General features: G+C 71.6%; 45 protein-coding genes and 1 riboswitch (1 of these 46 running past the window's edge). Of the genes, 29 read left to right on the top strand and 16 right to left on the bottom strand.

The annotated features are described in order from the left end of the window. Positions 1 to 1,327: the 3' portion of a right-handed parallel beta-helix repeat-containing protein gene (locus tag ACFV8T_RS06260; RefSeq protein ID WP_385325178.1), read on the top strand. 203 nt of this gene lie to the left of the window's left edge; the window shows 1,327 of its 1,530 coding nt (coding positions 204-1,530); the start codon falls outside the window, past its left edge; the stop codon is at positions 1,325 to 1,327. Positions 1,328 to 1,335: 8 nt separating this feature from the next. On the opposite strand, the gene ACFV8T_RS06255 is transcribed toward ACFV8T_RS06260, so the two are convergent. Both ACFV8T_RS06255 and ACFV8T_RS06250 read right to left on the bottom strand, forming a co-directional pair. Further along, positions 1,336 to 2,109, bottom strand: coding sequence for an SDR family oxidoreductase (locus ACFV8T_RS06255; RefSeq protein WP_093540714.1), 774 nt, complete (start codon positions 2,107 to 2,109; stop codon positions 1,336 to 1,338). Positions 2,110 to 2,144: 35 nt separating this feature from the next. Then, entirely contained in the window at positions 2,145 to 2,819 is a 675-nt protein-coding gene (locus tag ACFV8T_RS06250) for an MOSC domain-containing protein (RefSeq protein WP_385325551.1), read from the bottom strand. A gap of 107 nt (positions 2,820 to 2,926) precedes the next feature. On the opposite strand from ACFV8T_RS06250, the gene ACFV8T_RS06245 reads away from it, so the two are divergent. Beyond that, positions 2,927 to 3,817 (top strand): LysR family transcriptional regulator, encoded by an 891-nt coding sequence (locus tag ACFV8T_RS06245; protein WP_385325176.1) that lies wholly within the window; start codon positions 2,927 to 2,929, stop codon positions 3,815 to 3,817. An 83-nt stretch (positions 3,818 to 3,900) separates the two neighbouring features. Here ACFV8T_RS06245 and ACFV8T_RS06240 read toward each other — a convergent pair whose 3' ends face one another. Beyond that, positions 3,901 to 4,236, bottom strand: a complete 336-nt coding sequence (locus tag ACFV8T_RS06240) for a WhiB family transcriptional regulator (RefSeq protein WP_385325174.1) — start codon at positions 4,234 to 4,236, stop codon at positions 3,901 to 3,903. Between the two features lie 412 nt (positions 4,237 to 4,648). Between ACFV8T_RS06240 and ACFV8T_RS06235 the strand changes: the two genes are divergently transcribed. The 4 genes from ACFV8T_RS06235 (at position 4,649) to ACFV8T_RS06220 (ending at position 9,008) form a co-directional block, all read left to right on the top strand. Next, positions 4,649 to 5,260 (top strand): response regulator transcription factor, encoded by a 612-nt coding sequence (locus ACFV8T_RS06235; RefSeq protein WP_003948568.1) that lies wholly within the window; start codon positions 4,649 to 4,651, stop codon positions 5,258 to 5,260. Positions 5,261 to 5,557: 297 nt separating this feature from the next. Next, complete coding sequence (locus tag ACFV8T_RS06230) at positions 5,558 to 6,133, top strand: sigma-70 family RNA polymerase sigma factor (protein WP_072486721.1); 576 nt, start codon at positions 5,558 to 5,560, stop codon at positions 6,131 to 6,133. A gap of 140 nt (positions 6,134 to 6,273) precedes the next feature. Beyond that, positions 6,274 to 7,779, top strand: a complete 1,506-nt coding sequence (guaB, locus tag ACFV8T_RS06225; protein WP_266415361.1) for an IMP dehydrogenase — start codon at positions 6,274 to 6,276, stop codon at positions 7,777 to 7,779. Between the two features lie 104 nt (positions 7,780 to 7,883). Then, positions 7,884 to 9,008: a GuaB3 family IMP dehydrogenase-related protein gene (locus ACFV8T_RS06220; RefSeq protein ID WP_072486665.1), complete on the top strand. Its 1,125-nt coding sequence runs from the start codon at positions 7,884 to 7,886 to the stop codon at positions 9,006 to 9,008. A 78-nt stretch (positions 9,009 to 9,086) separates the two neighbouring features. On the opposite strand, the gene ACFV8T_RS06215 is transcribed toward ACFV8T_RS06220, so the two are convergent. Further along, positions 9,087 to 9,698, bottom strand: a complete 612-nt coding sequence (locus ACFV8T_RS06215; RefSeq protein WP_385325172.1) for a hypothetical protein — start codon at positions 9,696 to 9,698, stop codon at positions 9,087 to 9,089. A 105-nt stretch (positions 9,699 to 9,803) separates the two neighbouring features. Beyond that, complete coding sequence (locus ACFV8T_RS06210; protein ID WP_385325170.1) at positions 9,804 to 11,066, bottom strand: nucleotide sugar dehydrogenase; 1,263 nt, start codon at positions 11,064 to 11,066, stop codon at positions 9,804 to 9,806. A gap of 260 nt (positions 11,067 to 11,326) precedes the next feature. Between ACFV8T_RS06210 and ACFV8T_RS06205 the strand changes: the two genes are divergently transcribed. After that, complete coding sequence (locus ACFV8T_RS06205; RefSeq protein ID WP_385325168.1) at positions 11,327 to 13,033, top strand: glycerol-3-phosphate dehydrogenase/oxidase; 1,707 nt, start codon at positions 11,327 to 11,329, stop codon at positions 13,031 to 13,033. Positions 13,034 to 13,198: 165 nt separating this feature from the next. On the opposite strand, the gene ACFV8T_RS06200 is transcribed toward ACFV8T_RS06205, so the two are convergent. Further along, positions 13,199 to 14,293, bottom strand: a complete 1,095-nt coding sequence (locus ACFV8T_RS06200; protein WP_385325166.1) for a serine hydrolase domain-containing protein — start codon at positions 14,291 to 14,293, stop codon at positions 13,199 to 13,201. Positions 14,294 to 14,413: 120 nt separating this feature from the next. Between ACFV8T_RS06200 and ACFV8T_RS06195 the strand changes: the two genes are divergently transcribed. From ACFV8T_RS06195 to ACFV8T_RS06175, 5 genes are all read left to right on the top strand, one after another. Further along, positions 14,414 to 16,432 (top strand): serine/threonine-protein kinase, encoded by a 2,019-nt coding sequence (locus ACFV8T_RS06195; RefSeq protein WP_385325164.1) that lies wholly within the window; start codon positions 14,414 to 14,416, stop codon positions 16,430 to 16,432. 183 nt (positions 16,433 to 16,615) lie between these two features. Further along, positions 16,616 to 19,447 (top strand): serine/threonine protein kinase, encoded by a 2,832-nt coding sequence (locus ACFV8T_RS06190; protein WP_385325163.1) that lies wholly within the window; start codon positions 16,616 to 16,618, stop codon positions 19,445 to 19,447. A 130-nt stretch (positions 19,448 to 19,577) separates the two neighbouring features. Next, positions 19,578 to 21,269, top strand: coding sequence for a serine/threonine-protein kinase (locus ACFV8T_RS06185; RefSeq protein ID WP_385325161.1), 1,692 nt, complete (start codon positions 19,578 to 19,580; stop codon positions 21,267 to 21,269). 141 nt (positions 21,270 to 21,410) lie between these two features. Next, positions 21,411 to 23,039 carry a succinic semialdehyde dehydrogenase gene (locus ACFV8T_RS06180; RefSeq protein ID WP_385325159.1) on the top strand — a complete coding sequence of 543 codons (1,629 nt, stop codon included), beginning with the start codon at positions 21,411 to 21,413 and terminating at the stop codon, positions 23,037 to 23,039. Positions 23,040 to 23,088: 49 nt separating this feature from the next. Next, a complete protein-coding gene (locus ACFV8T_RS06175) occupies positions 23,089 to 24,918 on the top strand; it encodes a GMC oxidoreductase (RefSeq protein ID WP_385325158.1) in 1,830 nt (609 codons plus the stop codon). Between the two features lie 75 nt (positions 24,919 to 24,993). On the opposite strand, the gene ACFV8T_RS06170 is transcribed toward ACFV8T_RS06175, so the two are convergent. Both ACFV8T_RS06170 and ACFV8T_RS06165 read right to left on the bottom strand, forming a co-directional pair. Further along, entirely contained in the window at positions 24,994 to 26,019 is a 1,026-nt protein-coding gene (locus ACFV8T_RS06170) for an LAETG motif-containing sortase-dependent surface protein (RefSeq protein ID WP_385325156.1), read from the bottom strand. Positions 26,020 to 26,624: 605 nt separating this feature from the next. Next, the gene (locus tag ACFV8T_RS06165) at positions 26,625 to 26,942 is read right to left on the bottom strand and encodes a chorismate mutase (RefSeq protein WP_385325154.1); all 318 of its coding nucleotides are present in this window, start codon (positions 26,940 to 26,942) and stop codon (positions 26,625 to 26,627) included. A 359-nt stretch (positions 26,943 to 27,301) separates the two neighbouring features. Between ACFV8T_RS06165 and guaA the strand changes: the two genes are divergently transcribed. From guaA to ACFV8T_RS06135, 6 genes are all read left to right on the top strand, one after another. Next, on the top strand, positions 27,302 to 28,897 hold the full coding sequence (gene guaA / locus ACFV8T_RS06160) for a glutamine-hydrolyzing GMP synthase (protein WP_385325152.1): 1,596 nt from the start codon (positions 27,302 to 27,304) through the stop codon (positions 28,895 to 28,897). A 114-nt stretch (positions 28,898 to 29,011) separates the two neighbouring features. After that, entirely contained in the window at positions 29,012 to 29,620 is a 609-nt protein-coding gene (locus ACFV8T_RS06155; protein ID WP_385325151.1) for a Uma2 family endonuclease, read from the top strand. 115 nt (positions 29,621 to 29,735) lie between these two features. Further along, positions 29,736 to 30,506, top strand: coding sequence for a class II aldolase/adducin family protein (locus ACFV8T_RS06150; RefSeq protein WP_385325150.1), 771 nt, complete (start codon positions 29,736 to 29,738; stop codon positions 30,504 to 30,506). A 113-nt stretch (positions 30,507 to 30,619) separates the two neighbouring features. Next, the gene (locus ACFV8T_RS06145) at positions 30,620 to 31,888 is read left to right on the top strand and encodes a hypothetical protein (protein WP_385325149.1); all 1,269 of its coding nucleotides are present in this window, start codon (positions 30,620 to 30,622) and stop codon (positions 31,886 to 31,888) included. Between the two features lie 123 nt (positions 31,889 to 32,011). Next, positions 32,012 to 32,521 (top strand): DoxX family protein, encoded by a 510-nt coding sequence (locus tag ACFV8T_RS06140; protein WP_385325147.1) that lies wholly within the window; start codon positions 32,012 to 32,014, stop codon positions 32,519 to 32,521. 15 nt (positions 32,522 to 32,536) lie between these two features. Next, positions 32,537 to 32,683, top strand: a complete 147-nt coding sequence (locus ACFV8T_RS06135) for a hypothetical protein (protein ID WP_385325146.1) — start codon at positions 32,537 to 32,539, stop codon at positions 32,681 to 32,683. On the opposite strand, the gene ACFV8T_RS06130 is transcribed toward ACFV8T_RS06135, so the two are convergent. Beyond that, positions 32,678 to 34,015 carry a PspC domain-containing protein gene (locus tag ACFV8T_RS06130; protein ID WP_385325145.1) on the bottom strand — a complete coding sequence of 446 codons (1,338 nt, stop codon included), beginning with the start codon at positions 34,013 to 34,015 and terminating at the stop codon, positions 32,678 to 32,680. The genes ACFV8T_RS06135 and ACFV8T_RS06130 overlap by 6 nt on opposite strands. 195 nt (positions 34,016 to 34,210) lie before the next feature. Here ACFV8T_RS06130 and ACFV8T_RS06125 point away from each other — a divergent pair, with 195 nt between their 5' ends. Both ACFV8T_RS06125 and ACFV8T_RS06120 read left to right on the top strand, forming a co-directional pair. Next, entirely contained in the window at positions 34,211 to 35,509 is a 1,299-nt protein-coding gene (locus ACFV8T_RS06125; protein ID WP_385325143.1) for a PspC domain-containing protein, read from the top strand. Further along, positions 35,493 to 36,191, top strand: a complete 699-nt coding sequence (locus tag ACFV8T_RS06120; RefSeq protein ID WP_385325142.1) for a LuxR C-terminal-related transcriptional regulator — start codon at positions 35,493 to 35,495, stop codon at positions 36,189 to 36,191. Before ACFV8T_RS06125 ends, ACFV8T_RS06120 begins: the two co-directional genes overlap by 17 nt. A 58-nt stretch (positions 36,192 to 36,249) precedes the next feature. Here the strand turns inward: ACFV8T_RS06120 and ACFV8T_RS06115 are convergent, their stop codons facing one another. Next, complete coding sequence (locus tag ACFV8T_RS06115) at positions 36,250 to 37,011, bottom strand: GNAT family N-acetyltransferase (RefSeq protein ID WP_385325140.1); 762 nt, start codon at positions 37,009 to 37,011, stop codon at positions 36,250 to 36,252. Between the two features lie 182 nt (positions 37,012 to 37,193). Continuing rightward, a complete protein-coding gene (locus ACFV8T_RS06110) occupies positions 37,194 to 38,255 on the bottom strand; it encodes a C40 family peptidase (protein WP_385325138.1) in 1,062 nt (353 codons plus the stop codon). A 314-nt stretch (positions 38,256 to 38,569) separates the two neighbouring features. Between ACFV8T_RS06110 and ACFV8T_RS06105 the strand changes: the two genes are divergently transcribed. Then, the gene (locus ACFV8T_RS06105) at positions 38,570 to 38,923 is read left to right on the top strand and encodes a hypothetical protein (protein ID WP_266415314.1); all 354 of its coding nucleotides are present in this window, start codon (positions 38,570 to 38,572) and stop codon (positions 38,921 to 38,923) included. 59 nt (positions 38,924 to 38,982) lie between these two features. Here the strand turns inward: ACFV8T_RS06105 and ACFV8T_RS06100 are convergent, their stop codons facing one another. Continuing rightward, on the bottom strand, positions 38,983 to 40,125 hold the full coding sequence (locus ACFV8T_RS06100; protein WP_385325136.1) for an NlpC/P60 family protein: 1,143 nt from the start codon (positions 40,123 to 40,125) through the stop codon (positions 38,983 to 38,985). Between the two features lie 6 nt (positions 40,126 to 40,131). Beyond that, a riboswitch (cyclic di-AMP (ydaO/yuaA leader) is annotated at positions 40,132 to 40,296 on the bottom strand. A gap of 248 nt (positions 40,297 to 40,544) precedes the next feature. Between ACFV8T_RS06100 and pcrA the strand changes: the two genes are divergently transcribed. Further along, a complete protein-coding gene (pcrA, locus tag ACFV8T_RS06095) occupies positions 40,545 to 43,013 on the top strand; it encodes a DNA helicase PcrA (protein WP_385325134.1) in 2,469 nt (822 codons plus the stop codon). A 49-nt stretch (positions 43,014 to 43,062) separates the two neighbouring features. Here the strand turns inward: pcrA and ACFV8T_RS06090 are convergent, their stop codons facing one another. Further along, positions 43,063 to 44,580 (bottom strand): M23 family metallopeptidase, encoded by a 1,518-nt coding sequence (locus ACFV8T_RS06090; RefSeq protein WP_385325133.1) that lies wholly within the window; start codon positions 44,578 to 44,580, stop codon positions 43,063 to 43,065. A 251-nt stretch (positions 44,581 to 44,831) separates the two neighbouring features. Next, entirely contained in the window at positions 44,832 to 45,752 is a 921-nt protein-coding gene (locus tag ACFV8T_RS06085; protein WP_385325132.1) for an esterase/lipase family protein, read from the bottom strand. 329 nt (positions 45,753 to 46,081) lie between these two features. Here ACFV8T_RS06085 and ACFV8T_RS06080 point away from each other — a divergent pair, with 329 nt between their 5' ends. Then, on the top strand, positions 46,082 to 46,495 hold the full coding sequence (locus ACFV8T_RS06080) for a cobalamin B12-binding domain-containing protein (RefSeq protein WP_266415302.1): 414 nt from the start codon (positions 46,082 to 46,084) through the stop codon (positions 46,493 to 46,495). A gap of 246 nt (positions 46,496 to 46,741) precedes the next feature. Here ACFV8T_RS06080 and ACFV8T_RS06075 read toward each other — a convergent pair whose 3' ends face one another. Both ACFV8T_RS06075 and ACFV8T_RS06070 read right to left on the bottom strand, forming a co-directional pair. Then, entirely contained in the window at positions 46,742 to 48,334 is a 1,593-nt protein-coding gene (locus ACFV8T_RS06075; protein ID WP_385325131.1) for a DUF5691 domain-containing protein, read from the bottom strand. Between the two features lie 22 nt (positions 48,335 to 48,356). Next, positions 48,357 to 49,757 (bottom strand): SWIM zinc finger family protein, encoded by a 1,401-nt coding sequence (locus ACFV8T_RS06070; RefSeq protein ID WP_385325130.1) that lies wholly within the window; start codon positions 49,755 to 49,757, stop codon positions 48,357 to 48,359. A 132-nt stretch (positions 49,758 to 49,889) separates the two neighbouring features. On the opposite strand from ACFV8T_RS06070, the gene ACFV8T_RS06065 reads away from it, so the two are divergent. The 6 genes from ACFV8T_RS06065 (at position 49,890) to sucD (ending at position 57,589) form a co-directional block, all read left to right on the top strand. Continuing rightward, complete coding sequence (locus tag ACFV8T_RS06065; RefSeq protein WP_385325129.1) at positions 49,890 to 50,336, top strand: MmpS family transport accessory protein; 447 nt, start codon at positions 49,890 to 49,892, stop codon at positions 50,334 to 50,336. Positions 50,337 to 50,447: 111 nt separating this feature from the next. Then, positions 50,448 to 51,560 carry an AAA family ATPase gene (locus ACFV8T_RS06060; RefSeq protein ID WP_385325127.1) on the top strand — a complete coding sequence of 371 codons (1,113 nt, stop codon included), beginning with the start codon at positions 50,448 to 50,450 and terminating at the stop codon, positions 51,558 to 51,560. Next, positions 51,557 to 54,037, top strand: a complete 2,481-nt coding sequence (locus ACFV8T_RS06055) for a DUF5682 family protein (RefSeq protein WP_385325125.1) — start codon at positions 51,557 to 51,559, stop codon at positions 54,035 to 54,037. Before ACFV8T_RS06060 ends, ACFV8T_RS06055 begins: the two co-directional genes overlap by 4 nt. Next, the gene (locus ACFV8T_RS06050) at positions 54,034 to 55,260 is read left to right on the top strand and encodes a VWA domain-containing protein (protein WP_385325123.1); all 1,227 of its coding nucleotides are present in this window, start codon (positions 54,034 to 54,036) and stop codon (positions 55,258 to 55,260) included. The genes ACFV8T_RS06055 and ACFV8T_RS06050 overlap by 4 nt, the downstream gene beginning before the upstream one ends. Positions 55,261 to 55,501: 241 nt before the next feature. Beyond that, the gene (gene sucC, locus ACFV8T_RS06045) at positions 55,502 to 56,683 is read left to right on the top strand and encodes an ADP-forming succinate--CoA ligase subunit beta (RefSeq protein WP_072486624.1); all 1,182 of its coding nucleotides are present in this window, start codon (positions 55,502 to 55,504) and stop codon (positions 56,681 to 56,683) included. A 21-nt stretch (positions 56,684 to 56,704) separates the two neighbouring features. Next, entirely contained in the window at positions 56,705 to 57,589 is an 885-nt protein-coding gene (sucD, locus tag ACFV8T_RS06040) for a succinate--CoA ligase subunit alpha (protein ID WP_329922467.1), read from the top strand. Positions 57,590 to 57,671: the final 82 nt, after the last annotated feature.

Below are 57,671 nucleotides of genomic sequence, written 5' to 3'. Positions count from 1 at the left end.
CGGTGACCGGCTCCTCTTCAAGCGCGGCGCCACCTGCACCGGCACCCTCGCCCCCACGGGCACCGGCTCCGCCCGCGCCCCGTTCACCATCGCCGACTACGGCAACGGCCCGGCCCGCGCCAGGCTCGATGGCGCGGGTGCCCATGATGTCGTCCTGCTCTCCAACACGCAGTACGTGCACCTCAAGGCGCTGGAGATCACCAACGCCGACAACCCCGGCAGCGAGCGCAACGGCGTCCGGCTCCGCCTCACCGACTACGGCGTCGCCCGCGGCTTCGACATCTCCGGCCTCTACATCCACGATGTGCGCGGCGGCGACTACAAGACGGTCTCCGGCTCCAGCGCGATCCACATCGCCGTCGAGGGCAAGGCGAAGGCCAGCTGGTACGACGGTCTGGACATCGGGAACAACCGCATCGAGGACGTCGACCGCGAGGGCATCTACTTCAAGTCGACCTTCTCCAAGCGCGATCTGGTCGGTCAGCAGCAGGACCCGAACGTGTACCCGGGGGAGTGGACGCCCAGCACCGGAGTCCGCATCCACCACAACACTCTCAAGTCCCTGGCCGGCGACGGCATGAAGCTCGACACCACCAGCGGCGCCCGCGTCGACCACAACCGGGTCGACGGTTTCCAGCTCCGCTCGCCCTCCGCCAACGCGGGCATCTGGACCTTCAACACCGACGACACGACCGTCGAGTACAACGAGGTCTCGGGCGGCGGCAACACCCACGACGGGATGTCCTTCGACGCCGACGGCGCCTCCCGGAACACCGTCTTCCAGTACAACTACAGCCACGACAACAAGGGCGGCTTCCTGCTGATCTGCCCGTACAGCGGCGCCAAGACCATCGGCACGGTCGCCCGCTACAACGTCAGCCGCGACGACGGTGCCCGCCTCATCCAGAACTGCTGGGGCCCGATCCTCGGCACCGAGATCTACAACAACACCTTCCACAACAAGGAGCAGATCCCCGGCTACCTCGTCCAGGACGACGCCGGCAGCCCCGCCACCACCCAGCACGAACTGGCCATCCGCAACAACGTCTTCGTGAGCGAGGGCACCGGCGGCTACGCCTTCAAGAACCCGACCCCCGGGCTCTCCTTCGACCACAACGCCTTCTACGGCATCGACATGACCCGCCCGAACCCCGGCGGCATCACGGCCGACCCGAAGCTCCGGGCCGACTTCCGGCTCGGCGCGGGTTCGCCCGCCCTCGCCGCCGGAGCCGTCATCGAGAACAACGGCGGCAAGGACTACTTCGGCAACGCACTGAAGCCCGGCGCCCCCAACATCGGCGCCTACGCGGGCCGCGGGGTGCGGTAACCGACCGCTCACTGAGGACCGTACTTGCGGCCTGTCTTGGAGGTGACCCCTCCGAGCAGGCCGCGCGGCGTCACCTTCACGAGCCCCATCAACGCCTTGTACCGCGGGTCCGGGACCGAGACCGACTTGCCCCGTGCCAGGTCCGCCAGGGCCGCCTCCACCAGCTTGTCCGCGTCGAGCCACATCCAGCCCGGAATGTTGCCGGTCCCCATCCCCGCCCGCTGGTGGAACTCCGTCCGCACGAACCCCGGGCACAGCGCCATCAGCCGCACCCCCGAACCGGCCAGGTCCTTCGCCGCGCCCTGGGTGAACTGCACGACCCACGCCTTGGACGCGCCGTACGTCCCGCGCGGCACGAACGCCGCCACCGAGGCCACGTTGACCACCCCGCCCCGGCCGCGCTCCCGCATTCCGGCCGCGGCCGCCGAGGTCAGCCGCAGCACCGCCTCGCAGTGCACCTTCAGCATCTTCAGCTCATCGGCCATGGGCACGTCCAGATAGTGGCCCTTGTTGCCGAACCCGGCATTGTTGACCAGCAGATCGACCGGATGCCGACGGTCCGTCAACCGGTCCTCGACCGCGGCGATCCCCTCGTCCTCGGACAGATCGGCCCTCAGTACCTCGGCCTCGATGCCGTGCCGGTCGTGCAGCTCGGTCGCCTGCTCGCGCAGCCGCTCGGTGTCACGTGCCACCAGCACCAGGTTGTGCCCATCGGCCGCGAGCCGCCGCGCGAAGGCGGCACCGATCCCCGCGGTCGCGCCCGTAATCAGTGCAGTCGTCATACGCGGCACGTTAGTGCCTGTCAGGCACGCCGCGATCAGCCGTCCGCCGCCGACTTCCCGACGTATTTCAGAGCGGCACGCAGCGCCTCGGGATGCAGCGCGTCCCCCGCCGCGAGCAACCCCGGCAGCAGGTCCCGCCGTGTCGTCGCGGCCAGGAACTCCATCTGCACGGTGACGTCGTGGTCCGGGCGGTGCACGATCTCGACCGGGTCCCCGGCCCGGATCGCACCCGGCTCGATCACCCGCAGATAGGCGCCGGGGGCCGCCGCCTGCGTGAACCGCCTGACCCAGCGCGGCTCGTCGAGATGACCGGCGAACGTACGGCACGGAATCCGGCCCGACGTCACCTCCAGCACCAGATCCGGGCCGATGCGCCAGCGCTCGCCGATCCTCGCGCCGCTCACGTCCAGCCCGCGGGTCGTCAGGTTCTCGCCGAACGAACCATTGGCCAGTGGGCGGCCGAGCTCGCGCTCCCACGCGTCGAGTTCCTCGCGGGCGAAGGCGTACACCGCCTGGTCGGAGCCGCCGTGATGGCGCAGATCGCACACCGCGTCCCCGGCCAGTCCACTCCCGCCGGTGCCCTTGGGCCCGGGGTCGGTGACGTGTACGGGCCCGTCGGCCGGCCGCTTGTCGATGCCGGTCACGCCCGCGGGGGCGTCGGTGTGGTCGACGGCCTTCGGCCGTCCCGTATTCACGGTCAGCAGCCGCATCGGCTCCGCCGGTTCGATGGACGTCATACGGAGACGCTAACCATTCCATCCTCAAAGATGCACGGCAATAACTCACACTCGATCCAAGAGTCGCTTATGGTTGAAGGGTGATCGAAGCCCGTCATCTCCGTGTCCTGCGCGCCGTGGCCGCCACCGGCTCGTTCTCCGCCGCCGCTCGCGAACTGGGTTGCACCCAGCCCGCGGTCAGCCAGCAGATGAAGGCCCTGGAGGCCTCCGCGGGCACCACGCTGCTGATCCGTACGGGACGCGAGATGCGGCTCACCCAGGCCGGCGAGGCTCTCGTCCGGCACGCCTCCGGCATCCTCGCCGGCCTCACCGCCGCCGAGGAGGAGGTCGCCGCCATCGCCGGGCTGCGGGCCGGCCGGGTCCGGCTCGTCTCGTTCCCCAGCGGCAGCTCCACCCTGGTCCCCGGCGCCCTCGCCGCACTGCGCGAGGCCCACCCCGGCACCCGGGTCTCGCTGGTGGAGGCGGAACCGCCGCGCTCGGTCGAGATGCTGCGCGAGGGCGACTGCGACATCGCGCTGGCGTTCCGCTATGGCGCCTCCGGCACCGAATGGGACGACCTGGTCGTACGCCCGCTGCTCACGGACCGGCTGATCGGCCTGGTTCCCGAGGGTCACCGGCTGTCGCGCTCCGCCGCGGTGGGCATCGCCGATCTGGCCGGGGAGTCGTGGATCGCGGGCTGCCCGCGCTGCCGCCGTCAGCTCGTGGAGGTCTGCGAGGCGTCGGGCTTCACTCCCCGGATCGACTTCGCCACCGACGACTACCCGGCGGTGGTCGGCCTGGTCGGCGCCGGACTCGGGGTGGCCGTGCTGCCGGAGCTGGCGATCGAGTCGGTACGTCCCAAGGGGGCGTGCACCGTGACCGTGGAACCGGCCATCGAGCGGGAGATCGTCGCGCTGACCCTGCCCGACCTGGCCCAGGTCCCGGCGGTGGCGGCCACCTTGGACCGGCTGTCCCTGGCGGCCGCCCGCTGAGCGGCCTGCCGATGACCCGGCCCCTCGTCGTGGCCGGGTGAAGTGCGGAAACGTTTCTGTATTTGCGGTACGGGTGCGGCGGGTCAGCCGTGCCCGGACGGGGACGCAACGCCCGAGGGTGCCGCCGCCGAGATCAGCCGGCTGCGGGCCCGTCCCATGAGCTCCTCGCGCTCGTCCTCGGTCAGTCCGCCCCACACCCCGTAGGGCTCTCGTACCGCCAGGGCGTGTGCCGCGCACTCGGCACGCACCGGGCATCGCATGCAGACCTCTTTCGCCGAGTTCTCGCGGGCGCTGCGTGCCGCCCCGCGCTCACCCTCCGGGTGGAAGAACAGTGAACTGTCGACCCCGCGGCAGGCCGCCAGCAGTTGCCAGTCCCATAGATCGGCGTTGGGTCCGGGAAGGCGGGAGAAATCTGCCATTGCTTGTCCCCTCGAAACCATGCTGAGTCGGAAACGTCGTTGTCGTCCGTCATCGACCGTGCCCACGACCGTACATCTACGGTGTAAGTAGATGTAAATATGACTGATTGCGAATCTATCCACAGACACCAGCAAAAGGGAAGAAAACCCGCTAAATGGGGCATACCTTCATGTGAAGATTCGGTTGACTGATGGATGATCCGCGCCGTTCTCCTCCGTGTACGCCCCCTCACGTAGAGTGCCGAACCCGCTTGTCCGACCCGTAACTCTTTCGAGTGACCATCGTTGAGAGGGCGGAGGCGGTTGACGAAAAAAGCGATCGGGCAGGTGTCCGAGAGTGTCAACCGCACAGGTGACGACTTGTAACAGCCTGGAGGCTCAAGGTGACGCGCATCAGCTGCGGAGGACGGTCATGACATCCGTCCTCGTCTGCGACGACTCCCCGCTTGCCCGAGAAGCGCTCCGTCGCGCGGTCGCGACCGTGCCCGGCGTCGAGCGGGTGACGACGGCGGCCAACGGCGAGGAAGTCCTCCGCCGCTGGGGTGCCGATCGTTCGGATCTGATTCTGATGGACGTACGCATGCCCGGTCTGGGGGGTGTGGAGACGGTCCGGCGGCTGCTCTCCGCCGACCCCGGGGCCAGGATCATCATGCTGACCGTCGCCGAGGACCTGGACGGTGTCGCGCTCGCGGTCGCCGCCGGTGCCCGCGGCTATCTGCACAAGGACGCCTCCCGTGCGGAGCTGCGCGCCACCGTCACCCAGGCGCTGGCCGATCCGACGTGGCGGCTCGCCCCGCGTCGGCTGCGGTCGGCCGAGATGGGTGCGGCGCCGACGCTCACGGCGCGTGAGATCCAAGTGCTCGAAGGGATGAGCCACGGCCGTTCGAACGCCGAGATCGGCCGCGAGCTGTTCCTCTCGGAGGACACGGTGAAGACGCACGCCAGGCGTCTGTTCAAGAAGCTCGGCGCCTCGGACCGGGCGCACGCCGTGGCGCTCGGCTTCCGCTGGGGCCTGGTCCGCTGAGGTCCGGCCGTGGCCGGCAGTCGATCGATTCCCCGTCCGCGCTCCGGCGGACGGGGCGACGTGACCGACGTGCGCGGGACGGGTTCCGCTCCCACTGCGGAGCCCGTCGCGCCGACGGTATGTGACGCTTCCCGGCCGATGCCGCATCCTTGAGATGTGGAGTTCCTCGGGAACGATTCGGTCGAGCGGAAGGGGAGGGCGCAGGGCATGACTTCCGGCGCACCCGCTCATAACGCTTCGGTGCACAACTACGGACGCGGCGGCACGGATGGCGCGGCTCCGGGGCACCATGGTCCGATGCGCGACGACGAGACGACGGGGATCGGTGCCCTGGTGCACCGTGCCGTCGAGGGCGATGCGCAGGCCACCCATGACCTGCTGGCCCATGTCCATCCTCTCGCGCTGCGCTACTGCAGGTCGCGGCTGAACCGGTTGCCCGGTGACGCCCGCCACTTCGTGGAGGACCTGGCGCAGGAGGTCTGTGTCGCGGTGCTGATGGCGCTGCCGCGCTACAAGGACACCGGCAGACCCTTCGAAGCCTTCGTGTTCGCCATCGCGGGCCACAAGGTCGCCGATCTCCAGCGCGCCGCCATGCGGCACCCGGGATCGACGGCCGTGCCGTCCGACGAGATGCCCGAGCGGCCGGACGATTCGCTCGGGCCCGAGGAGCGCGCCCTGCTCAGCAGCGATGCGGCCTGGGCGAAGAAGCTCCTCGCCAACCTCCCGGACAACCAGCGCGAGCTGCTCGTTCTCCGGGTCGCCGTCGGACTGACCGCAGAGGAGACCGGACAGATGCTGGGCATGTCGCCGGGCGCTGTCCGGGTCGCCCAGCACCGGGCCCTGAGCAGGCTGCGGGCCCTCGCGGAGCAGTGAGCGGACCCCGGTCGGGTCCGTACGGAAGGTTCCGTACGAAGCTACAGAACCTCTAGGTGATCTTGCTCGTGGAATGAGACACCCCCGGAGGCCGTTAGCATGGACATCCGCACCGATCAAGGCCATTTGAGGAAGGTGTCATGACTGCAAACGTCGACGGAGTGCCCGAGAAATTCGCGACGCTCGGGCTGACATACGACGACGTGCTGCTGCTGCCCGGCGCATCCGAGGTGCTGCCCAACGCAGTCGACACCTCGTCCCGCATCTCCCGCAACGTGCGCGTGAACATTCCGCTGCTCTCCGCGGCGATGGACAAGGTCACCGAGTCCCGCATGGCCATCGCCATGGCGCGGCAGGGCGGCGTCGGTGTGCTGCACCGCAACCTGTCGATCGAGGACCAGGTCAACCAGGTCGACCTCGTGAAGCGCTCCGAGTCCGGCATGGTGACCGACCCGATCACCGTGCACCCGGACGCGACGCTGGCCGAGGCCGACGCGCTGTGTGCCAAGTTCCGCATCAGCGGCGTCCCGGTGACCGACCAGGCGGGCAAGCTGCTCGGCATCGTCACCAACCGCGACATGGCGTTCGAGTCCGACCGCAGCCGTCAGGTGCGCGAGGTCATGACGCCGATGCCGCTCGTGACCGGCAAGGTCGGCATCTCCGGCGTCGACGCCATGGAGCTGCTGCGCCGCCACAAGATCGAGAAGCTTCCGCTGGTCGACGAGGCGGGCGTGCTCAAGGGCCTCATCACGGTCAAGGACTTCGTGAAGGCCGAGCAGTACCCGAACGCGGCCAAGGACGCCGAGGGCCGCCTCCTCGTCGGCGCGGCCGTCGGGGCCAGCCCCGAGGCCCTGGAGCGCGCGCAGGGCCTGGCCGAGGCGGGCGTGGACTTCCTCATCGTCGACACCTCGCACGGACACAACAGCAACGCGCTGAACTGGATGGCGAAGATCAAGTCCAGCGTCGGCGTCGACGTCATCGGCGGCAACGTCGCGACGCGTGACGGCGCGCAGGCCCTGATCGACGCCGGTGTCGACGGCGTCAAGGTCGGCGTGGGTCCCGGCTCCATCTGCACCACGCGCGTGGTCGCCGGTATCGGCGTCCCGCAGGTCACCGCGATCTACGAGGCCGCTCTCGCCGCCCGCGCGGCCGGCGTCCCGGTCATCGGCGACGGCGGTCTGCAGTACTCCGGCGACATCGGCAAGGCGCTCGCCGCCGGTGCCGACACGGTCATGCTGGGCAGCCTCCTCGCGGGCTGCGAGGAGTCTCCCGGTGAGCTCCTCTTCATCAACGGCAAGCAGTTCAAGTCGTACCGCGGCATGGGCTCCCTCGGGGCGATGCAGTCCCGCGGGCAGGGCCGCTCGTACTCCAAGGACCGCTACTTCCAGGCCGACGTGGCCTCGGACGACAAGCTCGTGCCCGAGGGCATCGAGGGCCAGGTGCCCTACCGCGGCCCGCTGGCCAACGTGCTGCACCAGCTCGTCGGCGGCCTTCGCCAGACGATGGGCTACGTGGGCGCCGCCTCCATCGACGAGATGGAGACCAAGGGCCGCTTCGTCCGCATCACGTCCGCGGGGCTCAAGGAGAGCCACCCGCACGACATCCAGATGACGGTCGAGGCGCCGAACTACAGCCGCAGCAAGTAGCCGCCGACAGTGCCAGGGGCGGTCCCGGGACTCCCGGGGCCGCCCCTGGCGCGCATGTCGGGGATACTGGAAGGCGCTGAAACGCAGAGGGAAAGGCCACACACGTGACTGAGATCGAGATCGGGCGCGGCAAGCGCGGCCGCCGGGCGTACGCATTCGACGACATCGCCGTCGTTCCGAGCCGTCGTACCCGCGACCCGAAGGAGGTCTCGATCGCCTGGCAGATCGACGCCTACCGTTTCGAGCTGCCGTTCCTGGCCGCTCCCATGGACTCCGTGGTCTCCCCGCAGACCGCGATCCGGATCGGTGAGCTGGGCGGCCTCGGTGTCCTCAACCTCGAGGGCCTGTGGACCCGGCACGCCGACCCGCAGCCGCTGCTCGACGAGATCGCCGAGATGCCCGTCGAGTCGGCGACCCGCCGCCTCCAGGAGATCTACTCCGCCCCGATCCAGGAGGAGCTGATCGGACAGCGCATCAAGGAGGTGCGCGACTCCGGTGTCGTCACCGCCGCCGCGCTCTCCCCGCAGCGCACCGCGCAGTTCTCCAAGGCCGTCGTCGACGCGGGCGTGGACATCTTCGTCATCCGTGGCACGACGGTCTCCGCCGAGCACGTCTCGGGTGCCGCCGAGCCGCTCAACCTCAAGCAGTTCATCTACGAGCTGGACGTCCCGGTGATCGTCGGCGGCTGCGCCACGTACACCGCCGCCCTGCACCTGATGCGTACCGGCGCGGCCGGTGTCCTCGTCGGCTTCGGCGGCGGCGCCGCGCACACCACGCGCAACGTCTTCGGCATCCAGGTCCCGATGGCGACCGCGGTCGCCGACGTGGCCGGTGCCCGTCGCGACTACATGGACGAGTCCGGCGGCCGGTACGTGCACGTGATCGCGGACGGCGGCGTCGGCTGGTCCGGCGACCTGCCCAAGGCCATCGCCTGCGGCGCGGACGCCGTGATGATGGGCTCCCCGCTGGCCCGTGCGACGGACGCGCCCGGTCGCGGCCGGCACTGGGGCATGGAGGCCGTCCACGAGGACGTGCCGCGCGGCAAGCTGGTGGACCTGGGCTCGGTCGGCACCACCGAGGAGGTCCTGACCGGTCCTTCGCACACCCCCGACGGCTCGATGAACATTTTCGGTGCGCTGCGCCGGGCGATGGCGACGACGGGGTACAGCGACCTCAAGGAGTTCCAGCGCGTCGAGGTCACGGTGGCGGACTCGCAGCACCGCCGCTGAGTGTTCCGAACATGACCCAAGGGCCCGGACCGCAGCTGCGGTCCGGGCCCTTGGGTGTGCGCGGGGTGCGGTCCGCGACTAGTCGGCGGCCTTCTTGGCGCCGGAGAACGCGGCGACCGCCGCGATGGCGAAGAAGAAGTACGAGATGAAGTCGGAGTCGGCCTTCCACGCCTCGTTCAAGAGGCTGAAGTGGTCGAAGAACAGCTCGGAGACGGTGACCGGGAGCTCCTTGGCCGCGATCATCGCCTCGCCGAGCAGCTGGCCGAAGTAGACGGCGACCAGCGCGAGCACGGCGCTGACGACCGGCAGCACGGGGTTGCGGCCGCCGAGCTTGCCCGCCGCGAAGCCGACGACGAAGCCGACGCCCACGGCCGCGTAGCCGATCTCGTGCTTGGTGGCGCCGATGATGGCCCCGTAGATGCCCGCGGCGACCACGGCCGCGACGACGGCGGCGACCAGGCCGAGGCCGATGTTGTTGCGTGCCGGGGCCGGCGGGGTGAACGGCGCGCCGCCGAACGGGGCGCCGGGCTGCTGGCCCGCGAAGGGGTTGCCCGTCGGGGCACCGGGCTGCTGGCCCGCGAAGGGGTTGCCGGTCCCGGCGCCGGGCTGCTGCCCTGCGAACGGGTTGCCGCCGGTCTGGGCGTCGTACGGCTGCTGCGGCTGGTCCGACGGCGGAACGGGCTGGCTCATGGTGGTATCCCCCCTGGGACGGAAGCGCACGACTGTGCGAGAAGTGACGCCGCAGGCTAGCAGCAGCCTGTGACATCGCCCACCGAAATCCCGGGGGAAGGGCTCTCACAGCCGGTGCGCGGCCCCAGCGGGGGTCGCGCCCCGGGTGTCCAGGAGGAGCTGGGCCTTCACCGCGAGGCCCTGGAGGTCGTACGTCCGGTGGTGCTGGAGCAGCACCGTGAGGTCGGCGCTCGACGCCGCCTCGTACAGCGAGTCGGCGCGCGGGACCGGGAGTTCGCGCACCCGCCAGTCCAGGACGTGCGGGTCGTGGTAGCCGATCTGGGCGCCCATGTCCATCAGCCGGGTCGCGATCTCCCGGGCGGGGGAACCCTCCTGGTCGGCGAGGTCGGGCTTGTAGGTGACCCCGAGCAGCAGCACCCGGGCGCCGCGGACGGACTTGCCGTGTTCGTTCAGCAGGGTGGCGCAGCGCTGGATCACGTACCGCGGCATCCGGCCGTTGATCTCCTGCGCGAGCGAGACCATCCGCAGGGGGTGGCCGGGGGTGCGGCTGTTGTACGGGAGGTAGCCCGGGTCCACGGGTGCGCCGTGGCCGCCGACGCCGGGGCCCGGACGGAACGGCTGAAAGCCGAAGGGCTTGGTCTCGGCGCACCGGATGACGTCCCACAGGTCGACGCCGAGGTCGTGGCAGAGCACCGCCATCTCGTTGACCAGGGCGATGTTGACGTGCCGGAAGTTGGTCTCCAGGACCTTCGTCATCTCGGCCTCGCGCGGCCCGCGGGCCCGGACGACCTTGTCGGTGAGCCGGCCGTAGAAGGCGGCGGCGGATTCGGTGCAGGCGGGGGTGAGGCCGCCGATGACCTTGGGGGTGTTGGCGTAGACGTGGCTCCGGTTGCCGGGGTCGAGGCGGCTGGGGGAGCAGGCGAGGTGGAAGTCGCGGCCGGCGCGCAGCCCCGAGCCCTCTTCGAGCAGCGGCAGCAGGTAGTTCTCGGTGGTGCCGGGCGGCACGGCCGATTCCAGCAGGACGGTGGTGTGCGGGCGCAGCCGGGCGGCGAGCGCGCGGGCCGCGTCGCCGACGGCGGTCAGGTCGAGGGTGCGGTCGGCGCCGAGCGGGGCGGGGGCGCAGATCACCGCGGTACGGACCCGGCCCAGTTCGGCCGGGTTGGTGGTGGGCCGGAAACCCCCCGAGAGCATCCGGCGGACGTCCGAGGCGGTGAGCGATCCCTCGACGGGGGTGCGGCCCGCGGAGAGTTCCGTGCAGGCGCGTGGGTCGGTGTCGTAGCCGATGGTCTGCACGCCTGCGGCCACGGCGGCCTGGGCGAGAGGCAGGCCGAGGTGGCCGAGTCCGATGACGGCGAGGTCTGCGGGCATGTGGATGGGCCGTCCTTCCCGGTCGGTCTATGGACCATGAGGGCAGAAAGCGCAACCGCTGTGGACAGCGCAATGTCACACTAGGCGTAAATATGACCTATATGTCGCATTGCGGGCCTCCTGTCGTCCTGGTGTTGTCCACAGGCGGTGGCCGAAGTCGTGGACGGCGGACAGAATCGAGAGGTGGGCACGGGCCGCCCCGACCGCCGGGTCGGGTCGCGTCCCGTGCCGGACCACCCCGATCTACCCGGGAGGCAGCGGTGAGGACAGCGACACTGGGACCTGCGGAGCGCGCCGAGGCGCTGGCCGCGATGGCCGAGCGCGAACTGGACGTGCTGGTCGTGGGGGCGGGCGTGGTCGGCGCCGGTACGGCGCTGGACGCGGCGACGAGAGGACTCTCGACGGGCCTGGTCGAGGCCCGCGACTGGGCGTCGGGCACATCGAGCAGGTCGAGCAAGCTGATCCACGGCGGGCTGCGGTATCTGGAGATGCTCGACTTCGCGCTCGTCCGGGAGGCGCTGAAGGAGCGCGGGCTGCTCCTGGAGCGGCTTGCCCCGCATCTGGTGAAGCCGGTGCCGTTCCTCTATCCGTTGCAGCACAAGGGCTGGGAGCGGCTCTACGCCGGTTCCGGCGTGGCGCTCTACGACGCGATGTCGGTGTCGTCGGGCCACGGCCGAGGCCTGCCCGTGCACCGGCATCTCTCCCGCCGCCGTGCCCTGCGGGTCGCCCCGGCACTGAAGAAGGACGCCCTGGTCGGCGCCTTGCAGTACTACGACGCGCAGATGGACGACGCCCGCTATGTGGCGACCCTGGTGCGCACCGCCGCCGGGTACGGCGCACATGTGGCCAACCGCGCGCGGGTGATCGGCTTCCTCCGGGAGGGCGAGCGGGTCGTCGGCGCCCGGGTGGAGGACGTCGAGGCGGGCGGGGAGTACGAGGTCAGAGCCAAGCAGGTGGTCAACGCGACCGGGGTCTGGACGGATGACACCCAGGCGCTGATCGGGGAGCGCGGACAGTTCCACGTCCGGGCGTCCAAGGGCATTCACCTGGTCGTCCCCAAGGACCGCATCCACTCCTCGACCGGCCTGATCCTGCGGACCGAGAAGTCCGTCCTCTTCGTCATCCCATGGGGACGGCACTGGATCATAGGGACGACGGACACCGACTGGGACCTGGACAAGGCGCACCCGGCGGCGTCCAGCGCCGATATCGACTACCTGCTCGAACACGTCAACTCGGTCCTGGCCACGCCCCTGAGCCGGGACGACGTCCAGGGCGTCTACGCCGGGCTGCGGCCACTGCTGGCCGGCGAGTCCGACGCCACCAGCAAGCTCTCGCGCGAGCACACGGTGGCGCATCCGCTGCCGGGCCTCGTGGTCGTGGCGGGCGGCAAGTACACGACGTACCGGGTGATGGCGAAGGACGCCGTGGACGAGGCGGTGCACGGCCTGGACCAGCGGGTGGCGGCCTGCGTCACCGAGGAGATCCCGCTGCTGGGGGCGGAGGGATACCCGGCCCTGTGGAACGCCCGCGCGAGGATCGCGGCCCGCACGGGCCTCCATGTCGCCCGGGTGGAGCACCTGCTCAACCGGTACGGCTCGATGACCGAGCAGATCCTCGATCTGATCCTCGGCGATCCGGTGCTGGGGGAGCCGCTGCCCGCGGCGGACGACTACCTGAAGGCCGAGATCGTCTACGCGGCCTCGCACGAGGGGGCCCGCCATCTCGACGACGTGCTGACCCGCCGGACCCGGATCTCCATCGAAACCTTCGACCGGGGCACGAACAGCGCCCGGCTCTGCGCGGAACTGATGGCGCCGGTGCTGGGCTGGGACGAGGGGCAGATCGACCGGGAGGTCGAGCACTACGAGAAGCGGGTGCAGGCGGAGCGGGAGTCGCAGCGGCAGCCGGACGACCTCACGGCCGACGCGGCGCGGCTCGGGGCCCCGGACATCGTGCCGATCTAGGGCGTGATTCAGAAGTCCCGTCTGTCTCGCGGGGTCTGACACGCACGCTCGCCGCGTTGCCGAAATGCCCTGGTAGCTCCGCTACGAGGGCACCCCGGCGCCTTGCCATCGCACGTGCCGGCCCCCGCGAGACCCGCCCTCCGGGCGGACGACGCTACTTCTGAATCACGCCCCAGGACCTCCGGGCCCCGGCGTCCCGTCGCAGAACTCCGCGTCCAGCAGAGCGGCTTCGAGGGGCTCCGCGTCGGCCAGGGTGTCCGTGTCGATGCGGTACGTCAGGGTGTGCCTGCCGTCACGGGTGGCGGCGGTCCGGACATAACTGCCCGCGATATGGCCGTTGTGCCCCCAGACGGTGACGCCGCAGGAGAGCTTCTGCGGATAGATGCCCAGGCCGTAGACGCCGTGCGTGGCCCCGGTGTTCAGCAGGAGCGCCAGCTGGGCGGGCGCGAGGAGACGGTCGCCCAGCAGGGCCGCGTAGAAGCGGTTCAGATCGTCGAGCGTGGAGATCAGCTCGCCGGCCGCGCCCGCCGTGCGCGGGTCGAGCGCGGTGGTGTCGTGCAGGCTGCCGTCGGCCGGATCGCGGGTGTAGCCGCGGCCGTGCGGGACGGGCAGGGCGGTCCGGGTGCCCGGGAGCGAGGTGCCCGTGAGACGGAGAGGGGTGATGACGCGGTTGCGGATCTCGGTGGCGTAGGGATGTCCGGTGACCCGTTGAACGACGAGTCCGAGTAAGGCGTAATTGGTGTTGGAGTACGCGTAGCGGCCGGGGGCACCCGTCGGACGATGGGACAGGGCCACGCGGACCGCCGCGGTGGCGGAGAGGGGGTGGGCCGATGGGTCGGCGGTGTAGTCGTAGAGGCCGCTGGTGTGGCTGAGCAGGGCGCGCAGGGTGATGCGGCGGCCGGCGTTGCCGTTGCCGTGCACCAGCCCCGGCAACAGCCGTTCGACCGTGTCCGTCAGCCGCAGCCTGCGTTCCCGGACGAGTTGGAGCACGACCGTGGCGACGAAGGTCTTGGTGATGCTGCCCGCCCGGAACCGGTCCGCCCGTCGGACATTGGGGCCTGTCGAGCGGTAGGTGTCGTACGGTGCGGAAGAGGCGCGATGGGCCAGCAGCGCCGCCGTGGGAGCACCGCCCTCGGTGACGAGCCGGGGCAGATAGGTGGCTGCGGGCGTGAGGTGTGGTTCGCTGGGCGGGGTCGTTGTTCCCATGACGAACAGCGCCAGCACCAACGGGGCGGCGAACAACGCCCTGAGTATCGGCATGGCAGGGATTCCCTTCCTCCGGGCACATCATGGCGGGCCTGCGGACCCGGCACCATGACCGGTGCCGGGGTGAGGGACAATGAACGCTCTGCCAGGGCGGGTTGATCGCAGAGGGGACGCATGTCGGAGGCGGAGCAGGCACGGGAGCCCCAACGGGACAAGGACGGACGTCTCCTTGCGGGGCGCTACCGGCTCGGGGAGGTGCTCGGCCGGGGCGGTATGGGCACGGTCTGGCGTGCCGTCGACGAGACGCTGGGCCGCACGGTCGCGGTCAAGGAACTGCGGTTCCCTTCGGCCATCGACGACGACGAGAAGCGACGGCTCATCACGCGCACGCTGCGTGAGGCGAAGGCGATTGCCAGGATCCGCAACAACGGCGCGGTGACGGTCTACGACGTGGTCGACGAGGACGACCGGCCGTGGATCGTGATGGAGCTCATCGAGGGCAAGTCCCTCGCCGAAGCGGTGCGCGAGGACGGCGTGCTGACGCCGAAGCGCGCCGCCGAGGTCGGCCTCGCCATCCTCGACGTGCTGCGCTCGGCGCACCGCGAGGGCATCCTGCACCGTGATGTGAAGCCGTCCAATGTGCTGATCGCCGAGGACGGCCGGGTCGTACTGACCGACTTCGGTATCGCCCAGGTCGAGGGCGACCCGTCGGTCACCTCGACGGGCATGCTCGTCGGCGCCCCCTCGTACATCTCGCCCGAGCGCGCCCGTGGCCACAAGCCGGGACCGCCCGCCGACCTCTGGTCGCTCGGCGGACTGCTGTACGCCAGCGTCGAGGGCTCACCGCCGTACGACAAGGGGTCGGCCATCGCCACCCTGACCGCGGTGATGACCGAACCGCTCGACCCGCCGAAGAACGCCGGTCCGCTGGAGGAGGTCATCTACGGCCTGCTCGCCAGGGACCCCGAGCAGCGGCTCGACGACGCGGGCGCCCGTGCCCTGCTCAACGACGTGATCCACGCCCCCGAGAAGCCGGACCCGGTGGTGCCGCCGCCCGCCGACGCCACCCAGGTCATGGCGCTGCCCAAGGCTCCGGCCGAGCCCCGTGCCAAGGCGACGCCGAAGCCCGCGGAACAGGGCGAGGGCACGCGGGACCGGCTGCGGGGCGCACTGCGCTCCGTACGGAACGCGAAGGCGGCACCGGCCGTCGCGGCGGGCACCGCCGCGGCCTCGGCCACCGCGCCGCCCGCGCCCAGGACGCCTCCGTCGGACGCCGCCGCGGCCGGTGCCGCGGACACCCCCGCGAAGCCCGCCCGGCCCGCGGCTGCCGCGGCCGGCGGGGCTGCGGCCTCCGCCGTCGTGCCGCCGCCGCGCCCGGCGACGTCACCGGCCACCCCACCCCGGGCGTCCATCACGGACGTGGTCCCGCGCCGCACCCTGGCGATCATCGCGGCCGTGATCGTGCTCGCCGTGATCGGCACGGTCCTCGCGCTCACGCTCGGCGGGAACGACGAGAACGACGCGAGCAACGGCAACGGCAACGGCAAGGGCGACAAGTCGACCTCGGCCGGCCCCTCGACGGCGACCGGTGGTTCCACGGACACCGACAGCGGCAGTGGCAGCGGCAAGGACCAGGGCAAGGACAAGGGCCAGGACCAGAGCGGCAACCAGGGCGAGGACAAGGGCAAGGGCAACGGCAAGGACAGTGACAAGGGCGACAAGCCGGGGGACGCGCTGCCCGCCGGGTTCCGGACAGTGACGAACAAGGAATTCCACTTCACGATCGCCATGCCCGAGGACTTCCGCTTCGACCAGAAGGCGGGCAGCAACTCCGGTGCCATCTACAACGTGAGCGGTGGCTTCCCCCGTATCCAGGTCGATTACACCGATTCGCCCGGTGGTGACGCGGCCGCGGCCTGGAACGCGGCGAAGGCCGCGGTCGCGGCCAGCAGCAACGGCTTCCATCAACTCGGCATCAACAAGGTCCAGTACAACGGCTACCCGACCGTCGCCGACTGGCAGTTCGAGCGCACCCAGCATGGCCAGCGGGTCCATGTGATCAACCGGGGCTTCAAGGTCGACGCCGGCCACGGCTACGCGATCATGATCAGCTGCAAGGCGGACGAGTGGGACAGCGCGGAGTGCCGGACGCTGCGCAAGACCGCGTTCGACACGTTCAAGCCCATCGACTGACCCATGGGTGAAAAGGGCCGGGATGAGCCGACCCAGCCGCGCGGCCGTCACTTGCCACGTATCGTGAGAGCCTGAAGACCGTACGCAGCCGGAACGGTAGGTCAATTGCACGGTAAGTGACCGCAATTGATGGATGGACGCGGTCTTCGTGGCCGGGGGGACAGCGCGCTCTGGGGAGGCGTCGTGGACGACTACGCGGGTCGGGTACTTGCCGACCGCTACCGCCTTCCGCTGCCTTCGACCGATGAGTACGAAGTGGTCGAGACCCGGGCGTTCGACACCTACAGCGGACAGGAAGTCCTGGTCCGGCAGGTGCCGTTGCCCGAGGTGGTGGACGCCGAGGTGCTCGACGCCGACGATCCCGGCCCGGCGGACCGACGGGCCACCGGCCGGGCCGTGCGCGCGCCCGCGGACCCGGCGGTCCGGCGCGCCGTGGAAGCGGCACAGGCGGCGGCCCAGGTGCCCGACCACCCCAGGCTCGACCAGGTCTTCGACGTGTTCGCCGAGGCGGGTTCGCTCTGGATCGTGAGCGAACTCGTCCCGGCCCGCCCGCTCGCCGCCCTGCTCGTGGAGCGACCGCTCAATCCCTTCCGGGCCGCCGAGATCGGCTCCGACGTGCTGACCGCGCTGCGGGTGCTGCACGCCCACGGCTGGACTCACCGGAACATCACCGTCCGCACGGTGCTGATCTGTGACGACGGCCGCGTGGTGCTGACCGGCCTGGCGGCCGGGGCGGCGGAGGAGGCGCTCTGCGGGTACGTACCGACACCGCAGCTCGACGAGGACGAGGACGAGGACGGGCACGAGGGCGGATACGGCGACGAGGGCGGGTTCGGCCGCCCGGCGATCGGCGCGGGCCCGGCCGGGGTGTTCGCGCCGCCCCCGCCTGCCATACCGCCCCCGCCGCCCGTGCCCGACCCTCCGGCCGAGGTGCCGGCCTCACGAGGCCCGGCCGCGATCGAGGCGGGCAGGGCGACCGGCGACTCCCACGGCGATGACGAACCGTACGGCGATGATCCGTACGCCGAAGATCCGTATGGCGACGACGACCCTCACGGCGGCACGGCAGACGCCGCGCACCTGCGGGCCGCGCGCGCCGGAGCCATCGCCGCCTACCGTGCGGGCGCCCGCGCCGCCGCACGCGTCAGCGAGGACCGGCGCCGCACCGGGGCGGGCGAGGCGGAGGACACCGGCAGCCTGCCGGTCCAGCGTTCCGCACGGCCGGAAAGCACGGAACCGGCCGACCCGGACCACAGCCGTCCGCAGCCGGCCGCCCCCCGGGGCCACGCCGCCGACGACCCGTATGCCGACGACCCGTATGCCGAGGACCCGTACGCCGACGACCCGTACTCCAAGGACCCGTACGCGGCGGATCCCCACGACGAGGACGACGACGAGGACGGTCGGCCACCCGCACGGCGGCTGCACCTCACCGGCTCCTGGAGCGACGGCCCCGGATCCGGGCGCCCTGTCCCTGCCGGAGGTTCGGGCGAGGATGCCCTGCGCGCCGACGCCCGGCGCCACGGCGACCTTCCGGCACTGCCCGCGCACCGGCCCGGCCGACAGCAACAGCCGGACCACTGGGACGAGGGCGCCGGGAGCGGCCGTTCCGGCTCCGCCTACCGCGGCCCGGCCACCCCGCTCGCCGCCGAGCGCGCCCGGCAGGCCCGGATCGCCGTGGTCGGCGCGGTCACCGAGCGCTGGGCGCCCGAGCAGGCCGGCCCCGTCCACGAGAACTGGCGGCTGGCGCCGCCCATCGGCCCCTCCACCGACCTCTGGGCGCTCGGCGCCCTGCTCTACCGCGCGGTCCAGGGCCATGCCCCGTACCCCGAGGAGAACGCCGCCGAGCTCGTCCAGATGGTCTGTGGCGAACCACCCGCCTTCGCCGAGGAGTGCGGCCCGCTGCGTCCCGTCGTCGAGTCCCTGCTGCGCCAGGACCCCACCGAGCGCCCGGACTTCGAGGAGCTGAGCGGCTGGCTGCGCTCCCTGGTGCGCTCGGCGCCCGAGCCCGAGGCCGGTCTGGACGTCGTGCCCCTGCCGTCCGCCGACAGCGCCCGGCTTCCCGTCGTACGCCGCAGGGGCGAGCTGGTCCGCAGACGACGTGGCAGGAGCGCGGCCCACGGCCGCCACCGTCACACCAAGGACAGGCCCGACCGACAGGACGGACCCGGGCCGGGAAGAGCCCTCAAGGCTTCCCACGCCCCCCAGGCCCCCGGGGTCGCCCAGCCCCCACGGCCTTCCCGGGCCCCCCGGGTGCCGCGTGAGCCCAAGGGGCCCAAGGCGCTGCGCACCCCGCCCCGCCCCCGTGAGGGCGAGCGGCGGGCGCCGCGACGGCTCGGGCGGCTGCTCCTGGTGCTGATCCTGCTGGCCCTCGTCGCGGCCATCGCGTACGCCGTGATGTTCATGCCCAAGTCGGAGGGTGAACCGGGTGCCCGTTCCACGGGCCCGGCGTCGTCGACGTCCGGTTCGCCGGAGCCCGGCAGCGGCGGGTCCGGCGGCTCGACGTCCTCGGGGTCCCCCGGTGCGCAGCAGCCGCAGACCAGCCGCTCCGCCGTCGCGCTCGCCTCCGGCTACACCCTGCGCAAGGACCCGGAGGGCTTCGAGGTCGGCGTGCTCAAGGGCTGGCAGCGCAGCCCCGCCAACGCGGACCGCCAGATCCGCTACGGCAGCGACGGCTTCAGCCTGCTGATCGTCCCGGGACGCGACACCGTCAAGGCCGGCGGCAACGACCCGCTGGCGTACCAGGCCGACAAGGAACTGGAGTTGCAGCAGTTCCGCGACTCCAGCTGGTCGGGATCGAGCGGGCTGCGCCGGATCGACGTCGGACGACAGGCCATGGCGGAGGGCCAGTTCACCTGGCAGGACGCGTCGGGACGCGAGGTCTACGCCCGCAATCTCGTGATGGTCGTGGCCGGCCGCTACCACGTCATCCAGGTCATCGGCCCGGAGAACCGGCGCGACAAGGTTTCGGACATCTACGAACAAGCCATCTCCTCCTACCGCGTGACGCCCTGAACTCTCTCCGTACAACGCCCGGTCGATGACGGAGCGACAAGCATCACAGTGCGGTCTCGTGGGCGGTGCGAGGTTCCGTGGGCGTGCATCCCCTCCGTAATCTGGCACCCGAGGAACGGGGCGGGGATACGTGGATCGATCACAGAGCACGGAAACGGGACTGGTGCTGGCCGGCAGGTACCGGCTGGGCGAGGTTCTCGGGCGCGGCGGCATGGGCAAGGTCTGGCGCGCCCACGACGAGGTCCTGCACCGCACGGTCGCGGTCAAGGAGTTGACCGCCGGTCTCTACGTCGCCGAGGCCGACCGGATCGTGCTGCACGCCCGCACGCAGAAGGAGGCCCGCGCGGCGGCCCGGATCACGCACCCGGGCGTGGTCACCGTGCATGACGTGATCGAGTACGACAACCGGCCCTGGATCGTCATGCAGTACGTCGACGGCCCGTCCCTCGCCGACGCCGCCAAGGAGTCCGGCGAGGTCGAGCCGCGCGAGGCCGCCAGGATCGGCCTCCATGTGCTGAGCGCCCTGCGCGCCGCGCACGGGGCGGGGGTCCTGCACCGTGACGTGAAGCCCGGCAACGTCCTCCTCGCCAAGGACGGCCAGGTGCTGCTCACCGACTTCGGGATCGCCGCCATCGAGGGCGACTCGACCATCACCCGGACCGGTGAACTGGTCGGTTCCATCGACTACCTGGCGCCCGAGCGGGTGCGCGGCGGCGACCCGGGACCGGCGTCCGACCTGTGGTCGCTGGGCGCCACGCTCTACACCGCGGTCGAGGGACGTTCGCCGTTCCGCCGTACGTCCCCGATCTCCACCATGCAGGCCGTCGTCGCCGAGGAGCCGCCGCCGCCCGGACGGGCGGGCCCGCTGACCTCCGTGATCACCGCGCTGCTGCGCAAGGAGCCGGACGAGCGCCCGTCGGCCGCCGAGACCGAACGGATGCTGCTGGACGCCATGGAGGGCCGCGCGCCCGTGGCGGCGCAGGCGTACGTGCCGACGCAGAGGGTCCCCGACGAGGTCCTGCGCTCCCTGGGAGCGGACGGCACGCCCGTGCCCGGGACCACTCAGCTGCCCCATCCGACGGCCCCGGCCCCGGCCCCGGCCCCGGCCCCGACCCCGACGCCGGCCCCGGCGCCCCGGCGCAGCCGCAGTCGCTGGCGCACGGTGGTCCTGGTCATCGCGGCCGCGGCGCTGGTCGGTGGCGGTGCGGGCGTCGCCGCGATGAAGTACGGGGACCGGACGGAGGGCACCGCCGGGCGCGACGACACGGTCAGGCACACGAACACCGCCCCCGAGAAGCCCAGCGCCCCGCCGTCGGCGAAGCCGGACGCGTCCGCGAAGGACAAGCCGGTGAAGGACGTGCCCGACGGCTGGCACCGGGTGAACGACCCCGAGGGCTTCAGTCTGGTCGTGCCCGACGGCTGGGAGCGCCGGGCGGACGGCAACCAGATCGACTACACCCCGGACGACGGCGTGCACTACATCCGGATCAGCATCGACCCGGACCCCGACTTCGACAACTCGTACATGCACATGGTGACGAGTCTGGAGAAGCAGCTCTCCGAGCGGCTGCCCGGCTACCAGCGCAAGACCCTGCACTCCAACACGTACCGGGACCGGCCCGGTTCGCTCTGGGAGTTCACCTGGACCGAGACCAAGGTCCACCCGGGCCCGCGCCACGCCATCGACCAGATGTACTTCGGCGAGGAGGGCGGTCCGGAGTACGCGTTGTACATGACGGGACCGGCGGACGACTGGGACACGACCCGGGCGCAGTTCGACACGATGCTGCGCGGATGGCGGGCGCCCGACAGCTCCGGATGAGGTCCGCCGGTCCGGGCCGTGGATGGCAGGGCTCCTGATCAGGGGCTTTGTTGCCAGTGATCACTGGCTTGTTTGTGGGGAGTGTGAAAACCCGTTACTCACGGGTACCCAAAGCGTGCGGCTGGACGTACTCTCGCCCTCATGACGGACTCGCAGGCCTCCACGTCCACCTCCGCAGCCCCGCTCGGCACCAACCCGGTGGCCGCCGCCCCCGCGGGGGTGCGCACCGCCGCCGATGTGGTGACTCCCGAGGTGGTCGCCCAGCTGACCCGGGGGGTGGCCGGATCGGGCCGCACGGCCAACCACACCCCCTTCACCGGGGAGAAGCTGGCCGACCTGCCGGAGTCCACCCCCGAGGACGTGGCGAGCGCCTTCGAGCGGGCCCGCGCCGCCCAGCCCGCCTGGGCCGCGACCCCCGTCCGCGCGCGGGCCGCCGTACTGCTCCGCTTCCACGACCTGGTGCTCAGCCGCCAGGCCGAGGTGCTCGACCTCATCCAGCTGGAGACCGGCAAGGCCCGGCTGCACGCCCACGAGGAGGTGCAGGCCGTCGCCGTCGCGGCCCGCCACTACGGGCGCAAGGCCGGCTCGTACCTGAAGCCGAAGCGGCACACCGGAGTCGTGCCGACCCTCACCAAGGTCACCGAGCTGCGCCAGCCGCGCGGCGTCATCGGGCAGATCGCGCCGTGGAACTACCCGTTCGAGCTGTCCGTCGGCGACGCGCTGCCCGCGTTCGTCTCCGGCAACGCCGTCGTGATGAAGCCCGACACGGAGACCGCGCTGACCGCGCTGTGGGCCCGTGACCTGCTGATCGAGGCCGGACTGCCCGCCGAGGTGTTCCAGGTCGTCCTCGGGGACGGACCCGTCGTCGGCCCCGAGGTCGTCAAGCACGCCGACTACGTCTCGTTCACCGGCTCCACCCGCACCGGCCGCGAGGTCGCGCAGGGCGCGGCGGCCCGGCTCGTCGGTGTCTCGCTGGAGCTCGGCGGCAAGAACGCCATGCTGGTCCTGAAGGACGCCGACGTGGAGAAGGCCGCCGCGGGCGCCGTCCGCGCCTGCTTCTCCTCCGCCGGTCAGCTCTGCATCTCCATCGAGCGGCTGTACGTCCACGAGTCGGTCGCCGACGACTTCGTGGCCCGCTTCGCCGCCCGCACGAAGGCCATGCGGCTCGGCAACTCCCTCGCGTACGGCGCCGACATGGGTTGCCTGGTCGGCGAGCGCCAGCTGGAGACCGTCACCCGGCATGTCGCGGAGGCCGTCGAGAAGGGCGCCAGGCTCGTCGCGGGCGGGGTCGCCCGGCCCGACATCGGTCCGCTGTTCTACGAGCCGACCATCCTCGACGGCGTCGAGGCGCCGATGGCCGTGTGCAGCGAGGAGACCTTCGGCCCGGTCGTCTCCATCTACCGCTTCACCGACGAGGACGAGGTCGTCGCCCTCGCCAACGCCACCCCGTACGGCCTGAACTCCAGCGTCTGGACCAAGGACTCCGGGCGCGGCCACCGGGTCGCCGCCCGGCTGCGGACCGGCACCGTCAACATCAACGAGGGGTACGCCCCCGCGTACGGCAGCGTGCAGTCCCCGATGGGCGGCATGAAGGACTCCGGACTCGGCCGCCGGCACGGCTCCGAGGGCATCCTCAAGTACACCGAGGCGCAGACCGTCGCCCAGCAGCGGCTGATTCCGCTCGCCCCGTCCTTCGGTATGGACGACGAGAAGTACGCGGCGTTCATGAGCGTCAGCCTCAAGGCGATGAAGGCGTTCCGCCTGCGCTGACCCCGGTGGCACCGCAGCACCTTCCGCCCGTTCCGTACCGAGGAGAGCCATGTCCCAGGACAGCCCTGCCCAGAATCGGCCCGTCGCGCCGGAAGGAACCGACGACGACGCCGCCTACGACTACGACGTGCTCGTCGTCGGCTCGGGCTTCGGCGGTGCGGTGTCGGCCCTGCGGCTGACCGAGAAGGGGTACCGCGTCGGGGTGCTGGAGGCGGGCCGCCGCTTCACCCCCGGCACCCTCCCCAAGAACTCCTGGGACCTCAAGAACTACCTGTGGGCCCCCGCCCTCGGACTCTTCGGCATCCAGCGCGTCCATCTGCTCGGCAATGTGATGGTGCTCGCCGGTGCGGGCGTCGGCGGCGGCTCGCTCAACTACGCCAACACGCTGTACGTGCCCCCGGCGCCGTTCTTCGAGGACCGCCAGTGGGCGGCCATCACCGACTGGCAGGACGAGCTGAAGCCGTACTACGACCAGGCCAGGCGGATGCTCGGGGTCCGGCTCAACCCGACGATGACCCCCTCCGACGTCCATCTGAAGGCGGCCGCACAGGCGATGGGGGTCGGCGACACCTTCCACCTCGCCCCGGTCGGCGTCTTCTTCGGCGACGGCAAGGACGCCGACGGCACGGCGAAGGCGAAGCCCGGCGGCACGGTCGCCGACCCGTACTTCGGCGGCGCGGGCCCCGCCCGCAAGGCCTGCACCGAGTGCGGCGAATGCATGACCGGCTGCCGCCACGGTGCGAAGAACACCCTCAACGAGAACTACCTCCACCTCGCCGAGAAGGCCGGAGCCGTCATCCACCCGATGACCTCCGTCGTCGCGATCACCGACGACCCGGCGGGCGGATACCACGTCGTCACCGTCCCCACCGACCGCCGCAGGAAGGCGAAGCCCACGCGGCTGCGCGCCCGCAAGGTGGTCGTCGCGGCCGGCACGTACGGGACGCAGACCCTGCTGCACACCATGAAGGACAAGGGGCTGCTGCCCCGGCTCTCGGCCCGGCTCGGCGAGCTGACCCGTACCAACTCCGAGGCGCTCGTCGGCTCGCAGACCAGCGACCGGCGCTACCGCAAGAAGCACGGCACCCCGAAGGCCGACTTCACCCGGGGCGTCGCGATCACCTCCTCGATCCACCCCGACGAGAACACCCACATCGAGCCGGTCCGCTACGGCAAGGGCTCCAACGCGATGGGCTCGATGTCCATCCTCCAGGTGCCCTACGGCGGCCGACGGGTGCTCGGCTGGCTCGGCAACATGGCCAGGCACCCGACTCTCGCCGTGCGTTCGCTCTCCAATCGCCGCTGGTCGGAACGGACCATCATCGGGCTCGTCATGCAGTCGCTCGACAACTCCCTGACGACGTACCGAAAGCCGGGCGGCATAGGGAAGGGCCTGCTCACCGCCCGGCAGGGGCACGGCGCGCCCAACCCGACCCAGATCGAGGAGGCGACGCGCGGCGCCACGCTGCTCGCCGAGGAGATCAACGGCTTCGCGGGTTCGAACGTGGGCGAGCTGATGGGCACCCCGCTCACCGCGCACTTCCTCGGCGGCTGCCCCATCGGCGCCACCGCCGACGACGGGGTGATCGACCCGTACCACCGGCTCCACGGGCACCCCGGCATCTCGGTGGTCGACGGCTCGGCGGTCTCCGCGAACCTCGGTGTCAACCCGTCGCTCACCATCACCGCCCAGGCCGAGCGCGCCATGTCCTTCTGGCCCAACAAGGGCGAGGCGGACCCGCGCCCGGCACCGGGCGAGGCGTACGAACGGCTGGCGGCGGTCGAGCCGCGGTCGCCGGCCGTGCCGAAGGACGCCTTCGGCGCGCTGAAGCTGCCGTTCCTCGGGCTGCCGACCGTCCCGCCGAAGAAGCAGCCGTAGGACGCTCCGGGACGGCGGAAGGGGCTGCACCCCCCTCCGAGTGCAGCCCCTCCCCGTTCACGGTGACCCGACGCGTCACACGCCGGCGTCACCGTTCCTGCGGCGCCGCACGAGGAACATCGCGCCCGCGCCGAGCACTACGGCCGCGCCGCCCGCGGTGGCGAACACCGGCAGCGCGGAGGACGAACCGGTCTCCGCGAGGCTGCCGGACACCTTGCCCGTCGGGTTGTCGGCCGGCTTCGTGGACGGAACCGGGGCGCTGCCGCCCGTCTGCGGTGTCGAACCGCTCCCGCCGGACTCCACGATCTTGAACTTGTACGCGACGTCGCTGACGCCCATGCAGTCCTTGTCGCCCACGTACAGACCGGCACCGAGCGTGAATCCGGCGCCGACGGGGGCGGTCGGCTTCACATTGATGCGCAGCGGGATGTCGACCTCGTACCCCGCGGGGATCTCGTCGGACTGGCCGACGTAACCGACCGCGCGGCCGTCCTCGCTGAGCTCGACCCACTTGTCGGTCTCCGGGTCGAGGGCCTGGAGGCTGACCTGCTTCGAGCGGAAGAGGTCGTTGCCCGCCTTGTCGGAGGAGGCGCCCGCGAAGTAGTCGATCTCCTTCACGGCGGACTTCGAGGAGTTGTAGACGTTCATCTTGAACGCGTGCCAGCCGCTGCCCCGGGCGATCCGGCCGGGCAGGCCGTTGACGGAGATGTCCAGGTCGGACTTGGCGCACTCGGCCGGCTCCTCCGGGCCCTCGGACTCCGACGGGGAGGCGGACGCGGACGACGAGGCGCTCGCCGAATCGCTCGGGGTCGCGCCGACGGCCTCGCCCGGGGCCGGACCGGTGCTCTCGGAGGTCTCGCCCGGACCGGGTGTGCCGGACTCCTCGCCGGTCTCCCCGGCGGGTGCGGACGCGGACTCGGAGGCGGACGCGCTCGGCTCGGTCGCCGGGGACTCGGAGCCGCTCGGCGAGGGCGAGCCGGTGGCCCCGGCGGCGGCGGTCCCGTCCGTCGTCACGGCGAACGCGGCGGGGGCGGCCAGGACCGCGGCAGGGGCGATGACTGCCGTGGCGGCGGCGAGTGCCAGGGCGCGGCGAAGCTTCATGGTGACCTCGGAAGTCCGGCGTAGCGCGGTGCGCGATACGGGTTTCGGGACGGGCCCGTCGTGAGGGGGCACGAGCGGGGCCGGTGGTTCCGCATGGTTGACCAGCGGTCCGCCGCAATGGTTGTCCGGATGCTCACAGAACCTTTATGTGACGCCCCTCACGTCCACTTCCACGGGAAGCAGCCCCTGCTTCCAAGGGAAACGGCCCCGCTCGCACGGGAAAGGGCCCCGCGGACCGGGTTCGGGTTCGGTCGGCGGGGCCCTTCGTACGTCGGTGCCGGGACGCGGCCCGCGTCGCGCAGGCCGTTTCGACTGGATCTCAACCGGATACGGCCGGCTCCGGGCGTCCCCGGAGCCGGCCGTATCCTGGGGTGACCGGGCTGCTGTCCCCTGCCGACCGGTCACGCACGCTGGGGCGCGGTCCCACGGCGCACCTGCAGCGCGCCACACGCTCCAGCGGAGCCACGCGTGGTTTCCTTCCAGAGCCGCCCCTGGCTGGCACGGACACCGGGACCAACGAAGCCGCGCCGGACCCGGTCACGCGCCGTACGGGTGAGAGTCGGCCCGAACTGGGATACGCCGGGGGACCCCCGGCCCGCGGGGCGTCACGCCCGGCCGCGGCACAGCTCCAGCAGCGTCATGGCGAGGGAGGTGCCGGGCCTGCCGAGCGCGTCCCGGTACGAGGCCAGGATCTCCATCTCGCGGGAGAGGCTGATCCGGCGACCGCCGGAGGTGATCCGGGCCTCCTGGATGACCGCCGAGACGGCCATCCGCTCCTGGACGAGTCCGATGATCCGGTCGTCGAGGGTGTCGATGCGGGCCCGTGCGTCGTCGATCAGCGTGGCTGCCTCTTCGGTGTGCGCACCGGTCTTCTCGGCGGTGGTCTTCGCCTGGGCGGTCTTCGCGGGGGCGGTGCTGGTCATGGTGGTGACTCCTCGTGGGGTGTGGTCCCCGAGGCCGACCGGTCCGTAACGCCAAGGCGCCCCGGGCCTTTCGGCCCGGGGCGCCTGGAACGTTGCTTGGGATCAAGCAGCACGACCATGGCAGCCGGCGGGCCGGATGCCATAGGTAAAGACGAAGGTCGTGTGCTGCTGCATGGAACTCAGTATGGCCCCGCTGCCGAGGGCGGGCCAACACGGGGCCCGGATGCTGAGACACCGGGTCCGGCCGGGCCCCTGCCGGAGTCCGCCCCCGCGCCCCCGTACGGGCGGGACGACGGGGGACTCCGCAACCCCGGTAGAATCGACAAAACAGACCCCCCTTCACCGCCGGAAGGCCGCCCGTGCCAGCAGCACCCCCCGCCGCCCCCGACACCACCACCGACGTGGTTCTCGTTGTCGACTTCGGCGCGCAGTACGCCCAGCTCATCGCCCGACGCGTCCGTGAGGCCCGGGTCTACAGCGAGATCGTCCCGTCCACCATGCCGGTGGCCGAGATGCTGGCCAAGAACCCCCGGGCGATCATCCTGTCCGGCGGCCCCTCCTCGGTGTACGCGGAGGGCGCGCCCTCCCTCGACCGTGCGCTGTTCGAGGCCGGGGTCCCGGTCTTCGGCATGTGCTACGGCTTCCAGCTGATGGCCACCACGCTCGGCGGCACCGTCGACGACAACGGTGCCCGTGAGTACGGCCGTACCCCGCTCACCGTCTCCAAGACCGGCTCCACGCTCTTCGAGGGCACCCCCGCCGAGCAGTCGGTCTGGATGTCGCACGGCGACGCCTGCTCCGCCGCCCCCGAGGGCTTCACCGTCACCGCGTCCACCGACGTCGTGCCGGTCGCCGCCTTCGAGAACGACGAGAAGAAGCTCTACGGCGTCCAGTACCACCCCGAGGTCCTGCACTCCACGCACGGCCAGCAGGTCCTGGAGCACTTCCTCTACCGCGGCGCCGGCATCGAGCCGACCTGGACCACGACCAATGTGGTCGAGGAGCAGATCGCGCTGATCCGCGAGCAGGTCGGCACCAAGCGCGCCATCTGCGGTCTGTCCGGCGGGGTGGACTCCGCGGTCGCCGCGGCCCTCGTGCAGAAGGCCATCGGCTCCCAGCTGACCTGCGTGTACGTGGACCACGGTCTGATGCGCAAGGGTGAGAGCGAGCAGGTCGAGAAGGACTTCGTGGCCTCCACCGGAGTCCAGCTGAAGGTCGTCGACGCCGAGGAACGCTTCCTGGCCGCGCTGGCCGGGGTCTCCGACCCCGAGCAGAAGCGGAAGATCATCGGCCGCGAGTTCATCCGCGTCTTCGAGCAGGCCCAGGCCGAGATCGTCGCCGAGGGCGCCGCCGGCGGCGAGGAAGTCGCCTTCCTCGTCCAGGGCACGCTGTACCCGGACGTCGTCGAGTCCGGCGGCGGCACCGGCACCGCCAACATCAAGTCGCACCACAACGTGGGCGGCCTCCCCGAGGACATCGAGTTCCAGCTCGTCGAGCCGCTGCGCCAGCTGTTCAAGGACGAGGTCCGGATGGTCGGCCAGGAGCTCGGCCTGCCGGAGGAGATCGTCCAGCGCCAGCCGTTCCCGGGTCCCGGCCTCGGTATCCGTATCGTCGGCGAGGTCACCAAGGAGCGGCTCGACCTGCTCCGCGAGGCCGACGCCATCGCCCGCGAGGAGCTGACCGCGGCCGGCCTGGACCGCGACATCTGGCAGTGCCCGGTGGTCCTGCTCGCCGATGTCCGCTCGGTCGGCGTCCAGGGCGACGGCCGCACCTACGGCCACCCGATCGTCCTGCGTCCGGTCTCCTCCGAGGACGCCATGACGGCCGACTGGTCGCGCCTGCCGTACGAGACGCTCGCCCGGATCTCGACCCGCATCACCAACGAGGTCGCCGACGTCAACCGCGTCGTGCTCGACGTGACGAGCAAGCCGCCGGGCACCATCGAGTGGGAGTGACCCCTCCCGCAAGGCCAATGCCGATGCCGTCGCTCATTCGTTTGGGCGGCGGCATCGTCGTATGAGCTGGGTACGCTGGCTGAGGAGACGAGACTCTGCCCCATGGGAGCAATCATGAGCGCCGCACCCGAGCCCAGGCTTGAGAAGCAGCGGTGCCGGTGGCCTGTCCCGCCCGAGGGCGGATGGACAGCGGACGACCTCGACCGGATTCCGGGCCTCCCGCCCCACACCGAGCTGATCGACGGGCGTCTCGTCTTCATGAGTCCGCAGCGGAAATTCCACACCCGCACCATGTGGTTGCTGGAGCAGGCTCTGCTTGCGCATCTGCCGCACGATCTCGACGTCGACCGGGAAATGGCCATCAGGCTCGACAAGAGGAATCGCCCGGAGCCCGACATGGTGGTGTACCGGGCGGAGGCGGACACCGGAGCCGACCAGACCTGGTATGCGCCCGAGGACGTGGTCCTGGCCGTGGAAGTGGTCTCACCCGATTCCCAGGACCGTGATCGTGACGTCAAGCCGCGCAAGTACGCCGCCGCCGGAGTAGTTCACTTCTGGCGAGTGGAGGCGGATGCCGACGGTTTGCCGATCGTGTACGTGTACGAGCTCGACCCGGCCCGGCAGGCGTACACCCCGACGGGGATCTACCACAACAAGCTCAGCCTGGACGTGCCGTTCCGGATCGAAGCGGACCTCACCCAGATCTACAGCCGCGGCAGGTAGTCGGCCTGTGCCCGGGGCGGTTTTCCCGGTGAATCGCCCCCGGCACCCCTGGCCACTTGCGGCAACCGGCGGTAACTTCCGGTCCCGTACGCCCTGGGAGCCCCGAGGAGCCGCCATGTCCGAGCCCACACCCATACCTGTGGACCAGCTCCACTTCGCGATGCCGCCCGTCCACGAATCCGTGGCCGACGAGCGCGGGTACCGCAAGGAACGACTGGCCGGGGCGCTCCGGCTGTTCGGGGAGTACGGGTACGAGGACGGCGTCTCCGGCCACATCACCGCACGGGACCCGGAGTTCACCGACTGCTTCTGGGTCAACCCCTTCGGGGCCCCGTTCGACGGGCTCACGGCGGACGAGCTGATCCTGGCCAACGGCGAGGGGCAGGTCGTCGAGGGGCGCCACCACGTCAACCAGGCCGCCTTCGCCGTCCACGCGCAGGTGCACCGGGCCCGCCCGGACGTCGTCGCCGTCGCGCACACCCACTCCGTGCACGGACGGGCCCTGTCCGCGCTCGGCGAGCTCATCGAGCCGATCACCCAGGATTCCTGCGCCTTCTACGAGGACCACGTGCTGTACGACGCGTACACCGGGGTCGTCGTCGACGAGGACGAGGGGCGCCGGATCGCCGCCGCGCTCGGCGGGCACAAGGCGATCGTGCTGCGCAACCACGGGCTGTTGACCGTCGGCGACTCGGTGGACGCGGCCGCCTGGTGGTTCATCGCGCTGGAGCGCTCCTGCCAGGTGCAACTGGCCGCGCGGGCCGCCGGGAAACCGGTACTGATCGAGCACCGGGACGCGGTCGCCACCCGTGACCAGCTGGGCAGCGACCTGGTGGCATGGATCAACTACCAGCCCCTGTGGCGCCGGATCAGTCGCACATTCTGACGACACGCGCCGACGGACCGCCCCGATGCGGTCCGCGGCCCTGTCGTACGGCACAATTCGCTGCAATAGCAGCCGAGTTGGCTGCACCGGGGCTTGAAAGGGCGGCGTTCTCAGTGGCGTTGGACGAGGCGAGGGCGAGCAGCACGCACGGGGGCGGCTGCACGTGCGGCGACTGCCCGCACGGGGCGCGCGAGGGCCACCGGCGCGCGGTGGCCGCGTTCCTGGCCAAGCGGGACGAACTCGCCGCGGGCCAGGGGCTGCCGCCCGGGGTCGCGCAGTCCGTGTCGGCGACCCGCCAGTGGGTCTCGGACGAGCTGACCCAGTCCGCCAGGACCGTCGCCGAACGGGGCCGGGAGGCGGGCGACGCCTGGCTGTACCGGGTGTGGCGGCGCACCCTGATCGTGGTGTGGGGCGGCGTCGCCCTGCTGATCATCGGCGAGGCCGCCACCGCCATCGGCGCGGGCTGGACCAACGCCCGTACGGCGGGGCTGGTCGCCGGACTCGTCACCGCCGGCCTGCTGACCGGCGCCGCCCATGTCCACCGGGCCCGCGGGGGCCTGCTCGCCCCGTTGATCGGCGAGGACAACCGGCTCTCCACCTCCCGGGCGGTCGCCGTCTCCTGGGTGCTGCTCGCGGTCTTCTCCGTGCTCGTACTGGCGCTCCAGCTGGCGGGCGCCTCCGGCCACGCCGAGCGCGACGGACTCATCGAGGGGCTGGATCTGGCCCGGGGCGCCGGCGTGGTGACCGTGCTCGCGCTGGTGTGCGCCGTCGCCGTCGTCGTACGCCGGGTGGTGACCGTACGGGCCCTGTCGGGGCGCCTCCAGAAGCTGCGGGCCGACCGGCCGCGCGCCGCCGATCTGCTCACCGACGACTCCGGGCGGGGCAGCTTCACGGATGTGCAGTACGTGCTGGTGAGCACCGTCGCCGTGCTGTTCGCCGCGGTCCGCCTGGCCCGCCGGCCCGAGCAGCTGCCGGACCTGCCCTGGGGCCTGGCGCTGCTGGTCACCGTCTCGGCGCTCGCCTACTTCGCCGGGAAGTACGCGGAGGGCGGGCGTCCGGTGATCCTCTCGGTGGTCCGGGCCCGCGAGGCCGGGGACCTGGACGCGCCGGTCCGTACCGGCGACGACATCGAGATCCGGGGCGCGGGCTTCGTGCCGCCCGGCGCCGGGACCCCGGACCGGCTGGCCCGCATGGTCGTCCGGATCGGCCGGGTCCATGTGCATGTGCCGCTGATCCCGGTCACCGGCGGCTTCGCCAACCCGACGGACGGCGTCCTGACCGTGCCGGTACCGGTGGAGGTCGAGCCGGGGCTGGTGGAGGTGCAGGTCGTGACCGCCGCCGGAGTGGAGACGAACCGGGTCGAGATCGACGTGACGGACTGACCGCGTGGTCCGGGGCCGCCCGGGGGAACGGCGGGTACCGGGCCGGACGACCCACCGGGTGAGCAGTGCGTTCTCCGCGTACGTATGGTCTGGTGACGGGTCTACGGAAGGTGGGGCAGCCACATGCAGGGATACGGCACGAACGTACGCGGTCTGGGCGAGGCGAGAGGGCTCAAGGACGTGGCGCGGGAGCACGCCCTGCTGCCCCTGCGGATCTTCCTCGGCGTCACCTTCATCTACGCCGGGCTCGACAAGCTGACGGACAGTGCCTTCTTCCGGGCGAGCGGCCCCGGCTCCATCGGCGAGACCATGCACGCGGTACGCGACTCGTCCGCGATCCCGGCCCTCGTCGACCTCGCGCTGAAGAGCCCCGGAGCCTTCGGGTACGCCATCGCCATCGGTGAGCTCGCCGTCGGCCTCGGCACCTTCTTCGGGCTCCGGGCCCGGCTCGCCGCGCTCGGCGGGGCGCTGATCTCGCTGAGCCTGTGGCTGACCGTGAGCTGGCAGGTCACGCCGTACTACTACGGCAACGACCTGGCCTACCTCATGGCCTGGCTGCCGCTGGTGCTCGGCGGGGGCGCAGCGTTCTCCGTGGACGCTCTTCTGGCGTCACGGCGGCGACGGATCAGGTAGTTCACCCAGGTCGCGGTGGCGGCCAGCCAGAAGCCGCCGAAGAACAGCGCGAAGAAGAAGACCCACGGGGCGTCCCAGGCGCCCGCGGCGTCCGCCGTGTACCCCGCCGCCAGCGCGAGCATCACCACGCCCGCCACCGCCCGTCCGGGACGGATCTCATGACGCAGCACGGGTGACCTCCACCTGTCCGATGCCGACTTCGAGAGTGAGCTCGACCGTTCCGGCCGGTCTGCTGCCCGAGGGCGGCGGAAGCGTCCGGTGCTCCCGCCGCGCGGCGTCGACGTCCACCTCGCGCGGCCCCCCGATCAGGGCCTCGCCCGGACTGCTGACCGGCAGCGTGATGTCGCCGACGCCCGCCTGCGCGTCCACCTTCACCGTCACGTCCTTAGGTACGACGACGACCGCGCGGCCCGCCCCGACGTTCACCTCCGTCGCGACGGTGTCGCCCCGCGGGACCGTGATCCCGGTGAGGTCCAGCCGTGCCACCCCCGTGCCCAGCCGGTAGTGCGGCTGGACCGCCGCCACCGAGGTGGGCCGCCACCCCTCGCGCACCCACTGGGTGGTGATGTTCTTGGGCAGCGCGGACGCGCCCGCCAGCAGGGCGGCCGTGATCATCGCCAGCATGACCGTGCCGAACCCCGTCCGGCCCAGGAACGAGCTGACCAGCATCCCGAGCCCGAACACCGCGAGCGCACCGGCCAGGCCGAACTGCAGACTCGTACCGAACGGCTGGGACTCCCAGCTCAGCCCCGTGCCCAGGCCTCCCGCGATCAGCGCGAACAGGAACACCAGGCCGCCGATCGAGGTCGGGCCCCTGGTACCGGGCTCCCGCCGGGGCGCGCGGAACGAATCGTCCTGCGCGGCGCCCGCGGGGTGTGCCGCACGGGCCGGGAGCGTCGCGTCGGCCGGACCCCACAGATAGCCGGCGGCCACCGGCCCCGATGTGCCGTCCTTGACGATCGGGTCCCGCCACCACGACGGGCTGCCCGGCGACGGCGGCGCCTTCACCTCGGGGGGCGCGTCCGCCACCGCCTGCGCGGTCGCCGGATGCAGCGGGTCCTCGGGCGCCGCGGTCCTGCGGTGCTGCGTCCATACGGCGAAGCCGACGACCGCGAGCGACAGCATCGCGGAGAACGCCAGCGTGCCGCCGTTGCCCAGCATGGAGAGGAAGAGACCGCAGCCGATCAGCGCGAGCAGCACCGCGATCAGCGAGGCCCCCTCCACCCGGCCGGACAGCAGCCTGCGCGCCTCGTTCTCCTCCTCGCCGTCCACGGGGACCAGCAGCCAGGCGAAGCCGTAGAAGATCAGCCCGATGCCGCCGGTCACGGACAGCACACCGAGCACGATCCGGAAGATCACCGGATCGACGTCGCAGTACCGGCCGAGCCCGCCGCACACCCCGGCCACGACCTTGTGCTGCGGACTGCGCCGCAGCAGAGGCGCCGGTTCGGGGGGCGGAGCGACACCGGGGGAGGCGTCCTGGGGAACGGTCATGGCTCCATGGTGACGGGCCGAGAGCCCGTCCGGGACCCGCGGCGACCCTGGCCGATCCCTGATATTGGCCGGCCGGGCCCCTGAGGGCCGGCCCCGGTCCGCCGGACAGGCCCTCGCCCCCGGCCCGTGCTCTCAGGGTCGATTAGGGGGCCGACCCTGATGCCGCCACCCGCACGGACATGTGACGATCGGGGCATGTCAGCCGCCACGACCCGAGCCACCAGCTCCCGCAACGCAGAACCGGAGGAGCCACCGCTGCGCAAGCTGTACCGCAGCGCCGACGGACGGCTGCTGGGCGGCGTCGCGCGCGGTCTCGCCGGGCATCTCGGACTGCCCGTCGTCTGGGTGCGGTTCGTCTTCCTCGGCCTGTTCTTCGCGGACGGCCTCGGCGCGCTGCTCTACGCCGTGTTCTGGATCGTCGTCCCGCTCGGCGTCGGCGGCGTCGAGGCGCCGCGCTCGGTCTTCGAGACCGCCCCGGACGGCGGGCGCCGGCTCCGCAAGCCCGACAAGGGCCAGATCTTCGCCCTGATCGCGCTGGTCTTCGGCGCCATGATCTTCGTCGGCAACGTCGACATGGGCAGCGGGGCCAACCGCTACATCTGGCCCACGCTGCTGATCGGCGCCGGTTCCGTACTGGTGTGGCGGCAGGCCGACAACGCCCGGCGCGCCCGCTGGATGGAGGTCGGCAGCCGGCGCAGGGTCCTGCATCTGGCCCGGGGGCTCGCCGGGGTCGCCCTGGTCGGCCTGGGCCTGGCCGTCTTCATGGTGGTACGCGGCTCCGCGGCCCAGCTCGGCAACGTCCTGACCGCTGCCATCGCGGTCCTCACCGGTATCGCGCTGCTGGCCGGCCCCTATCTCGTCCGCATGACCCAGGACCTTTCCGAGGAACGCACGATGCGCATCCGGGCGCAGGAGCGCGCCGAGGTGGCCGCCCATGTCCACGACTCGGTGCTGCACACCCTCACCCTGATCCAGCGCAACGCGGAGGACCCGGGCGAGGTCCGCAGGCTCGCCCGCGCCCAGGAACGGGAGCTGCGCAACTGGCTGTACAACCCCGAGGGCACCGGCAAGGACGAGGACGACGAACCCGAGACCCTCGCCGAAGCGGTCAAGCGCGCCGCCGCCGAGGTCGAGGACAAGCACGGTGTCCCGCTGGAGGTCGTCGTGGTCGGCGACTGCCCGCTGGACGAGAAGCTGACCGCGCAGATGCAGGCCGCACGCGAAGCGATGGTGAACGCCGCCAAGTACGGTGGCGAGGGCGGCGCCGTGCAGGTCTACGCGGAGGTCGAGGGCCGCACGGTCTTCGTCTCGGTGCGCGACCGGGGGCCGGGTTTCGACCTGGACTCCGTACCGGGGGACAGAATGGGCGTACGAGAATCAATCATCGGCCGGATGCAGCGCAACGGCGGCACGGCGCGGCTGCGTCCGGTGCCCGGCGGGGGCACGGAAGTCGAGCTGGAGATGGAGAGGGCGAGCGATGACCAAGACCACTGAGGCGGCGGCCGGGGGCCCGGAGCGCCGGGTACGGGTCGTGCTCGTCGACGACCACCGGATGTTCCGCACCGGCGTCCAGGCCGAGATCGGCCGCACCGAGGAGACCGGCGTCGAGGTGGTCGGCGAGGCCGCCGACGTCGACCAGGCGGTCAACGTCATCACGGCGAGCCGCCCCGAGGTCGTCCTCCTCGACGTCCACCTGCCCGGCGGCGGCGGCGTCGAGGTGCTGCGCCGCTGCGCCCCGCTGATGGGGGCCGTCGAGAACCCGGTGCGGTTCCTGGCGCTGTCCGTGTCGGACGCCGCCGAGGACGTCATCGGCGTCATCCGCGGCGGTGCCCGCGGCTATGTCACCAAGACCATCACCGGCACCGACCTGGTCGACTCGGTCTTCCGGGTCCAGGACGGCGACGCGGTGTTCTCGCCCCGGCTGGCCGGCTTCGTCCTCGACGCCTTCGCCTCCACGGACGCACCGCCGGTCGACGAGGACCTGGACCGGCTGACCCAGCGCGAGCGCGAGGTGCTGCGGCTGATCGCCCGCGGCTACGCGTACAAGGAGATCGCCAAGCAGCTGTTCATCTCGGTGAAGACGGTCGAGTCCCATGTCTCGGCGGTGCTGCGCAAGCTCCAGCTGTCCAACCGCCACGAGCTGACCCGGTGGGCCACCGCCCGACGGCTGGTCTGAGCCCGCCGACGGGCTTGGCCTGTCGGCGGGTTCGGCCTGTCGGCGGGCGGCGGGCGCGTCAGGCCGGGGCGAGCGAGATGTTCAGCTTCTCGTCGACCCGGCGGTAGCCGATGCTCGCGTAGATCCGCTCCACATCGGCGTCGCCCGGCTCCAGCCACACCACCCGGCAGCCGCGCTCGAAGGCGGTCGCGGTCAGATGGGCGGAGAGCGCGGCGCCGATGCCGCGGCGGCGGTAGGCGTCGGCGACGGCGAGACCGGCCAGTTCGGTCAGGCCGTCGACCGGGACGGAGCAGCCGCCCGCGCCCGCCGGTACGCCGTCGACGGTGGCGAGGGCCGCGACGCCGCCGCCCCGGGCCGCGGTGCGCAGCCATTCCGCCGCGCCGTCCTCGGGCTCGCCGCTCTCGCCGTATCCGTGGTGCTGGACGAGCGCGGCGGCGGCGAACTCCGCTTCGGTGGCCGGTTCGGCGATCGTGAGGGAGTCCACCGGCTTCGGCGGCAGCAGGTCGCCCGGCGTGCAGGCCATGACCGGGGCCCGGTTCTCGACGGTGAACCCGGCGGCGAGCAGCGCGGGTTCGACCGCGGGCGCCGAGCCGGGCAGGAACTCCAGCCGGGGCAGCCGGTCGTGCTCGCGGAACGCCGCGATCAGCGCGTCGAGATCCTCGGCCGTCGGCTCGGCGTCCCGGTCGGGTATGGCGTAATTGGCGTACTTGCTCGACCAGGTGGGGTTGTACCGCACGGTGAAGGGCCCGACCCGGAGGTGGTCCGGGGAGCGCTGGGCGAGCGTACGGGCATGGTTCTGGACATCGGCGTCCATGGGCATGTGGGGTTGTCCTCCGGCCGGTTGGGCGACGGCGGGCCGGTCCGAGGGCGGTCCGGCCCGAAGGCGGTTGCTCCGATGGCGGGTTGCTCCGGATCGGAGACGGGAGTCTAGGGCCTCTCGTTTGGATCGGGCCGGATCAGGCACCGGGGCACGCGAGCCCGGCAGGATCCAAACGAGAGGCCCTATGCCACCCGGGTGGCCCCGGCGAAGGGCATATGGTCGACCGGCGCGATCCGGACCGGTGCTCCGGGGCGCGGGGCGTGGATCATCTGGCCGTTGCCGACGTAGAGCCCGACGTGGCTGATGCCGGAGTAGAAGAACACCAGGTCGCCCGGCGCGAGTTCGGAGCGCGAGACGCGCCGCCCGGCGTTGATCTGGGTGTACGTGGTACGGGGGAGCGAGACGCCGGCGGAGCGCCAGGCGGCCTGGGTGAGCCCGGAGCAGTCGAACGAGGAGGGGCCCGTGGCGCCCCAGACGTACGGCTTGCCGAGCGCCCCGTACGCGAACGCGACGGCCTCGGCGGCGCGGGCGTTCGGCGCCCGGACGGAGTCGCGCGCGGTGCTCCGGTCGGCGCGGGCGGCGGAACGCGCGCCGTCGGCCGGTCCGTGGTCGGAGTTCTCGTAGGCGGTGCGCTCGGGCGGGCTCAGCCGGTCGAGGAGCCGCTGCGCGTCGGCCAGCTTGGCCGTGATCGTCGCCTTGTGCTTCTTCAGTTCGGCCCGGCGGGCGGCCAGTGCGGCCAGCTCTCCCTTGGCCTGCGAGCGCAGGGTGGCGATCTGGGCGACCTGCCGCCGGACCTTGTTGAGCGCGGCGGCCTGGCGGTCGCCGATCCGGTCCACGTACGACGCCCGTTCCAGGTACTGGTCGGGATCGGAGGAGAGCGCCAGCTGCACGGACGGGCCGAGGCCGCCGGTGCGGTACTGCGCGGCGGCGAACGAACCCAGCGCGTCGCGCGAGGCGTTGAGGCGCTCGGTCCGGCGGGCGGCCTCGTCGCGCAGGGTGTCGACGGCGTCCTCCGCGGCGGCGGCCTTCTCCTTCGCGCCGTTGTACTGCTCGGTGGCGACCTCCGCGTCGTGGTACAGCCGGTCCACCTCGGCCTTGACCTGGGCGGGGGTGCGCTGCGGATCGGCGTGCGCCGGTCCGGGCAGTACCGCGGCGGTGGCGGCCCCGGCGAAGGCGAGGGTCGCCGCGGTGCGGGCAGCAGGGCCGGTGTACGGGCGCTGCTTGGGTTTTCGATGCGCTGCCACGAGGGCGTGCGTCCTTCCTGACGACTGCCCGCCGGGGGCTACCGGCGGGCCCGCCCGATCTCTCGGCGGGGCGACCGGTGCGCCGTCCGCGTACGGAGCGGCGGTGAAGCCGGTCACCTGCTCAGGGACGCTAAACCCGGGGCACGGGCAGGAGTCGTAATGACGCTTATTGTCTGAATTTGGCGTGGCAATGTCGTCCAGTGATCGGAAAAATTGCACCAGAGTCAGGCGATTGGTACAGGCGCGAGCGAAGTGGTCGGGAAGGTGTACCTGCCTGTCGAGTGGTGATATGGCCAGGGCTAGGCTGCGGCCTCATGGACGTACTCATTCATGTCTTCGTCGCCCTGCACATCATCGGTATCGCCTCCCTGCTGGGCGGTTTCCTGACCCAGATGAAGGCGATGGGCGCGGGCACGGCCCGGTTCGTCCCGGCGATGCTGCACGGTGCGCTGACCATGCTGGTCACCGGTGTCGCGCTGGTCGGGCTGAACGAGGCCGACGGCAATCACGTCAACAACATCAAGATCGGCGTCAAGCTGCTGGTCCTGGTCGTCGTCCTCGCGCTCGTCTACATCAAGCGGGACGACGAGAAGGCCGACAAGGGCGCCTTCGCGGCGGTGGGCGGGCTGACGATGCTCAACATCTTCATCGCCACGCTCTGGACCTGATCCCGCCGTGCGGCCCCGGCCCCCGGCCGTCCGACGGCCGGGGGTGACGGTGCGAGCCGCTACGCAGGCCGCACGCTGCCGTAGATCGGCATGTAGTAGATCGACTCCTCGCGCACGTTCGCCCCGGGCTTCGGCGCGTGGATCATCATCCCGTCGCCCTTGTAGATGCCGACGTGGCTGATGTCGTCGTAGAAGAAGACGAGGTCCCCCGGCCGCAGATCCGCCGTGGCGACCCGGGTACCGATCTTGACCTGGTCCCACGTGGTCCGCGGGATGTCCACGCCCGCGGACTTCCACGCCGCCTGGGTGAGTCCGGAGCAGTCGTACGACGCCGGGCCCGTGGCACCCCAGACGTACGGCTTGCCCAGCTGGGCCCTGGCGAAGGCGAGGACCTTCTCCGCCTTGGCGGTGGCGCCGCTGTCCGAGCCGGTCCCGGTGCCCGTCCCCGTACCGCCCCCCGACTCCTTCGCATCCTCCTCGGCCTTGCGGTCGGCCTCGGCCTTCGCGGCGGCCTGCTGCTTCGCCAGCTCCCGCGCCTTGCGCCTGGCCTCCGCCTCCTTCTTGCGCTCGATCGCCGCGAGCCGCGCCTTCTCCTCGGCGGTCAGCTTCGACAGCAGCGTGCGCGCCTCGCCCAGCTTCTTCTGGACGTTCTGCTTGCTGGTGCGCAGGGTGGTCTGCGTCGTCGTCAGCGTCTCCAGGCTCCGCACCGCCTCGGCGCGCTTCTTCGACGCCTTGGCCTGCTGCGTACGGAAGTCCGTGATCGCCTTCTGCTGCCGGCTGGTCATCCGGTCCATCAACTGGCTCTGGTCGAAGTACGACTGCGGGTCGTCGGCCAGGAAGAACGTGGCGCTCGGCGTGATGGAGCCGCTGCGGTACTGCGCGGCCGCGTAGGTGCCGAGCGTCCTGCGCGCGTCGTTGAGCCGGTCGGCGCGCTTCGCGACATCGTTCAGCAGGGCGTCGACCTTGGCGCGCTGGGTGGCGGAGGCTTCCTTCGCCTGGTTGTACTGCTGGGTCGCGGTGCCCGCCTGCCGGTAGAGGTCGTCGACCTTCTTCTGGACGTCCTCGACGCCGGGCTTAGGATCCGGGGCGGCCATGGCGCTCTGCGTGGAGAGCAGGGTCACGGACGCCAGGGCCGCCGTGGTGAGCCCGACGGCCGGTGCGGTGGTGCGCACCCGGGTGCGAGGTTTGCGATGCGACGCCAAGGCGGCATCTCCTTCCGTGGACCGCCTACCGGGTTAGCTGTCGGGTTCGGGCGGAACGGAAGGCTGCCCTACGGTCCGAGTGGGGATAAGGACCGATTCACCCCGGTACTGCGTGTGGGTCCCCGGTTCCGAACTCCCGTGGGGGCAGCCCGGATTCGGCGGGGGCGCCCGCTCGGCGTGGTTCGCCTCAAGGGGGTACGGGCCGCCCGGTCGAGCACGCTAGCCAACCCATGGTGCTGCTGTGAAGGTTGATGTTCGATATGCCCGATACATTTTCGTGACCTTGCCGCGGCGGGTGATGGAGGCCCGGAATTTCTTACGTGGAGTGGTTGCTCGAACCCTCTGCGTGTCCGGTGCGCTGTGTGCGGTTGGTCATGCGGCCTCCGGGTGTCGGTGTGGCGGCCTAGACTCGACAAGCGATGAGCAGCCTCTTTGACGACAGCTTCCTGGCCGGCCTCCAGCACTCGGAGGAAGAGCCCCCGCCGCCCCCCGAGGACTCCGCACCCGAAGCGGTGCCGGAGGACCTCTTCGCGGGCGTGTTCGACGGGCCCCCGCCGCCCAGGGACGCCTACTACCGCGACGGCGCGCACCGCCCCGTCATCGATTCCGCGGCGCTCCTCGACGGGCTGAACACCGAGCAGCGCGCCGCCGTCGTCCACGCGGGATCCCCGCTGCTCATCGTCGCCGGGGCCGGCTCGGGCAAGACCCGGGTGCTGACCCACCGGATCGCCCACCTCCTCGCCGAGCGCGGGGTGCACCCCGGCCAGATCCTGGCGATCACCTTCACCAACAAGGCCGCGGGCGAGATGAAGGAGCGCGTCGAGCAGCTCGTCGGGCCGCGCGCCAACGCCATGTGGGTCATGACCTTCCACAGCGCGTGCGTACGTATCCTGCGCCGCGAGTCCAAGCGGCTCGGTTTCACCTCGTCGTTCTCGATCTACGACGCCGCCGACTCCAAGCGGCTGATGGCCCTGGTCTGCCGCGATCTCGACCTCGACCCGAAGCGCTTCCCGCCGAAGTCGTTCACGGCCAAGGTCTCCAACCTGAAGAACGAGCTGATCGACGAGGAGACCTTCGCCGGCCAGGCCGCGGACGGCTTCGAGAAGACGCTCGCCCAGGCCTACGCGATGTACCAGTCCCGGCTGCGCGAGGCCAACGCGCTGGACTTCGACGACATCATCATGACGACGGTCCACCTGCTCCAGGCGTTCCCGGACGTCGCCGAGCACTACCGCCGCCGCTTCCGGCACGTCCTGGTCGACGAGTACCAGGACACCAACCACGCCCAGTACACCCTCGTACGCGAGCTGGTCGGCCCGGCGGGCGAGGGCGACGCCCCGGCCGAGCTGTGCGTCGTGGGTGACGCGGACCAGTCGATCTACGCCTTCCGCGGCGCGACCATCCGCAACATCCTCCAGTTCGAGGAGGACTACCCGAACGCGACGACGATCCTCCTGGAGCAGAACTACCGCTCCACGCAGACGATCCTGTCCGCCGCCAACGCGGTCATCGAGCGCAACGAGAGCCGCCGCCCCAAGAACCTCTGGACGAACGCCGGCACGGGCGTCCGGATCACCGGCTACGTCGCCGACACCGAGCACGACGAGGCGCAGTTCGTCGCCGACGAGATCGACCGGCTGACCGACGCGGGCGACGCCAGGGCCGGCGACGTCGCGATCTTCTACCGTACGAACGCCCAGTCCCGTGTCTTCGAAGAGATCTTCATCCGCGTCGGTCTGCCCTACAAGGTCGTCGGCGGCGTGCGCTTCTACGAGCGCAAGGAGGTCCGGGACATCCTGGCCTACCTGCGCGTCCTCGCCAATCCGGAGGACACCGTCCCGCTGCGCCGCATCCTCAACGTGCCCAAGCGCGGCATCGGCGACCGGGCCGAGGCGATGATCGACGCGCTGTCCCTGCGCGAGAAGATCACCTTCCCGCAGGCGCTGCGCCGGGTCGACGAGGCGTACGGCATGGCGGCCCGGTCGGCCAACGCCGTCAAGCGGTTCAACACGCTGATGGAGGAGCTGCGCACGATCGTCGAGTCGGGCGCGGGCCCCGCGGTGGTCCTGGAGGCGGTCCTGGAGCGCACCGGCTACCTCGCCGAGCTGCAGGCCTCCACCGACCCGCAGGACGAGACCCGGATCGAGAACCTTCAGGAACTGGCCGCCGTGGCGCTCGAATTCGAGCAGGAGCGGGGAGCGGCCGGCGAGGAGGACGCGGGCACGGGCACGGCCGCGGGCACGGGCACGCTCGCCGAGTTCCTGGAGAAGGTCGCGCTCGTCGCCGACTCCGACCAGATCCCCGACGAGGACGAGGACGGCTCCGGTGTCATCACGCTGATGACGCTGCACACCGCGAAGGGCCTCGAATTCCCGGTCGTCTTCCTGACCGGCATGGAGGACGGCGTCTTCCCGCACATGCGGGCGCTGGGCCAGGTGAAGGAGCTGGAGGAGGAGCGGCGGCTCGCGTACGTCGGCATCACCCGTGCCCGAGAGCGGCTCTATCTGACCCGGGCCGCGATGCGCAGCGCGTGGGGACAGCCCTCGTACAACCCGCCGTCGCGGTTCCTGGAGGAGATCCCGGACCAGCACCTGGAGTGGAAGCGGACCGGGCCGATGGCGGCTCCGGCCGGACCGACCTCGGGGATCACGTCGTCGCTGTCCGCGTCGCGTGCGCGCTCCGGGCCCTCGGGCTTCGCGACCCGGCGGACCTCGGACAAGCCGACGATCGCGCTGACCGTCGGTGACCGGGTCACGCACGACCAGTTCGGGCTCGGCACGGTGACGGCGGTCGAGGGCGTCGGCGACCAGGCGAAGGCCACGGTCGACTTCGGCGACGAGCGGCCCAAGAAGCTGCTGCTGCGCTACGCGCCGGTCGAGAAGCTGTAGACGGAGCCGACGGCGGCGGGCGGGGGTCGCGGCCCCCGCCCCGCTGAGCTCAGGTCGGGTTGACGCCGTGGCTGCGGAGCCAGGGCAGCGGGTCCACCGCCGGTCCGCCACCGGGGCGCACCTCGAAGTGCAGATGCGGGCCGGTCGAGTTCCCGGTGTCGCCCGAGTACGCGATGACATCACCGGCCTTGACCGGGCCCGAGCGGATCTTGGTGCCACTGAGGTGGCAGTACCAGGTCTCGGTCCCGTCGGCCATGGTGACGATGGCCATGTTCCCGTAGGCGCTGTTCAGCTGGGTGCGCACGGTGCCGTCCGTCGCGGCCATCACGGGCGTGCCCTCCAGGACGGGGAAGTCGATGCCCGTGTGCACGGACATCCAGTTGACGCCCGCCTGGCCGAAGTACGCGCTGAGGCCGTGCCGCTTGACCGGCATGACGTACTTGGGGCGCAGGGCCTCCTTGCGGGCGGCCTCCACCTCGCGCTTCTTCTTCTCGGCGGCCTGCCGCTCCCGCAGGTCGATGCGCTCCTGGGTACGGCTGGCGCGGTCGGCGAAGTTCTCGGCGTCGGCGCTGAGGTTGGCGAGCTGGGTGTCCAGCTTGTTGTTGGCCGCGACCGGCTTGACGGAGTCGGGGTCGGCCGCCGCCATCGTGGTGGTGTTGTCGTCCTTCTTGTCCTCGCTGCCCAGTCCGCCGACGGAGGCCGCGGCGATTCCGGCCACGCTCATCACGCAGGCGGAGGGAATGGCGACGGTGAGGAGCGCGGAACGCTTCGCGGGGGAACGCCGCCGGCTGCGGCTGCCGCCGCCGTTGCGGGTGGCGGGGCGGCTGACGGTGCGTCGCGAGCCGGGTGCGGCGTCTGCGGCGTCCGCGAGCCCGGTGACGCCTGAGTCATCCGCGTCATCTGCGTCATCTGCGTCGCCCGGGTCAACCGTGCTGTCCGTGCTGGCGTCGACGTAGGGCTCGTAGGGGTCGTAGGAGCCCAGGTCGGCGTAGGACTCGTAGGTTCCGTGCGCCTCGGGTGCCGGGGGCGCTTCGTACGACACCTGTGCGGTTTCCGCGGTTTGCGCGATTTGCTGCTCGTGCTCGGGCGTGGCGCCGGTGTTCCAGGCGGTGGCGTCGTACGCGCCGCTGTCGTATGCGGCCGTCTCGCTCGTAGCCCACGGGTCGTTCGTGTGCCAGCCGCTGGTGTCCCACTGACCCGTGGTGTCCGGGGCGCCGCCCTGTGCCGGGATGCCGGCGAACGTGGCGGTGGCCGTGGTCGCTTCCGCGCCGTAGTCGACGGGCGTCCAGGTGGCCGTGGTCTCGTACGTCGGCCCCGCCTCGTACTGCTGCTGGGGCTGCGCGGCGTACGGGGAGTAGGCGTCGTACGAGGTGGTCGGGTGTGCACCCGTGTCCCACTGCGTGGAGTCGTACTGGCCGCTGTATCCGGACTGCCCGGCGCCGTAGCCGCTGCCGTACGCGCCGTCGTGGCCGCCGGGGAGCGAGCCGAAGAGCGGATCGCTGTCGAAGTTGCCGGTCGCTTCGCTGTCGTATCCGGCGTACCCGGCGTGGGGGTGCTGGTCGTTCACCAACTTCTCTCTCGCCTCGGCAGCAGGACCTGTGCTCTGGGTTCCGGCGGTGGGATCCCAGGGGGAGCAGTGGCCGCGACTGTACCCGGCGGTACGTGACGCCGACAATCTTCGGCGGGCATGGGCGACTCAGGAAACGGGCAATCGGCCGTCTTTCGACGGACTGTGCACACAGCCTTGGCTCTATGTTCGAAACGCGTTCTATTTGTGGGGTCTCCGCCGGTCCGTGCGGCTCATGCAGCCCCTGCGGCTCATGCAGCCCCTGCCGTGCCTGTGGTGCCTGCCGTGCCTGTGGTGTCTGCGGTTCCGATGGCTTCGGTCGTCGGGTCGCGGGATTCCAGTGCCTGCCGGACCGCGGCGGCGACGGCCGGATGCACCGGCAGTGCGAGATGGCCGATCCCGGTGACGCGTACGTTCTGTGCGTCGAGATCCGGATGGTCGATGCAGGCCGCCTCGGCCGGGACGATCACCCGGTCGAGCTCGCTCCAGAAGCTCACGAACCGGGTGCGGCAGCCGGGCGCGGGCATGCGCAGCTCCTCGATCGGTGCGGACCCCGTACGCATCTGCCGCACGATGGGGTGAGCGCTCGCCAGCGGGGCGACGGCCGTTCCCCCGTGCGGTGTGCCGAGGGTGACCAGGGTGCGGACCCGTTGGTCACCCCCCAGTCGCTGTACGTAGTAGCGGGCGATCAGGCCGCCGAGGCTGTGTCCGACGATGTCGACCTCGTGGTGTCCGGTGCGTGCGCAGATCTCCTCGACATGCCGCCCCAGCAACTCGGCCGCGGTGCGGATGTCGCAGGTCAGCGGTGAGTAGTTGAGCGATTCCAGGTGACGTCGGCCGTGCCGGGCGAGGGAGCGGCGCAACAGCACGAAGACCGAACGGTTGTCGATGAAGCCGTGCAGAAGGACGACAGGGGGGTGCTCGTCGCCCTCGACGGGGAGGGGGGAGGCTCCGGCCGGGGCGGTGGAGGTGGCGCCGGGGGGTGCGGTGTGCGGTCCGGCCGGGTGTGGCGCGGCCCGTCGTTCCCCCGTGATGCCGGTGGGATAGAGGAGCACGTGCCCGGCGAGAACGACCAGCTCCAGCGCGGTGGCCTTCAGCAGAGCGGTTGGCAGGCGGACCGGGCACGGACACGGCCGGCCCAGCGTCAGGGGAAGGAAAGGCAGGACCCTCATGGCCGACCTCCTGCTTCGACGAGCGGGGGAGGCGGCTCCGTGGCTTCCGGCGCGCAGGCGGCCGGCGGACCGGATGGGCCGGGCAGGCCGTACCACCGTGCCGCGCGGCTGACGGCGCGGTGGTGCGGCAACCTCGTACCGGCTCCCCTGGCGACCGGTCCCGCACGGCAGGTCTGCCGCGTGATGCGGGAACGGTGCCCGGTGAACATGTCCCACGTGTGATTTCCCCCTCCCCGTCCACCGCGAAACGGCGGCTTGCGGGATGCTGTAGATAACGTTCGTTCACATCCCTGGCCCTTCAGGCACGGGAGACGCATGTGGAGGCAGTGATGGGTGTGACCGGTCCGATCCGTGTGGTGGTGGCGAAGCCGGGCCTGGACGGCCATGATCGCGGGGCCAAGGTGATCGCGAGGGCCTTGCGCGACGCGGGTATGGAGGTCATCTACACCGGGCTCCACCAGACGCCCGAGCAGATCGTGGACACCGCGATCCAGGAGGACGCCGACGCGATCGGCCTCTCGATCCTCTCCGGTGCACACAACACGCTCTTCGCCAAGGTGATCGAGCTGTTGAAGGAGCGCGAGGCGGAGGACATCAAGGTCTTCGGCGGCGGCATCATTCCGGAGGCGGACATCGCACCGCTGAAGGACCAGGGCGTCGCGGAGATCTTCACCCCGGGCGCCACGACGGCGTCGATTGTCGACTGGGTCAACGCGAACGTCCGCCACCCCGCGGAAGCCTGATCCTCCGGGCCCGTCTTGGTTCGGGCCGGTCCCGGTCCGGGCCCGTTTCGGACCGGGCCCGTTTCGGACCAGCCCAGGCGCCGGACGCGGCCGGGTTCCGGTCCGGGGCTCCGGTTCTCCGGCCGGGGCAGGGGGCAGAGGCAGGCCCGGCCGATGCCCGCCTCGCCCCGGCCCGAGCTGACCCGTCCCGGCCCGAGCCGACTTGCCCCGGTCCCATCCGCCCGGCCCGTTTCGCTGCCGGTTCCGTCAGGCCGGGATCAGTTCAGAGTCCATCGCCGCGCGCAGCCGCAACGTGGAGACCAGCCGTTGGAAGGCCTCGGACCAGTAGCCGTTGGCGCCGGGTGAGGCGTCCTCCGGTTCGTCCGGGGTGGTGGTGAGGACCTCCAGGCGGTCCGCCTCGGCCGGGTTCAGGCAGCGTTCGGCGAGGCCCATCACGCCGCTGAAGCTCCAGGGGTAGCTGCCTGCGTCCCGGGCGATGTCCAGGGCGTCGACGACCGCGCGGCCCAGCGGTTCGGCCCAGGGCGTCGGGCAGACCCCCAGGATCTGGAAGGCCTCCGACAGCCCGTGCGCGGCGATGAAGTCGGCCACCCAGCCGGCCCGTTCGGTCGCGGGGAGTATGCCGAGGAGCTTCGACCGTTCGGCGAGCGACGCCGTGCCGGGGCCGTTCGACGGAGGGGCGGAGGGGGTACCGAGCAGTGCGCGGGCCCACTCGGGGTCCCGTTGCCGCACCGTTGCCCGGCACCATGCCGCGTGCAGTTCCTCGGCCCAGCCGTCCGCGACCGGAAGGCCGACGATCTCTTGCGCGGTGCGGCCGCCGAACCGCGCCGGCCAGGTGGCGAGCGGCGTCGCCTCCACCAACTGGCCGAGCCACCAGGACCGTTCACCCCGTCCGGACGGCGGCACCGCCACCACTCCGTCGCGCTCCATCGAGGCGTCGCATTCGTGCGGTGCCTCCACGGCGACCGAGGCCTCGTCGCCGGTGAGGTCCGGGCTCACACAGGACAGCGCGCGGGACGCCATCCGGCCGGCGAGCGCCGACTCCGGCAGTGCGGACAGCAGTTCGGCGGCCGTCGAGCGGACATTGCGGCTGCGGTCGGAGAGGGCCTGTTCCAGGAAGGGCTCGTCCACCGCGGACAGTCCGGTGCGCAGCGAGTCGAGGAACATAAGCCGGTCCTCGGCCCGCTCGGTGGTCCAGGTGGTCGCGAGCAGGGTGAGCGCTCCGGCGGGATCGTGTGCCCGAACCGCCCCGAGCAGCGCGACCCGCTCGGCGAACAGGCCCTCCTCCCACAGCCGGGCGACCGCTTCCGGCTCCGTCGGGCCGGGCAGCGACGAGCCGCCGGACGAGCCGCGCAACGCGAACTTCCACTCGGGGTTCAGCCCGGCCAGCCACAGCCCGCGCGGCCCGGCGAAGGCCAGGGCCTGCGGCCGCAGGTCCGTACGGGCCCTGGCCGCGTCGAGCAGGGCCGGGAGCAGTACGGCCGGGGCCCGGAAGCCCTGCTGATTGGCGGTGGCCAGCCACTGCGGGATCAGCTCCGTGAGATCGGGAGCCGTACCGCGCCAGCCGCCCGAGCCGCCCGGTGCCGACCGGTCCGCCAGCAGCTGGGCGAGTCTGCGCCGCGCGGCCGGGGGCAGCGGGGGGCGAGGGTCGGTGGGCGCCGGCTCGGGCCGGGCGGCGGGGGAGGCGGGCAGAAGTCCCGCCCTGCGCCGTACGGTGTGGAGCGCCGCCGCGTCCAGCAGTCCGGCGGGCCCGCGGTCTCCCCCCGCGGGGCGACGGTCGGTGCCGAGAAGCGCCGTGGTGACGAGCTCCTCCCACGGAGCGGGTGTGATGGTGCCGGGCATGGGTCCCCCTTCGGATCCGACGTCAGATGAGTGGCACGGTCCCGGACGCCGCGTCGTCACCGGCATCGGCGGACCAGGCCGCGAACGGGTCGAAGCCGCGGTGGCCGCACTCGCCGAAGACCGTGACAGGAGAGCCGCCGGAGAGCGCGACGAGCTTCCACAGACCGGGCCGGGACAGCGCCGGCGGGGCGACGGGCAGAGCCGCTTCGCCCGCCGCGTCCACCAGTTGCCAGCTGTCCCCGGACGGCACGGGTATGACCTCGCGCAGCGTCACCGGCCAGGCGTCCAGCCAGGGGTCCTCCCGCAGGGCGTGTCCGTACGCGCCGATCGCTGACGCTGCCCCGTCACCCGGTGGAGGGGTGCCGGCCGGCGACGGCACCCCGAACTGACGGCCCAGCTCCGCCCGCAGCCGGCCCGCACCCGGATAGGGCGTGAGCTCGGCGTCGATCGTGACGCCCACCGGCAGTGCCAACCCGGGGGAGCGCCCGGCCGCCCCGAAGGAGAGCAGCAGCGCCGTGCGGCCCGTGTCCCTGCCGTGCAGCCAGATGCGGCGCGCGACGATCTTGCCGTCCGGGGTGTCGTACTGCGCGAGCACCAGCCAGTGGTCGCGGACCGGCGGGCCCTCGGCGGGGGCCGTCAGCCCCACCCGCGTGCGGACCGTGGCGGCCAGCGGTTCCGGCAGCCGGTCGATCCCCAGCCAGGCGCTGTCCAGCAGATGCAGCAGCGCGCACTCCTCCAGCAGCCGCACCGGCCAGCCCGGACCGGACGCCGGAATGGAACCCAACTCCCGTACCCTGGCGGCCAGTCCGGGCGCCTGGGCGTCGACCATGCGGGCCGCCGTCTCCTCCCAGAGCCCGTAGCCCGGCTGATCGGCTGCCGCCAGCCCCCCGCGCAGCAGATCGGCCAGCCGCTCCTCCAGCTCCTGCGCGCCGCCGGTGATCCGCTCGGCACGGCGCTCGGCCCGCCGCCGGGCGGCCTCCGGATCGGCCGGGCCCGCGGCCGGGGCGCCGTCCGCCGCGTGCTTCTCCGCCTTCTCGGCCGACCGCTCACGACGCCCCGCCAGCCACTCACCGGCCCAGTCCGGCACCTCGCCCGCGGGCAGGGCCGATTCCCCCGACGCCCAGACCAGCAGCAGCCCCAGCGCGTGTTTGCACGGGAACTTCCGGCTGGGGCAACTGCACTTGTACGCGGGGCCGGTGATGTCGACCACCGTCCGGTACGGCTTGCTCCCGCTCCCCTTGCACAGCCCCCACACCGCCCCCGGACCGTCGCACCCGCCGCCTGACCAGGGACCGGCCGAACCGAGCTTGCTCCCCGCCTTGCGTGACGCGTCGTCCGGAGCGAGGGCCAGTACCTGCTCCACCGTCCAGCGCGCCACCGGACCAGCGGTGCGCAAGGGTTCTCCCCCGTGAGATAGCAGCATGGGAACGACGGTAGAGCGCACCACTGACAATCGCCCTGACCTGCTGATTCACCGTCACGCACACATCTTGAATTTACTTGCCCTTTGCGATTCTCTGCGAGCAGCAGACCCATCGATCCGGGGGATCAACCGATGAGCCAAACCGTTCGCACCACCCGCACCAGCCGTAAGCTGCGCACCGTCCGAACCGCCGTCCGTGCGGCCGTCGTCCTCGGCCTCGGCATGGGCCTCGCCGCCTGCTCCGAGACCGTCGACCAGGTGGACAAGGCCGTGGACGAAACGTACGAGGTCACCTACGAGGTCACCGGCACGGGCGTCGACGAGATCCAGTTCCACGGCGGCGGGGGCAAGGCCATGGAGCCGAAGATCGAGACGGTCGAGTCGCCCACCCTGCCCTGGCGGAAGACCGTCACGCTGCGCGGGATCATGCCGCCCGTGGTCATGCCGATCGCCGTCGACGAGGACGGGGCCGACGTCTCCTGCTCGATCACACACAAGGGCGAGGTCATCAAGGAGGCGAAGGGCGAGGGCATGCTCGCCGCGGGCGGCTGCGTGGCCGTCTCGCCGGTGGCCGGCTGAACTCCCCGTCCGCAGCCCGTGAATCGGCCCTGACCTGCGGTCGGGGCCGATTGTCAGTGCCATGGTGCACGGTGGGAACCACATCGGGTCGACCGATCCGGAGGGGGATCCATGACCGTGTCCGAAACCACCGCCGCCGTCGGCGTACAGGCTCTCCGGCCGCATGCCGAGGACGCCTTCGCCCATGAGCTGAAGGCCCTCGCCGCGGCCGACGACCGCCCGCGGCCCGCCCGTTGGAAGCTTTCCCCGTGGGCCGTCGCCACCTACCTGCTCGGTGGCGCCCTGCCGGACGGCACCGTGATCACACCGAAGTACGTGGGCCCGCGCCGTCTCGTCGAAGTCGCCGTGACCACGCTCGCCACCGACCGGGCCCTGCTGCTCCTCGGCGTCCCGGGCACCGCCAAGACCTGGGTCTCGGAGCACCTCGCCGCCGCCGTCAGCGGCGACTCGACGCTGCTCGTCCAGGGCACGGCGGGCACCCCGGAGGAGGCCGTCCGCTACGGGTGGAACTACGCGCAGCTGCTCGCGCACGGGCCCAGCCGCGACGCCCTGGTGCCCAGCCCGCTCATGCGCGCCATGTCCGACGGCATGACCGCGCGGATCGAGGAACTCACCCGTATCCCCGCCGATGTGCAGGACTCGCTCATCACGATCCTGTCGGAGAAGACGCTCCCCGTGCCCGAACTGGGACAGGAGGTCCAGGCGGTCCGCGGATTCAATGTCATCGCCACCGCCAACGACCGCGACCGCGGGGTCAATGAGCTGTCCAGCGCGCTGCGCCGACGGTTCAACACCGTCGTGCTCCCGCTGCCGGCCACCCCCGAGGCCGAGGTCGACATCGTCTCCCGGCGCGTCGACCAGATCGGTCGCTCGCTCGACCTCCCGGCCGCACCGGACGGCACGGCCGAGATCCGCCGCGTCGTCACCGTCTTCAGGGAACTGCGCGACGGAGTCACCGCCGACGGCCGCACCAAGCTCAAGTCCCCCTCGGGGACGCTGTCGACGGCCGAGGCGATCTCCGTCGTCACCAACGGCCTGGCCCTCGCCGCCCACTTCGGTGACGGGGTGCTGCGCCCCGGCGACATGGCGGCGGGCATCCTCGGCGCGGTCGTCCGCGACCCCGCGGCCGACCGTGTGGTCTGGCAGGAGTATCTGGAGACGGTGGTCCGGGAGCGGGACGGGTGGAAGGACTTCTACCGCGCCTGCCGCGAGGTATCCGCATGACCCGGGCCGAACGTCCGGCGGGACCGCTGCTGCTGGGGGTGCGGCACCACGGACCGGGCTCGGCCCGCGCCGTCCGCGCGGCGCTGGATGCCGCCCGCCCGCGGGCCGTGCTCGTCGAAGGGCCCCCGGAGGCCGACGCATTGCTGTCGCTGGCCGCCGACGAGCGGATGCGGCCACCGGTCGCGCTGCTCGCCCATGCCGTCGACGACCCGGGGCAGGCGGCGTTCTGGCCGCTGGCGGCGTTCTCGCCCGAGTGGGTCGCGATCCGCTGGGCCCTTGAGCGCGGTGTTCCGGTCCGGTTCATCGACCTGCCCGCGGCGAATTCCCTGGCCATGACGCAGGCCGCGGAACGCGAAGCGGACAGCGGCGGGGGCGACGAGGCGGGCGCGGAAGGCAGAGGAGCGGAGGCCGGGGCGGAGGGGGAGGGCCCGCCCGGTACGGGTGGCTCGAACGCGCGGGCCCCGATCGACCCCATCGGCGTGCTCGCCGAGGCGGCGGGCTACGACGACCCGGAGCGCTGGTGGGAGGACGTCGTCGAACACCGCACCCGGGACGGCGAAGCCGTCGACCCGCGGGAGCCGTTCACCGCGCTCGCCGAGGCGATGACCGCCCTGCGCGAGGTGTACGGCGACGGCGGCCACCCCCGTGACGCCGTCCGGGAGGCCCATATGCGCATGCAACTGCGCAAGGCCGGAAAGGAGTTCGGCGACGACATCGCGGTCGTCTGCGGTGCCTGGCATGTACCCGCGCTCGGTACGCGGACCACGCTCGCCGCCGACCGCGCCCTGCTCAAGGGACTGCCCAAGGTCAAGGCCGAGCTGACCTGGGTGCCCTGGTCGCACCGGCGGCTCGCCCGGCACAGCGGTTACGGGGCGGGCATCGACTCGCCCGGCTGGTACGGACACCTCTTCGACGCCCCGGACCGCCCGATCGAGCGATGGATGACGAAGGTCGCCGGACTCATGCGCGACGAGGACCGGTTCGTGTCGTCCGCCCATGTCATCGAGGCCGTCCGGCTCGCCGACAGCCTCGCCGCCATGCGCGGTCGCCCGCTCGCCGGACTGGGCGAGACGACCGACGCGATCCGGGCCGTGATGTGCGAGGGCTCCGACGTGCCGCTCGCGCTCGTACAGGACCGGCTGATCGTCGGCGAGACCCTCGGCCAAGTGCCGGACACCGCCCCCGCCGTGCCCCTCCAGCGCGACCTCACCCGCCAACAGCGCACGCTCCGGCTCAAACCGGAGGCGCTGGAGCGGGAGTTGGAGCTCGACCTGCGCAAGGACAACGACGCGGCCCGCAGCCGACTGCTCCACCGGCTGCGCGTCCTCGCCGTCGGCTGGGGCGAGCCCGCCGAAGGCCGGGCGAGCACCGGCACCTTCCGGGAGAGCTGGCGGCTGCGCTGGGAACCCGAGCTGTACGTACAGGTCGCGGAGGCCGGGACCTGGGGCACCACCGTGCTCTCCGCGGCGACCGCCAAGGCCGGCTCGCAGGCCGCTTCGGCGACCGCACTCGCCGAGGTCACGGCACTCGCCGAGCAGTGCCTCCTCGCGGAACTGCCCGACGCGCTCCCCGTCGTGATGCGGGCCCTCGCCGACCGCGCCGCGCTCGACGCCGACGTGGGCCATCTCGCCGACGCCCTGCCCGCCCTCGCCCGCACCCTGCGCTACGGCGACGTACGGTCCACGGACACCGCGGCACTCGGCGAGGTCGCGGCCGGGCTCGCCGAGCGGATCTGCGTCGGACTGCCACCCGCCTGCACCGGGCTCGACGCCGACGGCGCCGACGAACTGCGCGGCCGGATGGACGGGGTCCACGCCGCGATCGGGCTGCTCACCGGCGCCGCGCAGGCCGACGCCGGCCCGGACGCGGACGGACTGCGCGAGCGCTGGACAGCCGTACTGCACAGGCTCGCCGCCCGGGACACGGTCGCGGGAGTCGTCCGGGGACGCGCGACCCGCCTGCTGCTCGACGAAGGACGGCTCGCGGAGGACGACGCGGCACGGCTGATGGGCCTGGCCCTCTCGCCCGGCACACCCCCGGCCGACGCCGCGGCGTGGATCGAGGGGTTCGTCGGCGGAGCCGCCGGCGGTGGCATGCTGCTCGTCCACGACGAGCGCCTGCTCGGCCTGGTCGACGCCTGGCTCACCGGAGTGCCCGCCGACCTCTTCGCCGACGTACTGCCGCTGCTGCGGCGCACCTTCTCGGCGTACGAAGCGGGCGTACGGCGGACCCTGGGCGAGCTCGTGGGCCGGGGCCCGGCAGCCGGGGGACCGGCAGCCACCGGCGTCGGCACGGGATCCGGGACGACAACAGTGGGATTCGGCCCGGGGCTGGACGAGGCCCGTGCCGACGCGGTCGAGCCGGTGCTGCGCCTGCTGCTCGGACTGCACCACGATTCGGGCCCGGACGGCGACGCCGCTTCCGGGCAGGCCGGGAGAGCCACGGACGCCAAGGAACCGCTGGGGGCAACGGGATGACCACGATCACGGACACGGCCGGCACCACACCGCACCCGGCGCACACCGGCCCGCACTCCGGCCCGGCGAACGACGAGCGGCTGCGCCGGTGGCGGCTGGTCCTGGGCGCGGACAGCGCGGAGGGCACCGGCTGCACCCTCACCGGCCGCGACGCCGCGATGGACGGCGCGCTGACCGCGCTGTACGGCGGCGGAAACAAGCCCGGCAGCCGGGGCAGAAACAGCCGCTCGGCCGGACTCGGGGCCTCCGCCCCCTCGGTGGCCCGCTGGCTCGGCGACATCCGCACGTACTTCCCCAGTTCCGTCGTCCAGGTCATGCAGCGCGACGCGATCGACCGGCTCGGTCTCGCCGCACTGCTCCTCGAACCGGAGATGCTGGAGGCCGTCGAGGCCGACGTCCATCTCGTGGGCACGCTCCTCTCGCTCAACAAGGCCATGCCCGAGACGACGAAGGAGACCGCGAGAGCGGTCGTGCGCAAGGTCGTCGAGGATCTGGAGAAGCGGCTCGCCACCCGCACCCGGGCCACGCTCACCGGCGCGCTGGACCGTTCGGCGAAGATCAACCGGCCCCGTCACCACGACATCGACTGGGACCGCACCATCCGGGCCAACCTCAAGAACTACCTTCCCGAGTACGGCACCGTCGTCCCCGAACGGCTCATCGGCTACGGGCGGGCGGCCCGATCCGTGAAGAAGGACGTGATCCTCTGCATCGACCAGTCGGGGTCGATGGCCGCCTCCGTCGTCCACGCCTCCGTCTTCGGCGCCGTGCTCGCCTCCATGCACACCCTGCGGACCAGGCTCGTCGTCTTCGACACGGCGGTGGTCGACCTCACCGACCAGCTCGACGACCCCGTGGACGTACTCTTCGGCACCCAGCTCGGCGGCGGCACCGACATCAACCGCGCGCTCGCCTACTGCCAGTCGAGGATCACCCGCCCCGCCGACACCGTGGTCGTGCTCATCAGCGACCTCTACGAGGGCGGAATACGCAACGAGATGCTGAAGCGGGTCGCCGCGATGAAGGCCTCCGGCGTGCAGTTCGTGACGCTGCTCGCGCTGTCCGACGAGGGCGCGCCCGCCTACGACCGCGACCACGCGGCGGCACTCGGGGCTCTGGGCGCACCGGCCTTCGCGTGCACCCCCGACCTCTTCCCGGAGGTGATGGCGGCGGCCATCGAGAAGCGGCCGCTTCCCGTACCGGACAAGGAGGCCGACCGGTGACACGGCGCCGTTCCGCCCGCCGCCGCACGGCCACCGGCGTGATCTGTGACCGTAATCACCGCTCAGGTGCGATCTGCGATTTAGGGTCCTGCGGAGCTCGGGGATAACCTGCGAGATGGACATGCCGCGTACCCCGGGTCACCGTGTGCGCCTTCCTAGTGACAGAGCAGTCACGTTGCCCCTCGCGGCACGCCCACGCAGAAAACGAACCGCGAGACCATTGATTAAGGGACGGACGCGCGTGGACCTGTTCGAGTACCAGGCGAGGGACCTCTTCGCCAAGCACGGTGTACCGGTGCTGGCCGGTGAAGTCATCGACACGCCTGAGGCAGCCCGCGAGGCGACCGAGCGGCTGGGCGGCAAGTCGGTCGTCAAGGCGCAGGTGAAGGTCGGCGGCCGCGGCAAGGCCGGCGGCGTCAAGCTGGCCGCCACCCCCGACGAGGCGGTCGCCCGCGCGACCGACATCCTCGGCATGGACATCAAGGGCCACACGGTCCACAAGGTGATGATCGCCGAGACCGCGCCGGAGATTCTTGAGGAGTACTACGTCTCGTACCTCCTCGACCGCACCAACCGCACCTTCCTGGCCATGGCCTCGGTGCAGGGCGGTATGGACATCGAGGAGGTCGCGGAGAAGACCCCCGAGGCCCTCGCGAAGGTCCCGGTCAACGCCGTCGACGGCGTCGACATCGAGAAGGCCCGCGAGATCGTCGCCCAGGCGAAGTTCCCGGCCGAGGTCGCCGAGAAGGTCGCCGAGGTCCTGGTGACGCTGTGGGACACCTTCGTCGCCGAGGACGCGCTCCTCGTCGAGGTGAACCCGCTCGCCAAGGTCGCCTCCGGCGACATCCTCGCGCTGGACGGCAAGGTGTCTCTCGACGAGAACGCCGACTTCCGTCAGCCCGAGCACGAGGCTCTTGAGGACAAGGCCGCAGCCAACCCGCTCGAGGCTGCCGCCAAGGCCAAGAACCTCAACTACGTCAAGCTGGACGGCGAGGTCGGCATCATCGGCAACGGCGCCGGTCTGGTCATGTCGACCCTGGACGTCGTCGCGTACGCCGGTGAGAACCACGGCAACGTGAAGCCCGCCAACTTCCTCGACATCGGTGGCGGCGCCTCCGCCGAGGTCATGGCGAACGGCCTGGAGATCATCCTCGGCGACCCGGACGTCAAGTCCGTCTTCGTCAACGTCTTCGGTGGCATCACCGCGTGCGACGAGGTCGCCAACGGCATCGTCCAGGCGCTCGCGCTGCTCAAGTCCAAGGGCGAGGAAGTCACCAAGCCGCTGGTCGTGCGCCTCGACGGCAACAACGCGGAGCTGGGTCGCAAGATCCTTTCCGACGCCAACCACCCGCTGGTCCAGCGCGTGGACACCATGGACGGCGCGGCCGACAAGGCCGCCGAGCTCGCCGCGGCTGCGAAGTAAGGGACGAGGGACTCCAACACCATGGCAATCTTCCTCACCAAGGACAGCAAGGTCATCGTCCAGGGGATGACCGGTGCCACCGGCATGAAGCACACCAAGCTCATGCTCGGTGACGGCACCAACATCGTCGGCGGCGTGAACCCGCGCAAGGCCGGCACCTCCGTCGACTTCGACGGCACCGAGGTACCCGTCTTCGGCTCCGTCGCCGAGGCGATGGAGAAGACCGGCGCGAACGTGTCCGTCCTCTTCGTGCCGCCGGCCTTCGCGAAGGCCGCCGTCGTCGAGGCGATCGACGCCGAGATCCCCCTCGCGGTCGTCATCACCGAGGGCATCGCCGTCCACGACTCGGCCGCCTTCTGGGCGTACGCCGGTTCGAAGGGCAACAAGACCCGGATCATCGGCCCGAACTGCCCCGGCCTGATCACCCCCGGCCAGTCCAACGCCGGCATCATCCCGGGCGACATCACCAAGCCCGGCCGCATCGGTCTCGTGTCCAAGTCCGGCACGCTGACCTACCAGATGATGTACGAGCTCCGTGACATCGGCTTCTCGTCCGCCGTCGGCATCGGTGGCGACCCGGTCATCGGTACGACGCACATCGACGCCCTCGCGGCGTTCGAGGCCGACCCCGAGACCGACCTGATCGTGATGATCGGCGAGATCGGCGGCGACGCCGAGGAGCGTGCGGCCGACTTCATCAAGGCCAACGTCACCAAGCCGGTCGTCGGCTACGTCGCGGGCTTCACCGCCCCCGAGGGCAAGACCATGGGCCACGCCGGCGCCATCGTCTCCGGCTCCTCCGGCACCGCCCAGGCGAAGAAGGAGGCCCTTGAGGCCGCCGGTGTCAAGGTCGGCAAGACGCCGACCGAGACCGCCAAGCTGGCCCGCGAGATCCTCGGCGCCTGATCGCTCCACCGCGCCGGAGCAGCACCGCAGTATCGCGTCACCGCACAGACGGCGCGGGTCCGTACCCGATCGGGTACGGACC

This window comes from Streptomyces sp. NPDC059832 (assembly GCF_042731715.1).
GTDB lineage: Bacteria > Actinomycetota > Actinomycetes > Streptomycetales > Streptomycetaceae > Streptomyces.
Note: the sequence above shows the minus strand (reverse complement) of the source record. Positions and strands in the feature narration are given on the sequence as shown.

Bases quoted from the DNA above. Each gene is read 5' to 3' on its own strand.
- ACFV8T_RS06255 (WP_093540714.1), bottom strand. From the start codon at position 2,109: ATGACGACTGCACTGATTACGGGCGCGACCGCGGGGATCGGTGCCGCC.
- ACFV8T_RS06250 (WP_385325551.1), bottom strand. From the start codon at position 2,819: ATGCGGCTGCTGACCGTGAATACGGGACGGCCGAAGGCCGTCGACCAC.
- ACFV8T_RS06240 (WP_385325174.1), bottom strand. From the start codon at position 4,236: ATGGCAGATTTCTCCCGCCTTCCCGGACCCAACGCCGATCTATGGGAC.
- ACFV8T_RS06235 (WP_003948568.1), top strand. From the start codon at position 4,649: ATGACATCCGTCCTCGTCTGCGACGACTCCCCGCTTGCCCGAGAAGCG.
- ACFV8T_RS06230 (WP_072486721.1), top strand. From the start codon at position 5,558: ATGCGCGACGACGAGACGACGGGGATCGGTGCCCTGGTGCACCGTGCC.
- guaB (WP_266415361.1), top strand. From the start codon at position 6,274: ATGACTGCAAACGTCGACGGAGTGCCCGAGAAATTCGCGACGCTCGGG.
- ACFV8T_RS06215 (WP_385325172.1), bottom strand. From the start codon at position 9,698: ATGAGCCAGCCCGTTCCGCCGTCGGACCAGCCGCAGCAGCCGTACGAC.
- ACFV8T_RS06210 (WP_385325170.1), bottom strand. From the start codon at position 11,066: ATGCCCGCAGACCTCGCCGTCATCGGACTCGGCCACCTCGGCCTGCCT.
- ACFV8T_RS06200 (WP_385325166.1), bottom strand. From the start codon at position 14,293: ATGCCGATACTCAGGGCGTTGTTCGCCGCCCCGTTGGTGCTGGCGCTG.
- ACFV8T_RS06195 (WP_385325164.1), top strand. From the start codon at position 14,414: ATGTCGGAGGCGGAGCAGGCACGGGAGCCCCAACGGGACAAGGACGGA.
- ACFV8T_RS06180 (WP_385325159.1), top strand. From the start codon at position 21,411: ATGACGGACTCGCAGGCCTCCACGTCCACCTCCGCAGCCCCGCTCGGC.
- ACFV8T_RS06175 (WP_385325158.1), top strand. From the start codon at position 23,089: ATGTCCCAGGACAGCCCTGCCCAGAATCGGCCCGTCGCGCCGGAAGGA.
- ACFV8T_RS06170 (WP_385325156.1), bottom strand. From the start codon at position 26,019: ATGAAGCTTCGCCGCGCCCTGGCACTCGCCGCCGCCACGGCAGTCATC.
- ACFV8T_RS06165 (WP_385325154.1), bottom strand. From the start codon at position 26,942: ATGACCAGCACCGCCCCCGCGAAGACCGCCCAGGCGAAGACCACCGCC.
- ACFV8T_RS06155 (WP_385325151.1), top strand. From the start codon at position 29,012: ATGAGCGCCGCACCCGAGCCCAGGCTTGAGAAGCAGCGGTGCCGGTGG.
- ACFV8T_RS06150 (WP_385325150.1), top strand. From the start codon at position 29,736: ATGTCCGAGCCCACACCCATACCTGTGGACCAGCTCCACTTCGCGATG.
- ACFV8T_RS06140 (WP_385325147.1), top strand. From the start codon at position 32,012: ATGCAGGGATACGGCACGAACGTACGCGGTCTGGGCGAGGCGAGAGGG.
- ACFV8T_RS06130 (WP_385325145.1), bottom strand. From the start codon at position 34,015: ATGACCGTTCCCCAGGACGCCTCCCCCGGTGTCGCTCCGCCCCCCGAA.
- ACFV8T_RS06125 (WP_385325143.1), top strand. From the start codon at position 34,211: ATGTCAGCCGCCACGACCCGAGCCACCAGCTCCCGCAACGCAGAACCG.
- ACFV8T_RS06120 (WP_385325142.1), top strand. From the start codon at position 35,493: ATGACCAAGACCACTGAGGCGGCGGCCGGGGGCCCGGAGCGCCGGGTA.
- ACFV8T_RS06115 (WP_385325140.1), bottom strand. From the start codon at position 37,011: ATGCCCATGGACGCCGATGTCCAGAACCATGCCCGTACGCTCGCCCAG.
- ACFV8T_RS06105 (WP_266415314.1), top strand. From the start codon at position 38,570: ATGGACGTACTCATTCATGTCTTCGTCGCCCTGCACATCATCGGTATC.
- pcrA (WP_385325134.1), top strand. From the start codon at position 40,545: ATGAGCAGCCTCTTTGACGACAGCTTCCTGGCCGGCCTCCAGCACTCG.
- ACFV8T_RS06085 (WP_385325132.1), bottom strand. From the start codon at position 45,752: ATGAGGGTCCTGCCTTTCCTTCCCCTGACGCTGGGCCGGCCGTGTCCG.
- ACFV8T_RS06080 (WP_266415302.1), top strand. From the start codon at position 46,082: ATGGGTGTGACCGGTCCGATCCGTGTGGTGGTGGCGAAGCCGGGCCTG.
- ACFV8T_RS06075 (WP_385325131.1), bottom strand. From the start codon at position 48,334: ATGCCCGGCACCATCACACCCGCTCCGTGGGAGGAGCTCGTCACCACG.
- ACFV8T_RS06070 (WP_385325130.1), bottom strand. From the start codon at position 49,757: ATGCTGCTATCTCACGGGGGAGAACCCTTGCGCACCGCTGGTCCGGTG.
- ACFV8T_RS06065 (WP_385325129.1), top strand. From the start codon at position 49,890: ATGAGCCAAACCGTTCGCACCACCCGCACCAGCCGTAAGCTGCGCACC.
- ACFV8T_RS06060 (WP_385325127.1), top strand. From the start codon at position 50,448: ATGACCGTGTCCGAAACCACCGCCGCCGTCGGCGTACAGGCTCTCCGG.
- ACFV8T_RS06055 (WP_385325125.1), top strand. From the start codon at position 51,557: ATGACCCGGGCCGAACGTCCGGCGGGACCGCTGCTGCTGGGGGTGCGG.
- ACFV8T_RS06050 (WP_385325123.1), top strand. From the start codon at position 54,034: ATGACCACGATCACGGACACGGCCGGCACCACACCGCACCCGGCGCAC.
- sucD (WP_329922467.1), top strand. From the start codon at position 56,705: ATGGCAATCTTCCTCACCAAGGACAGCAAGGTCATCGTCCAGGGGATG.